This is a genomic window from Leisingera sp. ANG-M6, from assembly GCF_000813905.1.
GTDB lineage: Bacteria > Pseudomonadota > Alphaproteobacteria > Rhodobacterales > Rhodobacteraceae > Leisingera.
The window spans coordinates 136,744-194,414 of record NZ_JWLG01000002.1 but is presented as its reverse complement, the minus strand read 5'-3'; the positions used below and the strand labels follow the sequence as shown (position 1 = coordinate 194,414).

Below are 57,671 nucleotides of genomic sequence, written 5' to 3'. Positions count from 1 at the left end.
CGAGGTGGCGCATATCGGCTCCGCCTCCACCGGCATGAAGGGCTGGCAGCGCACGCCCGGCTACTGGTTTGACTCGCGTCTGCACTACTTCGTCAAGAACCATGGCCGCGCCTATGCCGCCGCAGCCACATTGGCCCGCATCAGCGGCAGCGTGATCTATGGCCTGCGCCGCCTGATCCAGAGCAAACCGCAGGCTGATCCGCCGTATTTTCTGCGCGATCTCTGCCTGCACAGCTTGCGCGCGCTGTTTGCGCCGCGCCGCACAACACTTACGGAAACGCGCCTCCCTTCTCCGCTTGCAAAGGAGCAGAAATGACCGCATTCACCTGTGCCCTGATCGGCAATGAATCCCTTCTGATCGGCTGCGCCGATGCGCTGCTGGCGCGCGGCCACCTGATCCGGGCGGTGGTGTCCCAGGATGCGGACATTCGCACCTGGGCCGCAGGCAAGGGCTTGGAACTGCTGGACACTCCTGCAGACCTCAGTGGCGGCTTTGACTGGCTGCTGTCGATTGCCAACCTGACGGTGATCCCGGATGCGGTGCTGGCGCAGGCGGCCAAGGGCGCGGTCAACTTTCACGACGGGCCGCTGCCCCACTACGCGGGCCTCAACACCCCGAACTGGGCGCTGATCAACGGCGAGGCGCTGCACGGCATCACCTGGCACCTGATCGAGGGCGGCGTGGATGAGGGCGACATTCTGGCCCAGCGGTTGTTTGATGTGGCCGAGGATGAGACCGCCTTCAGCCTCAACTCCAAATGCTACGCTGCCGCGATGGACAGCTTTGGAGAGGTAGTTACCCAGCTGGAAACCGGTGATCTGAAACGTCAGAAACAGGACCTGAGCCAGCGCCGCCTGTTCAGGAAGTCGGACCGCCCGGCGGCAGGCGGGATGCTGGAATTCACCCGCCCCGCGGCGGAACTGGCGCGGCTGGTGCGGGCGCTGGACACCGGCGGCTACTGGAACCCGATGTGCGCCGCCAAACTGCGCATCGGCGGCACCGTGGTGCTGGCTGGCGCTGCAGAAGTTGCGGAGGGCAGCGGCGCACCGGGCACCGTCCTGGAGGTCAGTAAGGCCAGCGTAAAAATCGCAACCGGCAGCGGTGCCCTTACACTGTCCCGCCTGACCACATTCGCGGGCCAGCCGCTGGACGTTTCAAAACTGGCCGCAGCCGGAGACGAGGTTCCCTCCCTGACCGCAGCAGAGGCCGAGGCACTCACCGCCCGTCTCGCTGCGGTCCAGGGTGGTGAAAGCCACTGGCGCCAGCGGCTCGCCGCGATGCAGCCGGTGCAGGTGCCGCTGACATCGGATACTGGCGGCAGCGGTTTCAACCGCTTGGACATCGCCCTGCCCGCCGGTCTCAGCGAGGAACAGGCCGCAGCTGCTGCCCTCGCCTTTGCCCTGCTCAGCAGCGGCGCGGAAACCGGCGATGTGGCGCTGACGGTAGAGGGGATGGAGGGCCTGCCCGGCCTGATTTCCGGCTGGGTGCCGTTGCAGGCGCGCCAGCAGGACCGCGTTGCATACCTCGTTGAACGCAGCGCGCAAGAGATTGCCAAGGCCCGCAAAACCGGCGGCTTTGCCGAAGACATTGTGGCCCGCGCGCCGGAGATTTCGGCGCAGGCTATGCCCGGTTTCGGTCTTATGCTGGGATCCGATGCAGCGATTGAGGGTTGCGCTGCTACAGCCTCCCTGACCAATGACACCATGGTGCTGCACTGCGACGCAGCCGCTCTGACACCAGACGCCGCAGCCCTGCTCGCCGCGCGGCTGGAGCTGGTGCTGACTGCCATCGCAGAAGACGGCAGCTGCAACGTGGCAGAGCTGCCAATCCTGCCCGAAGCCGAGCGCAAACTGCTGCTGGAGGACTGGAACCAGACCGCCACGGACTACCCTGCGGACCTGACCATCCACGCCGCGTTTGAGGCCCAGGCTGTAAAGACCCCGAAGGCCACCGCGCTGGTGTTCGAGGACCAGAGCTTCACTTACGCTGAGGTCAACGCCCGCGCCAATGCAGTAGCGGGGCGCTTGCGTGAAATGAACGTAAAACCGGGCAGCCATGTCGGCATCCACATCCGCCGCGCGCCGGATCTGGTGTTTGCCGCGCTTGGGGTGATGAAGGCCGGCGGCGCCTATGTGCCGCTGGATCCCGCCTACCCGGCCGACCGCATCGCGCATTACATCACCGACAGCCAGGCGCAGGTGATCGTGACCCAAGGCGCACTGGCCGCCAGCCTGCCTGCCTCAGACGCGCAGGTGCTGAAAATAGAGGACGTCCCTGCGGGGACAGAAGGTGAAAACATTGATGGCGGTGCCACCGGCAGCGATCTGGCTTATCTGATCTATACCTCCGGCTCCACCGGCCTGCCCAAGGGGGTGATGGTCACTCACGACAATGTCGCGAACTTCTTTATCGGCATGGATCAGCGCATCCCGCACCAGCCCGGCGATGCCTGGCTGGCAGTGACCAGCCTCAGCTTCGACATCTCGGTGCTGGAGCTGTTCTGGACCCTCTCGCGCGGGTTCAAGCTGGTTTTGTCCAGTGATGAAAGCAGACTGGAGCTGTCCAAGGGGCCGGTGGCGCTCGGCGACCGGAAGATGGATTTCAACCTGTTCTACTGGGGCAATGACGACGGGCCGGGGCCACAGAAATACCACCTGCTGCTGGAAGGCGCCAAATTCGCTGACCAGCACGGCTTCAACGCGGTCTGGACGCCGGAACGCCACTTTCATGCCTTTGGCGGGCCTTACCCGAACCCGTCCGTCACCGGCGCCGCTGTCGCCGCGGTGACGCAAAACATCGGGGTGCGCTCCGGCTCCTGCGTGGCGCCGCTGCACCATCCGGCGCGGATTGCCGAGGAGTGGGCAGTAATTGACAACCTGACCGCGGGGCGCGCCGGCATCGGCTTTGCCTCCGGCTGGCAGCCGGATGACTTCATCCTGCGGCCCGAAAATACCCCGCCCGCCAACAAGCCCGCGCTGTTTGAAACCATTGAGACCGTGCGCAAGCTGTGGCGCGGCGAGGAGGTGGGTTTTCCCCGCAGGGACGGCGGGGAGCACAGCGTCCTCACCCAGCCCCGCCCGGTGTCCAAGGAGCTGCCGGTGTGGGTCACCACCGCGGGCAACCCGGAGACCTGGCGCGAGGCGGGTGCGATTGGGGCAAATGTGCTGACCCACCTCCTGGGTCAGAGCATCGACGAGGTCGCGGGCAAGATCCGCATCTACCACGATGCCCTGCGCGAGGCCGGCCATGACCCCGCGGATTTCAAGGTCACGCTGATGCTGCACAGCTACCTGGCGCAGACCCGCGAAGAAGCCCGCAAGGTGGCGCGGGAACCGATGAAGGACTACCTGCGCTCTGCCGCAGGGCTGATCAAGCAATACGCCTGGGCCTTCCCCGCCTTCAAGAAACCCGAAGGGGTGAAGAACCCGTTTGAAATGGACCTCGGCATGCTGTCAGAGGAGGAATTGGAAGCCATCCTCGACTTTGCCTTTGAGCGCTATTTCGAGGACTCCGGGTTGTTTGGCACCATTCAGGACGCCTGCCAGCGGGTGGAGCAGCTGAAGCGGATCGGCGTCGATGAAATCGCCTGCCTGATCGACTATGGCATCGCGCCGGATGTGGTGCTGGAGGGGCTGAAACCGCTGGCAGAGGTTCTGCGCCTGTCGAACGCGCCGCAGGAACTGGCGGCGGATGACTTCTCGCTGGCGGCGCAGATTGTGCGCCATGGCGTCAGCCACATGCAATGCACGCCCTCGATGGCGCGGATGATTGCCGCGGACGGGGATGCCAGCGCCTGCCTGGGCCAGCTGCAGCATCTGCTGGTGGGCGGCGAGGCGCTGCCGGGGGATCTGGTGCAGGCCTTGCAGGACACCACAAACGCGGAGCTGCACAACATGTACGGGCCGACCGAGACGACGATCTGGTCGACGGTGGAGAAAATCAGCGCCGTCCCTGCGGGGACAGCCGGCATTGGCACGCCAATTGCCAATACGCAGGTCTATGTGCTGGATGAAAAACAGGCGCCTGTCCCCGCGGGGACTCCAGGCGAATTGTATATTGGCGGCGCGGGTGTCACGGCGGGCTATTGGCAGCGGGAGGAGCTGACCTCTGAACGCTTCGTAAAGGCACCGTTCGCTGCAACACCCCTTTACCGCACCGGCGATCTGGTGCGCTGGAGCAGCGCGGGCAGTCTCGCCTTCCTGGGCCGCACCGATCACCAGGTGAAAATCCGCGGCCAGCGGATCGAGCTGGGCGAGATCGAGGCCGCACTGGTGGCGCAAGCCGGTGTGACGGGCGCCGTTGTGGTGCCGCTTGGCGAAGCTGGCGCAGAGCAGCTGGTTGCCTATATCACCGCAACCGCACCTGTGTCCGGAGAGGCCCTGAAACAGGCGCTGGCGGCGCGGCTGGCTGAGGTCATGGTGCCGGCGCATATCGTCACCCTGGACGCCTTCCCGCTGACACCGAACAAGAAAATCGACCGCAAGGCGCTGCCGGACCCGCAGCCCGCGCAGGCCAATGCCGCCCCGGCAGTTGCGCTGGACGCAGGCGCGCAGGCCCGTATCGCCACGGTCTGGAGCCGCATTCTGGGGGTCAGCGGCATCGGGGCGCAGGACAATTTCTTTGCCCTGGGCGGCCATTCCCTGCTGGCGGTGCAGGCGCACAGGGAATTGCGCGAGGAACTGGGCACCGCGAAACTGTCAATCACCGACATTTTCCGCTTCCCGACCCTGGCGGGACTCGCTGCCCACATCGAAGGGCTTGCAGGTACCCCGGCAAATACGGAACAACAGCCTGAGGCAGCCGCAGCCCCAGACCGCAGCGACATGATGTCGAAACGGCGGGCGATGCGGGCAAACCGCAGGGCAAGAACCGGATGACAGACAGCAACAGCAAACTGGCAGAGCGGCTGGCCTTGGTCCGGCCGCTTTTTGCCGCTGATGTGGCATTGGCCGGGGCGGACCCGCTGGGCACGCCGCCCGCGCCGCTGGCGGAGGAAGCTGCAGGGCTGTCGCCCAACGCGGTGGAGAAACGGCGCAACGAGTTTGCCGCAGGACGGTCCGCTGTGCATCAGGCGATGCGGCAGCTGGACGTGCCCCCTGCCCCAGTACAGGTCGGCAGCGACCGGGCGCCGGTCTGGCCCCCGGGGCTGGTGGGCTCGATCACCCATACCAAGAGCTGCGCGATGGCGGTGCTGGCGCGGGCCGGCGCGGTGCAGGCATTGGGGATCGACGTGGAGGAGGACACGCCGCTGAAGGACGAGCTGCTGCCAGCCATCTGTTCCGACCGTGAACAGGCCTGGCTAAAGCGGCAGGACAATCCCGGCCAGATGGCCAAGGTGATCTTTTCCGCCAAGGAGGCGGCCTATAAGGCACAGTACGCAATAAGCCGGGCGTTTTACGGCTTTGACGGGATGGAGTTGGAGTTTGATCTGGCCGCAAGCGCATTTCAGGCGTTTTTCACTGCCGACCGGCCACCTTTCAAGCGCGGTGAGGCGGTGGGCGGGCGGTTTGCCATTGGTGCGGGCCTGATCATGACCACGGCAGAAATCCGGGGGCGCGGATGATGGGGCGGCGCGGGCTTCTGGCCGCAGGCGCCGCCGCGGCAACGCTGGGGCTGATGGCGTTTGTCACCCGAAGCCGGCCGGTGCCGGTGCCGCCGCCGCTGGACCCGCCGCAGGGGCCGCTTAAGGTGTTTCACCTCGGCCATTCGCTGGTCGGGCCGGACATGCCGCATATGCTGGCGCAGCTGGCACCGGAGGGCCACGGATACAACAGCCAGCTGGGATCGGGCACCTCGCTGAGGGGGCATTGGGAGCCAGACGAGGCGATCCTTGATTTTGAGACTGCCAACAAGGCGCCAGCCTACCGCGATGCGAAGGAGGCCATCGGGTCGGGTGAATACGGCGCCGTGGTGCTGACCGAGATGGTCGAGCTGCGCGATGCGCTGAAGTATTTTGATGCTGCCAAGTATCTGGGAAAATGGGCTGATCTGGCGCGCGGGGCCTCGCCGGAGACGCGTCTCTACTTGTATGAAACCTGGCACCGGCTGGATGACCCGGATGGCTGGCTGGAGCGGATTGAGGGAGACCTTGAGGCCCTGTGGACGCGGCAACTGCTGGGTGCCGACAGCCGCCGCACTCCGCAGCAGCCGGTCTATCTGATCCCCGGCGGGCAGGTGCTGGCCGCAGTGGCACGAGCGGCGGAGGCCGGGGAAATCCCGGGGCTGGCTTCACGTGAATCGCTGTTTGCCCGCACGCCTGAGGGCGATCTGGACACAATCCACATCAATGATCTGGGGGCATATGTGATCGCCCTGACCCATTATGCGGTGCTGTATCAGCGTTCACCGGAAGGTCTGCCGCACCAGCTGACCCGAGCGGACGGTTCCCCGGCGCAGGTATTCCGCCCTGAGGCGGCCGCCAAGGTGCAGGCTATCGTCTGGGACACCGTGCGCGCCCTGCCCCGCACAGGGATTGCTGCCGCGGGAGCGCCAGCATGAAAATGGAGGCGCTGATCACCTCGGTTGTGATGATCGGCCATTCGCTGTTCGGGCCGGACAATCCGCAGATGCTGGAGCAGCTGCTGGACACGCAGGCAGAATCCCGGGTGGAAGCGCAGATCATCAATGGCGCGCCGCTCAGCTATAACTGGCAGCACAGCGACAGCGCCGAAGGTGTTGATTCACGTGAAAGGCTGAAGGCACCCGCGGATGCGGTGATCGTGACTGAGGCGATCCCGCTGGCCAATCACCTGAAATGGAGCGGCACGGAACAGGCGGTCACGCAGTTTTATGAGCTGGCGCGCACGGCCAATCCGGAGGTGCAATTCTACCTGCAGGAAACCTGGCACAGCCTGGACAGCGGCACCGGTGCCGATGTGCCTTTTGACGATGGGGCGGATGTGCCGTGGCGGGTGCGGCTGGAACAAGATCTGCCGCGCTGGCAGGCGGTGGTGGAGGACGTGAACGCCGCCACCGGCGGCACCGTGAAACTGCTGCCAGCCGGCCAGGCAATGGCGCGGCTGGATGATGCGATCCGGGCCGGCACGATGCCGGGGCTCTCTAGCATCCGCGACGTCTTTGCCGATGACATCCACCCCAATGCCACCGGTTTTTATTTTATGGCACTGCTGCAATATGCGGTGCTGACCGGGGAAGATCCCGCGGGGCTGCCGCATCAGCTGAAGGACCGCTGGGGCAAGCCCTACCGTGCCCCCTCCCCCGAACTGGCGGCACGTCTGCAGCAGATCGCCTGGGCCGCCGCCCAGGGGGACGGTATGCGCACTGCGGCTTTGCCCGCAGATCCCGCACCGCTGCCGCAGGACCCGCCCGAGCCCGTGCTCAATGCCGCGGTGCTGGAAGATGCGGCGCAGCCGACAAGAACAGCCTCCCGTCAGCCCATTGCCGTCAACCTCGCGGGCATCGCGGACTGGAGCACCCAGGCCCCCTTTCTGGATCATTTCAAGACCGCGCGGCCCTGGATCGGCCATCTGCCCAGGCGCTGGGGCGGCGCGGATCATGGTGATCTGCTGGCGGCGGGCTATCTTGATCCGGCGGGCTGGCCCACCGCAATCCCGCCGGAATTGAGCTCTATCGGGACGGTGATCCTGACCGATCTGCCAGAGGAAGCGGTGTCGCTGGCCGGCCGCTATGTGCTGCGGTTCGAGGGGGAAGGCATCGTCGAGGTTTTGGGGCGGGCAAAGAACGTCCGCTATGGCAAGGGTGAGGTGCGGTTCGACTTTAATCCCGGCCCCGGCCCGGTGGAGATCCGCATCCAGCGGATGGGCCGCGACGGCGGCTATGTGCGCAATATTACCGTGGTGAAGGAAGAGCATCTGGACGCCTACGATAGCGGCGCCCTGTTCAACCCGCTGTGGCTGGGCCATCTGGACGAATTTGCCGTGCTTCGGTTCATGGACTGGATGGCCACCAATGACTCACAGCAAACGGGATGGGAGGACCGGCCTTTGCGCTCGGATTACACCTGGGCGCAGAAAGGGGTGCCGGTGGAAGTGATGCTGGAACTGGCTAATACGCTGGGCGCCGATCCCTGGTTCAGCATGCCGCATATGGCAGATGACACTTATGTCCGGCAGTTCGCGCAGCAGGTGGAGCGCGGGCTGGACGAGGACCTGCGTGCCTATGTCGAATATTCCAACGAGGTCTGGAACTGGCAGTTCCAGCAGGCCGCATGGGCCGATGCGCAGGCAAAGGCACGATGGGGCGGCGACGGGCTGTGGATGCAGTTTTACGGCGGCCGTGCAGCGGAGGTGGCGCAAATCTGGACCGGGGTGTTCGGCGAAGACAGCCAGCGGCTGGTGCGGGTAATCTCTTCTCAGACCGGCTGGCTGGGGCTGGAGGAGCAGGTGCTGGCTGCACCGCTGTGGAAGGCAGAGCAGGCCGGGCGCCGGGCACCAGCCGCATATTTTGATGCCTATGCGGTGACTGGCTATTTCGGCGGCGTGCTGGGGCTGAAGGAACGCGCCGCGCAGGTGCGGGCTTGGATCGCCGGCAGCCGGGAACAGGCGCAGGCGGTTGCCGCCCGGCGCGGGCTGAGCGGTGCGGCCGCGGAGGAGTTCACGGAACAGCACCGGTATGATGCCGCAAGCGCCCAGGCCGGCGCTGAGCTGCGCGACGGGCTGATTTCGGGCGAAGCAGCCGACACGCTGACCGACCTGCTGGGCCGGGTGCTGCCGTATCACGCAGAAGTTGCGCAACAGCACGGGCTGGAGCTGATCATGTACGAGGGCGGCAGCCATGTGGTGGGCATCGGCCCGATGGTCGAGGATGCGGCGCTGACCAGCTTCTTCACCCATTTCAACTACACTCCCGAGATGGGCGCGCTCTATCAGGAGCTGCTGGCGGGCTGGCAGGCGCTTGGCGGCAGCTTGTTCACCGCCTATTCCGATGTCGGGGCGCCAGGAAAATGGGGCAGCTGGGGCGCATTGCGGACATTGAGCGACCAGAACCCGCGCTGGGATGCGTTGGAGGCCGTAAAATGAGCCTGCGGGTTTCTGTGCTGATCCCGGCCCACAACGAGGCAGACTATATCAAAGGCTGCCTGCAGGCGGTCTTTGCATCCGGCCCGTTGCCTGGTGCAATGACAGCAGAGGTGCTGGTGCTGGCCAATGGCTGCACCGATGAAACCGCAACGTTGGCCCGTGCTGCCACGCCCCCGGAGGGCTGGCATTTGCGGGTGCTTGAACTGCCCGAGGGCGGCAAGCTGGGGGCGCTGAATGCGGGTGATGCTGCGGCACGCGGGGATATCCTGATCTACCTGGATGCCGATGTGCTGGTTTCGCCCGGCCTGCTTCCTCAAATCGCCGTGGCATTGGACTTGGAGGCGCCGCGCTATGCCAGTGGCTGCCCCCAAGTCTCCCCTGCACGTAGCCCGGTGACACGGGCCTATGCGCGGCTGTGGATGCAGCTGCCGTTCTTTTCCAGCGGAGTGCCGGGGTTCGGTATCTTTGCCATGAACCGGGCCGGACGGCAGCGCTGGGGGAACTGGCCGGATATCATTGCCGATGACATCTTTGCCCGGCTGAAATTTGCGCCCGGCGAGCGGGTGCAGGTTCCGGCAAGTTACAGCTGGCCGATGGTCGAGGGGTTCCGCAACTTGGTGAAAGTGCGGCGGCGGCAGAATGCCGGCGTGTCGGAAGTGGCGGCGAAATTTCCTCAGCTGACGCGCAACGAGGACACCGTGAAGGCCAGTGCGGGTACTGCGCTGCAACTTCTGTTGCGGGATCCGTTGGGCTTTCTGGCCTACGGCGCAGTTGCCCTGGCCGTAAAGACACCGCTGTTCGCCTCCCGAACCCGCTGGACCCGCGGCCGCTAAACGCTGATTTGCCGGGGCGCTCCCGCGCCCGCAGGAAGGCTGGCTGTGCCAGACCTCCCTTCGCGGCCTTGGGCCAGGCTCAGCGGGAGCGGTGCATCTTCAGATGCGCAGGCGGCGGGCGGGAGGTGCCGTTTATTGTTTGATTGCCTCGCGGAAATGCGCGGTCAGCTTTGCGGCTTCGATTCCACTGTCGTGGCGCTCCAACACCCGAATGCGCCCCGCCTGCCCCATTGCGGCAAGCTGCTCCTCGGGGGTTTCCGCCAGATCCAGTACTGCTTGAGCCAGTTCAGTCGCGTCCCCCGCAGGCACCAGCCAGCCGGTCTGCCCCGGCACCACCAGTTCCGGCGTGCCGGCGATATAGGTCGCAATTACCGGGCGGGCGGCGGCCATTGCCTCCATCACCACCATCGGCAGGCCTTCGGCAAAGGAGGGCATCACCAGCGCATGGGCGCGGGCCAGTTCAGCCCGCACGCCGTCCTCTGCCAGCCAGCCGGTGAGGGTGATATTCCGCTGCAGCCCAAGGTCGGCAATTGCCGCCTCCAGTTCCGGACGCATTTCACCATCGCCGATCAGCGCCAGATGCACATCCGGGATATGCTCCACCAGCTGCGCCATGGCGCGGACCAGCACCATTTGGCCTTTCTGTTCCACAAACCGCCCGATAGCCGCCAGCCGCAGCGGCCCTTGCGGCAGCGGTGCCGGGTCCGCGAAGTGTTTCGCTTCGATGCCGCAATGCACCACCTTCAGGCTGTTCCATTTGCCAAAAGGCGCCCATCGGCTCAGCTGGCTTTTACCGAAGCTGCTGACTGCCACGGTGAAGGCGGCGCGGCTGATCTTCTCGCCCAGTGACAGCGCATGGGGGGCGTCGAATTCCTCTGGCCCGTGCACGGTGAAACTGTAGCCAGGGCCGCCCAGCACATGCGCCAGCATCGCCACCGCCGCGGAATTGGTGCCGAAATGGGCGTGCATGTGCTGCACGCCTTCTGCCTGACAGCGCTGTTTCACATGGGCCGCTTCACCCAGATAGACCAGATGCCGCAAGACGCCCTTGTCCGAAGCACGCGCCAGCTTGAAAGCCAGCCTCAGCGCCTTTGTAAAATGGAGCGGGCCTGCCAAAGCATCTCGCGTCAAGGCGGCCAGAAGACCGGCCGCGCCAGCCTTCAGCACATACTCTGTGCGAGCGGCCTCGGCCTGATCGCCCGGATCGGCCAGCGATGCTTCGGAAGGGCGCATCGCCAGGCGCAGGACCTCCAAGCCCTGATGTTCCAGCGCCTGCAGTTCACGGCGGATGAAGCTGTGCGAGGGCTGCGGATAAGTGTTCAGAACATAGGCGATTTTCAACGCAGCGGGTTCCCTGCAAGTGCATGTATCCGCGGCAGGTTAGCGTCGGTTTGGCGGCTTGCCCAGCACCCGGTACCGCTTGTCCCGGAGGCGTGGAGAATGCAGCACAGACGCCAGGATTGTTGAGGTATTTTCCGCGCTTGTGCAGCTTATAAGCCCGAAGGCAGTCCGTACAATTGACGCCCCTGCCCGGCCCGCCTAGCCTTCGGCACTGAACCTTTGGGGAAATGCGCCGACATGCAGCGGGTTGCTTCTCTTTTTGCCGGTCAGGGGATGATGGCGCGGGTGCTGCGCTCCGCCTCCTGGCTGATGATCGGATACGGCGGCAGCCAGGCCTTGCGGCTGGCCTCTAACCTGATCCTGACGCGCATCCTGTTCCCGGAAGCCTTCGGTATGATGGCGCTGGTTACGGTGGTGACGGTGGGGCTGTCGCTGTTTTCCGACGTGGGTATCGGGCCGTCGATTGCCCAGAACAAACGGGGTGACGATCCGGCGTTTCTTGATACGGCCTGGACCATTCAGGTGATCCGGGGGTTCGGGTTGTGGGCGCTGACGGCTCTGCTGGCTTGGCCTGCGGCCGCGTTCTATGGCACTCCGGAGCTGCTGATCTACCTGCCCATCGCGGGAGCGGGGCTGGCGGTTGCCGGCTTCAACCCGACCCGGATCGAGACCGCACACCGGCATCTTCTGGCGGGGCGGGTTACGGTGCTGGATCTGGCGGGCCAGGTGATCGGACTGGCGGCGATGGTCGGGCTGGCGCTGGCTACGCAATCGGTGATCGCGCTGGTGCTGGGCGGGGTCATTCAGGCCGCAGCCAAGCTGGCGCTGTGCCACTACGGCCTGCCGGGGGCGGCCAACCGCTTCCGTTGGGAGAAGGCCGCGGCGCGGGAATTGATCCATTTCGGCAAGTGGATTTTCCTGTCCACCGCGTTCTGGTTTCTAACCTCGCAAGGGGACCGGGCGATCCTGGGGAAATTTGTCAGCTTGGAGGTGCTGGGTGTCTACAACATCGGCTATTTCCTGGCGAGTTTTCCGATGCTGCTGGGTCATGCGGTGAACCAGCGGCTGATGATCCCTGTGTATCGCGACAAGCCCGCACAGGCGGCGCCGGGGAATCTGCGGCGGCAGCGGCAGCTGCGCAGCGGGCTGACCGGTGGTATCCTCGGGTTGCTTCTGGTGATGGCTTGGGCCGGGCCATGGCTGGTTCATCTGCTGTATGATGACCGGTACATGCAAGCCGGGCCTATGATCGTGCTGATTGCATTGGCGCTGGCCCCTGCGGTGATCACCATGACATATGATCAAGCGGCACTAGCTGCTGGCGATAGCCGCGGGTTCTTTGTATTCTCCGCCGCGCGGGCCTGCCTGCAGACAGTCATGTTTCTGGGCGGGGTTGCCTGGTTCGGGCTGGCAGGCGGCATTACGGCGCTGGGTCTGGCAATGCTGGGGGCTTACCCGGTGCTGGTGCGGCTGGCGCGCAGGCATCACGTCTGGGATCCCCTGCATGATACTGGCTATGCGCTGCTGACACTGGCCGCTGGCGGGGCGGCGCTGCATTGGCATTGGGCAGAGGTAACTGCAATGGCGGGGGCGCTGGGAACACCCTGATCTCAATAACCAGGGAAAACTGACCCATCGGCCAGCTAACGGTTGCTGATTTCAGACAAAATTTCCTACGCCTTGCGCCGGAACAGCCCGCGGCGCGGCGGGCGCGTGTCCATTTCAGGGATGGACACCACCGGTACCAGGCCGGTCTCCCGCTCCATTTGTACGGCGGTGCGCAGCACCGGATGGCGCAGTTCCTGCAAGAAAGCAGCCAGCAGGGCAAGAATCGCACTGACCGCCGCGCCCATAAGCGCCTTCGTTTTACGGGCACCGGTCACCGGGTAGTCCGGCAGAGGTGCCGGCTCAATCACCGTCAGCCGTTCTGCCTGACGGCTGGTCTCCAGCCGGAACCCAACCTCAGCCTCGTTGCGGCGGGCCGTCATTTGCGCCAGCTCCCCCTGCAGCTGCGCCAGCCGCCGGTCATAGGCGCCCAGCTGGCGCTCCACCTCCGGGGTGGTCTGCAATGACGCCTCAAGCCCGGCCTTGCGCTGGGTCAGCAGTGCCTCCTGGGCGTCCAGCGTGGCCAGCTGCTGCTCGGCCTCTTCCTGCATGCGCCGCGCAGTTGCAGGGCGTTCGGTAGTCTGGGCCTGATCAGCAGCGCGGCGGATCTCGATCCGCTCGCGGGCGATTTCCAGGAGACCCTCGTTCATCGCGGCGATTTCGGCCCGGCGGAATTCAATTGTGCCAGGCAAGGTCACATCATTTGCGTTGCGAAAGGCGGCGATCTCATCCTCCAGCGCCGCGACCTGATCCGCCAGGGCCGCTTCCTTTTCTGCAAAGAAGCTGAGCGTTTCGCGGGCCTGGTCGATGCGGGTGGCGATGCTGAGTTCTATGGTGCGGCGCCCGAATTCGCTGGCGACCTGCTGGGCCTGCTCTGCGGTTGGCATCCGGGCGGTAATGGTCAGTACCGAAATAGTGCCGTCGTCGGCAAAGCCTTCGCGAGCGGCTGCAACGCCCGTAATCTGCACGGAAGTCCGCAGCTGCACGACCTTTTGCAGATCGGTCAAGGCGTTCTGGTCAGCGTAAATGCCATATTTTTCGATGATTTCCAGCAGGGTGCCACGGGCCATCAGACGCTGTTCGATCAGCTGCATACGGCGGGCAGAGGAGCCTTCGACGGTGGATTTGGCCAGCTCGCCGGCGATCTGCGGCTGGGTGATCTGAAGTACCTCGGCGGTTTCATATTCATGCTGCTGACTGGCGGCGAACCACAGTGACACCAGGCAGCCGAGGACAAAAACGCAGGCGATCATGAACAGCCTGCGCTGCACCATGTCCAGAAAATCACCCAGAGAATAAATCGGCCCCATCTGTCTGCTCTCATGCTGCCGGGGTGCCCGGTGTGTTCAAATGCCAGCCGGCCTCATACGGACCGCCGCCCGGTTTTACACCATAGCAAACAGGCGAAACTATGGCGTTTGCGTCTTCAGTGCAGGGGGCAGTCGGATTTGCGCGCCCGGTTCAGCACCACGCCCAAAAGCTGAGTGTGTCCCGCCAGCACTTTTTCGCAGGCGGCCAGCTGCGCGGCGGTGGTGCTGGTGCCATCAGAGACCAGCAGCACACCGTCCACCTGCGGCAGGACGGCGGCAGTGTCGTCATGCTCCAGCACCGGCGGCAGATCAAACAGCGCGGTATCGGCACCGCTGCGAAGCATCAGTTCGTCCAAAGCGGCGCTGCAACTGCGGCTGTGCAGGATTTCGGCGGCGTTCTGATCCGCCGCGCTGTTCAGGCCAACCGCCAGCGACGGCAGCGGGCGCAGCAAGTGCTCTTCCATCGGGGCAGCGCCGGACAAAAACGCGTTCATTTCCGCCTGAACCGGTATCCCCATGGCTTGTGCCACCCCAGGGCGGCGGAAATTCATGTCAAGCAGCACGGTCCGGCTGCCCGGCACTCTTGCCAGGCTAAGCGCCAGGTTGACCGCCGAGAACGTGGTGCCGCAGCCCCCGGCAGGGGCCGTCACCGCCACCCGCTTCCAGCCGCGGGCCTTCAGAGTGTGCAGCAGCCGAGTGCGCAACAGGTCAAAGGACTTGGACGCGGGCGCAGTGCGTAAGCGGCTAACCAGAGGCAGGCAACGCGACCCGTCTGCCTCTGCATCAAACGGGACTTGGCGGATCCGGTCCCAAGGCTCCGGCAGGGTGGCGGGCAACTGGGCGGCAACAGATGAGGCGGGGGCAGATAAGGGACGTTCCTCCGCGGCAGCGGAGGGTGTGGCATCCGCCGGCGCGCGGCGGCGGAACCGCTTAAAACCTTGCTCGGTCATGACGTCCTCGTCGTCCTTCTGTGTCTTCTGCGGGCCGCGCACCGGGCTGGCGGTGACGGCTTCTGATGACGCAAAATGCTTCACAACCTTGCTCCCTGCAATGGCTGGCTGATCTGCTGCATGCGCCTGACGGCCCGGACAACAGATCAAACAGGCCTTAATATCCCGTGCCTTTCAGCACGACACCGACGGTCCGCCAGATCAGCGACAGATCCCCGGTAAATGACAAACCGCGCTTGTAGTCGGCATCCGCCTGCGCGCGGCTGGCGAAGCTGCCCTCATTGCGAACCGACACTTGCCAAGCGCCGGTAATGCCCGGCCGCAAGGCAAAATAGGCCCGCGCATCGCCATATAACGGCAGCTGCTCCGGCATCATCGGCCGCGGTCCGACCAGGCTCATGTCCCCCTTGGCCACGTTCCAAAGCTGCGGCAGCTCATCCAGCGAGGTGGCGCGCAGAAACCGCCCGACCCGGGTGATCCGCGGATCGTTCTTCAGCTTTTGAGTTTCCTCCCATTCCCGGCGCAGAGCCGGGTCAGTGTCCAGGTAGTGCTGCAGTAGCAAGTCAGCATCCCGCACCATCGTGCGCAGTTTCAGAATGCGGAACACCTGACCGCCGCGGCCCAGCCGTGCCTGAGTGTAGAAGGGGCGGCCGCCCTCCAGCGCCAGCGCAGCAGCGCAAAGAGCGATCAGCGGAAGAACCACAGGCAGGCTCAGCAGCACCAGCAGCACGTCCAGCCCGCGTTTACCGCCGCCGGCGTATGCTCCGCCGCCAGCGCCCTTTACGGCTTGCCGAGCCGGTGAAAGGCCGCTCAGCGAGGCATTCATGTTTGCTGCCTTCAAATGCATAGAATTGAACAGGGGAACGGCCGTTGCAGACCGTCCGCCTTCCGCATCAACGTGCACTAAAGACAGCCCCGCCCCTCCGGGAACCATGTCTTTCATTCCACACCCCTCGTTCCAGCCATTTGCCCGGCCGGGCCGCCGCTGATTGCGGCGGTCATTCAAAACTCACATTGACAGCCCGCAAGCCACTGGCCGCGGAATGCCGCTACTGATTTTCCGGTTCAAAACCGGGCACGCCCCCACGCGCCCGCGCTTTTTTTTTAATGCCGCCCAATCCCCTGGCGGCGGTGCGTTGCAGCACTCCGCCCTAATTAGGACAAATTTAGACAATTGCGCGCAAAATTTTCATTTTCCCGCAAAACGCCCTCAAACTGCGCCTTGCACAGGAAGAATCAGGAAACAATGGAAGAAGAGTGATTAGAATTGTTTCCGCAAGAGGTCGGACGTTTCCCGGAATCAATGTTCCGCTGCTTTCGGGAATTTTCCAGGCCGCGAAGCCGCGGGAAAATGTCCCTTGCCACCCTCAACTTATTCGGAACCGAGCGGAGTAAACCCATCTGCCAGAGACGGTACCAACTGCACAGCAGCCTGAAAATCGGGGCCAACAGAAAGCACTCGCCTGCTGATAGCCTATTGCCGGTGGATATTGCAATTCCCCGGGAATGGGGAAGAGCGGTTAAATAATCGATACCGCAATTGCCCTATTGAACGGCAACAGTGCGGAGCATGAATATTGCAGAAAGTCCCTGTATTCCTGCATCTCCTCGCTGTGAACCGGCAGGCCGCACACTTGCCGGAAACCGGAAACACAGCCATAAGCCTCAGCAAAGCGATGGCAGAAGGGGTGTAGCCATGATGCAATCTCCCGGCAGCGGCGCCAGCTGGCTGGCCGCCAACCTGGACGGAACCGCACTGACCGCCTGGACCATGACCGGCAGCACTGCAGGCCCGGCACAGCGGCTGCACCTGCCCGGCAACGGCCCGGATAAACTTTCTGCCGGTTTACGGCAGTTGCTGGCAGGCGGGGCACTGCCGGTAGTGCTGGGTGGCAGCACCCTGGTGCCTGCGCAGCCAGTGCCCGCCGTTCCTGCAGACCTGCCTTTGACGGCAGCCCCGCTGGAGGAGCTGACCGTTCATGCCCTGCCAGGGCTGAGCCAGTCTGCGCCGTGCGGGCTGATACAGGGTGCCGCTGCCCGGCTGAGCGGCTTCTTGCAGCTGAACCCGGACTGGGACGGCGTGGTCTGCCTGCCGGACACCGGTGTGACCCATTGGGTGCAGGTCAGTGCCAGAGAAGCAGTCAGCTTTCAAAGCGCGCTTACCGGGCAGCTGGCGGCTGCGGTTGCGCAGCCAATGGCGCTGGAAGCCGCAGGCAGCTGCAGCAAGGCAGCGCTTGCTGAGGCGGCAGCCGACGGCATTGCCAAACCGGAACTGCTGGCAGCGCGGCTGGCGTCTTTGCAGGCGGACGCCGCGCTGGGGCAGTTGCAGGCGGACACAGCGCGGGGACGGCTCTGGGGGCTCCTATTGGGGGCGGAGCTGGCTGCTGCCCGCCCCTACTGGCTGGGCCAGAACCTGGCGCTGCTGGCTGAAGCGCCGCTGCAGCCGCTTTATGCCGCGGCGCTGGAGGCCCAAGGGCTGCCGGTCACCGTGGCAGACCCGCTGCGCATGACGCTGGAAGGGCTGACCCGGGCCTGGGCCGCGAACTGATCGCGGCACCGGCTTGCGGCATGGGCGTACTTCGGGGCTTCCAGAACCCGCAGCGCCAAAACTTCAGCGGCCGGTCCTGAAGCGCGCACCCTTGCCGGGCGGGGTTTCCGGCGGTCCGGCAAAGCACTGTGCGATGCGCATCCAGTTTTCCGCTGCTGCACCAACGGCCTGCAGCCGGGTATCCTGGATATTGCGCACTTGAGTGACAACTTGTGCAAACTCCACCGCAGAGCCTTTGATATAGTTCGCGTCCTGCGGGGCATTCCATTCCCAGAGCGCTCCCGAAGGCCCGGTCAGCTGGACAAAGGGCGCTGGCTCCGGCACGTCCAGCCCGCGGTTGCGGAAACTCCAGCCATATGTGGCTACCCCCAGATGCGCAATGTTGCGGATGCGGTCCTGCTCCTGCCGCTCATGCCCCAAGAGGTCGAACACCTCCTGCCCGTGCGCCCAGGTCTCCATCTGCCGTGCTGTGATAGAGCTGAGCGCACTCATGTTCGGCCCGATCCATTTCAGCCGCGCCTTGGGATCTGCCGCAGCGAATGCATCGGCGCAGCGCTCCGCCCCTTCACGCCAGGCCGCAAGCAACGCCCGGCCGCTGAGGCCGTCCAGCCAGGGAAACTGGCATTCGAGGATGGTACGCCCAGCTTGCATGTCCTGCAGGACCGGCGCGATGAAGGAGGTAAAGGCGCCCTCCCCTTTCAGCGAGGCCTCTGCCGCAGCGTTGAACAGGTGCAGATGCCCCAGCACATGATCAATGGTCCAGTCTTTGAATTGAGTTGCGCGGTGAAACTCCGCCTCCGGCAGTTCCTCAAGGATGGCTGCCAGGGTGCGGCTTTCGGCGCGGAAATCTTCAGCCTGCTGCATAGTTCTCCCCTAATGCTCCGCCTGGCAGGATAGCCGGGCCGGGCGCAGGCCGGAAACAGAGACCAAGCGTCACAAAATAAGCCGCCGGGGCGGCCGCCTCAGGGTAGCGGAGCGGTCTTGAACAGACGGATTTTCAGCCCGCCGTGGGCCACAGTCGCGCCGAACGGCAGGAACGGCAGGTTGGTCGCCTTGGCGAGGCTGGATTCCGAGGTGACAATGCCCACCCGCCAGCCGGAGAACCGCTCCGTCAGCACCTGCCCCAACGCGCCGTAAAGGGCATAGAGCAGTTTCTTGTTGCCGATCCGGGCGCCATAGGGCGGGTTGACGATGACTAGGCCCGGCGGGCCATCCGGGCGCTGCAGGTCGCTGACCGCGGCCTGTGCAAATCGGGTGCAATCGTCCACGCCCGCCCGGTCCGCGTTGGCAGCGGCCATCTCCACGGCACCCGCGTTGCGGTCCGAGCCGTGGAACAGGATGTCCGTTTCGCGCGCCTCGCCCTGCTGCTTCAGCTCTGCCCAGGCGTCTGCATCGAAGGTTGCCAGCTGCTCAAAGGCAAAGTTGCGGCTGCGGCCGGGCAGCAGGCCCTTGGCGATCTCTGCCGCCTCGATCACGAAGGTGCCGGAGCCGCACATCGGATCGACCACAGGCTCGCTGCCGTTAAAACCGCATTCGCGCAGGAACAGGGAAGCGAGATTTTCCCGCATCGGCGCCTTGCCAACAGCGGATTTGTGGCCACGCTTGTGCAGACCCTCGCCCGAGGTATCGACGCTGAAGACACAGAGGTTGTCCTCAATGCGCAGCTTGACCGTCAGCTCTGCGTCCTTGGTGACGGGGGCGCCGAGGGTCTCGGCAATTGCCTTTTCCACCCTCTGGGCAGCGGCGCCGGCGTGGTAGATCTTGGATTTCTTGTTGGTGGACACCTCCACCTTCACCGGCACATCCGGACGCAGCACGTCACTCCAGGGGAACTTGCGCGACCGTTTGTCGAGCTGGGCCAGATGGAAGGCGCGGAATTCGCCGATCCGCGCCAGCACCCGCGCAGCGCCGCGCAAGCACAGGTTTGCGCGCCAGACCTCGCGCCAATCGCCCTGCACCGTGACCCCGCCCGGCACAGCCATTGGACTGGCAAAACCCTGTTCCTTGGCCTCAGCCAGCAACGCCTGTTCCAGTCCCGGCGGTGCGGTCAGGAAGATCTCAAATGTGCTTTCTTGCGTCATGCTGCCCTCCTTAGACGCAAAGCAGATCCGCGGCGACTGTTTTTTCCGGTCGCGCCATGAGAGAAACTGCCGTTGCGTTACAACCGCAGATGCCGCGCTGCGGCATAGCGTTGACGCTCAACAGAGGAAACAATTTCCAAATGAATTCAATACAATAAGCATTACTAAAAAATTAGTTTGACAATGCAATCCAACCTATGAAAGCTCTATGCCAGTCAGGTGCAGGCAACGCGCAGCTGGCCTCAAGAGACTTTCAGGGAGGAAGAGATGCGTAAGTATCTTCTCTCCGCAGCAGCCGTTTGTGCGGTGGTTGCGGGATCAATTGGCTATGCCGACGAAATGGCGGCCAAAAAATGGATTGATGAAGAATTCCAGCCGTCGGCTTTGACCAAGGATGAACAGCTGTCAGAGATGCAGTGGTTCATCAAGGCCGCGGAACCTTACAAAGGCATGGAGATCAACGTGCTGTCGGAAGGCATTCCGACGCACAGCTATGAATCCGAAGTGCTGACCAAAGCGTTTGAGGAAATCACCGGCATCAAGGTGAACCACCAGATCCTGGGTGAAGGCGAGGTCGTCCAGGCCGTGCAGACCCAGATGCAGACCAAGCGGAACCTCTATGACGGCTACGTCAATGACTCCGACCTGATCGGCACCCACTCGCGACTGCAGCTGGCGTACAACCTGACCGACATGATGGCGGGCGAATTCAAGGACGTGACCAACCCCGGCCTCGACCTGGATGACTTCATGGGCACCCAGTTCACCACCGGCCCGGACGGCGACCTGTACCAGCTGCCCGACCAGCAGTTCGCGAACCTCTACTGGTTCCGCAAGGACTGGTTCGACCGCGAAGACCTGCAGGCCGCGTTCAAGGAAAAATACGGCTATGACCTGGGCGTTCCGGTCAACTGGTCCGCGTATGAGGACATCGCCGAGTTCTTCAGCGAGCAGGTCAAGGAAATCGACGGCACCGCGATCTATGGCCACATGGATTACGGTAAGCGCGCGCCGGACCTTGGCTGGCGGATGACCGATGCGTGGCTGTCAATGGCCGGTGCCGGCTCGAAAGGCGAGCCGAACGGCGTGCCGATCGACGAATGGGGCATCCGCATGGAAGAAGGCTCCTGCAACCCGGCTGGTGCCAGCGTGACCCGCGGCGGCGCCGCCAACGGCCCGGCAGCGGTCTATGCGATCCGCAAGTGGGACGAATGGCTGCGCAAATACGCGCCTCCGGGTGCCGCGTCCTATGACTTCTACCAGTCGCTGCCGGCACTGGCACAGGGCAACGTGGCACAGCAGATCTTCTGGTACACCGCCTTCACCGCCGACATGGTGAAGCCGCAGTCCGAAGGCAACAACACGGTCGACGGCGACGGCAACCCGCTGTGGCGGATGGCGCCCAGCCCGCACGGCCCCTACTGGGAAGAAGGCCAGAAGGTCGGCTATCAGGACGTGGGCTCCTGGACCTTCCTCAAGTCCACCCCGCTGGACCGTGCCCAGGCGGCCTGGCTTTATGCCCAGTTCGTGGTGTCCAAGACCGTGGACGTGAAGAAATCGCACGTTGGTCTGACCTTCATCCGCGACTCTTCCGTGAACCACGAGAGCTTCACCGAGCGCGCACCCAAGCTGGGCGGCCTGGTCGAGTTCTACCGCTCGCCTGACCGTGTGGCATGGTCGCCGACCGGCATCAACGTGCCGGACTATCCGAAGCTGGCCCAGATCTGGTGGCAGCAGATCGGTGACGTGAACTCCGGCGCCTTCACGCCGCAGGAAGCGATGGACCGTCTGGCCGAGGAAATGGACATCACCATGGGCCGTATGCAGCGTGCAGACGAGCAGGCGAATGTCTATGGCGGCTGCGGCCCGCGCCTGAACGAAGAGAAAGACGCGGAGTGGTGGTACGCCAATGGCGGCGCCAAAGCCCCGCTGGAGAACGAGAAGCCGCAGGGCCAGACCGTCAACTATGACGAGCTGGTGGCCCGCTGGGCAACCAACTAAGGCCTCCTCCCGGTCCGGCCAACGATCCCCATCATCTGGCCGGGCTATCCTGGCCCCGGAGACCCTCTTCCGTCATCCGGGGCCATCTTCCCAAAGATCAGAGCGCGCCCCTGCCCCGCGCGCAAACAGGCCGCCTGCCAGAAAGTCAAAGCAAGATGGCACTCGAACTCAAGGGTGTGACCAAGCGCGTCGGCGCCATTCAGCACATCAAGGAAACCTCCCTGCTGCTGGAGCCCGGTCACTTTAACGTCCTCCTCGGCGCCACCGGCTCCGGAAAGACCTCACTCATTAAACTGATGGCGGGCCTCGACCCGATGGCCAGCGGCCAGGTGCTGATGGATGGCGAGGATGTCAGCCGTCTCAGCACTCAGAAGCGCAACATCAGCCTGGTGCATCAGTTCTTCATCAACTACCCGCATATGACGGTTTTCGAAAATATCGCCTCGCCGCTGAAGGTGGCTGGAATGGCGAAGTCGGAAATCGAAGGCCGCGTCGAAGAGGCTGCGGAAATCCTGCAGCTGAAACCGATGCTGCACCGCCGCCCGCACGAGCTGTCCGGCGGTCAGCAGCAGCGCTGCGCCCTGGCCCGTGCAATCGCCAAGGAAAGCCGCGCGGTGTTCCTGGATGAGCCGCTGGCCAACCTCGACTACAAACTGCGCGAGGAGCTGCGCGACCAGCTGCCCGAACTGTTTGCAGGCCGCGGTGCGGTGGTGGTCTATGCGACCTCGGAACCCGAAGAGGCGCTGCTTCTGGGCGGCAAGACCGCGCTGATGCGCGACGGCCGCGTGACCCAGTTCGGCCCCACTGCCGAAATCTATCGCAACCCCGGCAATGTCGATGCGGCGCGGGTGTTCTCCGATCCGCCGATCAACACCGCCGAGATCACCAAGCAGGGCAGCATGGCCCGCTTGGGCGCCGGCGTCACCTGGGAGCTGGCTGGCGACGCAGCCGGTCTGGCCGATGGCACCTATACCATCGCGATCCGCCCGCACCATGTGTTGCCGCAGCCCCGCAACGGCGCTGATGTGCAGCTGTCAGGCCAGGTGCAGGTGACCGAACTCTCCGGCTCCGAAAGCTCTGCCCATTTCGACATGGGCTCCGGCAGCTGGGTCTCGCTGGCCCACGGCGTTCACCCCTACCGCGTGGGTGAGCTGCACGACTTCTACATGGACCCCGCGCAGGCATATTTCTTTGCCCCCGACGGCAGCCGCGCGGCGTGAGGCATCAATGGCTAAAATAACTCTCTCCAAACTGCGCCACAGCTACCTTTCGACGCCGAAATCCGACTCGGATTACGCGCTGAAGGAAATCGATCTCGACTGGACCGACGGCGGCGCCTATGCGCTGCTCGGCCCCTCAGGCTGCGGCAAATCCACCCTCTTGAACATCATTTCGGGCCTGCTGGTGCCGTCCGAGGGCCAGATCCTGTTCGACGGCAAAGACGTGACCGCCCTGCCCCCGGATCAGCGCAACATCGCCCAGGTGTTCCAGTTCCCGGTGATCTACGACACCATGACGGTTTACGACAACCTGGCCTTCCCGCTGCGCAACCGCGGCCGGGACGAGGCCACCGTGCACCAGCGGGTGATGGCGATTGCCGAGATGCTCGAAGTCACCGAGATGCTGGAGCAGAAGGCGGCGGGCCTCAGCCCCGACAACAAGCAGAAAATCTCCATGGGCCGCGGCCTGGTGCGCGAGGACGTCAACGTGGTGATGTTCGACGAACCGCTCACTGTGATCGACCCGCACCTGAAGTGGAAGCTGCGCTCCAAGCTGAAGGAGCTGCACCAGCGGGTGAAGGCGACGATGATCTACGTCACCCACGACCAGACCGAGGCGCTGACATTCGCCGATCAGGTGGTGGTGATGCAGCTGGGCGAGGTGGTGCAGATCGGCACGCCGGTGGAGCTGTTCGAGCGCCCCGCGCACACCTTTGTCGGCCATTTCATCGGCTCGCCCGGGATGAACATCCTGCCTTGCGAGCTGCAGCACGGTGCCGCGATCTTTGCTGGCCAACAGATTGCACTGGAAGGCCCCGTACAGGGCGCCGCAAACGGCCGGACCGAGATCGGCATCCGACCGGAGTTCGTGTCGCTGGCAGGCGACGGCTTGCCTGCCACGGTCACCAAAGTCTCTGACATCGGCCGCCACACGGTGGTGGAATGCGAGGCCGGCGGCTGCCGCATCAACGCCGTGACCGAAGGCGCCGCACCGAAAAAGGGCAGCGCTGTGCATCTGGCCTTCCGCCAGGACATGACCCGGCTTTATGTGGACGGCTGGCTTGCCACCGCCCCGGCCAATGCCACCGGCGAACAAGGAGCAGCCTGATGAAAACCGAAAACCAGAAAGCCTGGTTCTTTGTCCTGCCAGTGCTGGCGCTGGTCGCCTTCAACGCGCTCATTCCAATGATGACGGTGGTCAACTACTCGGTGCAGGAGACCTTTGGCGACAACGTGTTCTTCTGGCAGGGGCTGGACTGGTTCCAGCAGATCCTGCGCTCCGACCGTTTCCACGCGGCGCTTGGCCGCCAGTTCATGTTCACCTTCCTGATCCTGATCATTGAGGTGCCGCTGGGCATCGCCATTGCGTTGTCGATGCCGCGCAAGGGGTTCTGGGTGCCGGTGTGCCTGGTGCTGATGGCGCTGCCAATGCTGATCCCGTGGAACGTGGTCGGTGCGATGTGGAACATCTTCACCCTGCCCGACATTGGCCTCTTGGGCTATTTCCTGAACCATGTGCTGGGCATCTCCTATGACATGACACAGGATCCGGTTGCGGCCTGGGTGACCATCGTCACCATGGACGTCTGGCACTGGACCTCGCTGGTGGTGCTGCTGAGCTATGCCGGCCTGGTGTCGATCCCTGACGCCTATTACCAGGCGGCCAAGATCGACGGCGCCTCCAACTGGGCGGTGTTCCGGTTCATCCAGCTGCCCAAGATGAAAACGGTGCTGACCATCGCCATCCTGCTGCGCTTCATGGACAGCTTCAACATCTACACCGAGCCGTTTGTGCTGACAGGCGGCGGTCCCGGAAACTCCACCACGCTCTTGTCGATCGACCTGGTGAAAATCGCGCTTGGCCAGTTCGACCTCGGCCCCGCTGCGGCCATGTCGCTCATCTATTTCGCAATCACGCTCCTGGTCTCCTGGCTGTTCTACACGCTGATGACCAAGGACGATCTGAACTAAGGGAGGGATCCAGATGCAGAAACGATCCATCGTCCCCATCGTCTATATCTTGTTCCTGATGCTGCCGATCTATTGGCTGGTGGCGATGAGCTTCAAGACGACCAATGAAATCCTGTCGGGCTTCTCGCTGTTCCCGCAGACTTTCACGCTGGACAATTACGCAACCATCTTCACCGATCCCAGCTGGTACTGGGGCTACATCAACTCGATCGCCTACGTGTCGATCAACACGGTGATCTCCATCGCGGTGGCGCTGCCGGCGGCCTATGCCTTCAGCCGCTACCGGTTCCTGGGCGACAAGCAGCTGTTCTTCTGGCTGCTGACCAACCGGATGGCGCCTGCCGCGGTGTTCGCGCTGCCGTTCTTCCAGCTCTATTCCGCGGTGGAGCTGTTCGACACCCATCTGGCGGTGGCGCTGGCGCACTGCCTGTTCAATATCCCGCTGGCGGTGTGGATCCTGGAGGGCTTCATGGGCGGCGTGCCCAAGGAGCTGGACGAAACCGCATTTGTCGACGGTTATTCCTTCCCGCGCTTCTTCGCGACGATCTTTATCCCGTCGATCAAGGCAGGCGTGGGTGTGGCGGCCTTCTTCTGCTTCATGTTCTCCTGGGTGGAGCTGCTGCTGGCCAAGACCCTGACCGCCGTTGCCGCCAAGCCGATTGCCGCCACCATGACCAAGACCGCCTCCAGCGCGGGTTATGAACTGGGGCTGCTGGCAGCTGCGGGAACTCTGACAATCATTCCGGGCGCCATCGTGATCTGGTTTGTCCGCAACTACATCGCGAAGGGTTTCGCGATGGGGAGGGTGTAATGCTTTCATGGATGGCCTGGACCTGGCCCACTGCCCTGTTGTTCATCGGCATTTTCAGCGCCATCGGCGTGCTGATCATCGCCGAAATCCGCCACCCCGGCGGCGCGGCCCGCAAAGGCGTGCTCGGCCTCACCACGACCCGCGGCGACCGGCTGTTCATCAGCCTATTGGGCACCTCCTACATCTTCCTGGCCTGGCTGGGACTGGTGGGGATGCCCTTGTGGTGGCCGCTGGGGCTGTCGGTTGCCTGGGGCATCTTCTGCTTCTGGAAGGTTTGACCCGCGACCTCAAACAAAGTCGGGACAGGCCTTGAAGGCAAACCCGTCCTTCAAGGCCGTCTCAGCCAAGACCCCGAACGGATGCGCCAGGCACCATCGCGAATACTGGCCATCACCCTGCAACCTGCTGAGAAGACTCGCGCGGCAGCGCACATTGTGACAACAAAAGCCCCGCTGCCGCGCATCTTCTAAAAAAATAGTTTTCACGGAAGCCTGCTTCCCCTAGCATGACTGGAACGATCACATGAGCCGGACTGCCGAGGCGATGCGCAAGAAACACGACACTTCCCTGCTGACCGAGGTTGAGCTGGAATTCATGACCGTGGTCTGGGACATGGGCGGCGGCACCGTGCGCGATATCCTTGCCGAGCTGAACAAGATGCAGGAACGCGCCTATACTTCGGTGGCCACGGTTCTCAAGATCATGGAACAGAAGGGCTTTCTCACCAGCGAGCGCAAGGATCGCTCCCTGGTGTACCGCCCCGCCGTTCCCAAGGCAGAGTATCAGAAAACATCTCTGAAAAACCTTTCGAGCAAGCTTTTCAACGGCGCGCCCGCCGCATTGGTGGCGCGGCTGGTCGATGATGAGGATGTGACCGACGAGATGCTCGAGGAGATGCGGGCGCTCTTGGAGGAAAGGCTGGGGGATAATGAACGCTGATGTTCTGCTGAATGCCTATATTGATCTGAATATCCTGCTGCTGGCGGGCACCCTGTTGTGGTTCGCCGCCCGCAAGGCACTGGCGCGCAGTCCGCTGGGGCGCGCCTACCGGCCTCAGCTGCGGCTGCTGAACGGAATGACGGTACTGCTGGCGGCCTCGCCGCTGCTGATCCTAGCGTTTACCCGCTTTGTCATCGCCCATCCGCCTAATTTCTCTGACATGCTGGTTTCGCAGTATCTGCAGGGCAATGTCAGCATGAGTGCCGGAACTTTTGAGGCCACCCTCGGCCTGCGCGAAGATGCAGTGCGCGGCCTCACCAGCCTGCAACCCGGCTGGGCGCAGGCCGTTGCAGCGGCTTTTGCTGTTGGGGCGCTCATCTGCCTGGCGCATGTGGCGGCCTCTGTCTTCCGCCTGCGGCAAAACCTGGCCGGCTCCTTCCTTTGGAAACGCATTGGCCGGGTACAGCTGATGGTGTCCGATGACATCCGCGTGGCCTATTCCACCCGAGGGCTGCTGCGGCGCTACGTGGTGCTGCCCTCGGCATTGCTGAATGATCCGCGTGACCTGCGCCTGACCATCGCGCATGAGCTGCAGCACTTCCGCCAACGCGACATCGAATGCGAGTTTCTGCTGGAGCTTCTGCGCCCCGCCCTATTCTGGAATCCCGCCTTCTACCTTTGGCGGCGCGAGGTGCGTCTGTTGCGCGAATTTGCCTGCGACCAGGCGCTGATGGCGCGGCCTGCGTTTGATGTGCGCGCCTATTGCGAATGCCTGATCCGTGCCTGTGCCCTTGCCGCGCGCGGCCCGGCACTGTTCACCCGCCGCAGCCCTGCTGTGGCGCTGGTAGACCGCCGCGAAACCCGCCGCGGAGCCTCCCTGCAACGCCGCATCATTGCGGTGACAGCGGTTCAGCCGCGGGGGCCGAACTCCCTTGGCTGGGGGCTGGTCTCTTTGACGATGGCCGGGGTGGTGCTGGCGACGGCGGTGCTGCTGCAACGCCCCAGCGACTGGAGCCATGACCGCATCATGCTGTCGACGATCGTCAACCTGGAGCGCATGGCCAGCCGCAACAGCGCTCCGGAGCTTGCCGTCAGTGCCCTGAACGGCGGTTTTGCTGTGCCAAGCCAGTAACTCTCCCGGCCAGTCGCCACCTGTGAACACAGTGATCTTGGCAGGTGGCACCGGGAGCTGCCACCAGTCAACTTAAAGACGCAATCTTGCGCAGGCGATCCACCCTTTCAAGAAAAAAACTCCGTTGCTCCCTCCTCTGAGAGAGGTCAGCGCGGCGGAAAATGACTGCTTCAGCGCGGCGCGAAGCGGGAAACATGCGTTCTTAGCCCCCGAAAACTGACGCTAAACCGCTTCAACCCCAGGCGGTTAGCGCCTTTGTCAGCGGGTTTTCACCTTTCATCTGCATGTATTTGGCAGGTTCCCGCTGTGGCAGCAGCACGGCGGAGCCTGAGGGTTTTCTTTTGGTACATGCCAAGTCCACAAAAAGCGCAAGTGTTAGCTTACGGGTAAAAGGTGACGGGCATGTACCAGACGGACTACAAACCGATTGGCGGATACGGCCAATTCAATACTATTCTTCAGCTTCAGGACGGCCGCATCGACATCTCGGAAGATGGCAGCGTTTCCCTGATGCGGGCAGGATCGGCAGGCGAAAAGGTTGGCAAGTCAGCCTATAGCACTGCAATCAATTCAACTGATGCCTCCGGTCTGATCACCGCCGAGTTTGAGTTCATGATCCCGGATGGCAATCCGCTGAGCCATATTTATCTGGCAGACCTTGAGAGCAACGCCTCTAGCAGCGGGTTCAACCCGGGTGTGCGAATTCAAGTCCGTGACGGGTTGATCCGGGTCGAACGCGGCAAGATCGGTATCAAAGAGTTGTGGCCGGCGGATCAGGATGAACTGCTGCAGACCGGAAAATGGTACACTTTGAAGATCGTCATACGTCCCGGTGATCAAAACAGCGGAGAAATTCAGCTGTATCTGGATGGTAAGCTCGTCGTGGACGAGCAGGGCCAGACCATGGACACGCGCTATGCCAATGGGGAAATCGACCGCGTTCAAATCGGCCTTACCGCCAACGTAAACGACTATGACGCGGCCTTGGCGGTTCGGAATGCCGAAATCACCGTTGACCATCCTGGCACTGGCAATGATGGCCACTACAGCCTGAACCCGCTGGATGCGCTTCAGCACTCGGTTGGCATTTACCGCAATGGCACCGAAGCTGACCCCGTATATGTCAGCGAAATCAATCCGGATCAGCCTTCAACACCCGAACCGCCGGTGGAAGAACCCGGTTTTAACACCATCACCGGCACCCCGAACGACGATGTTCTGAAGGGAACCGGCAATGCTGATGCCGTTCGAGCATTCAATGGCAGGGACTGGCTTGATGGGGCCGGAGGCAGCGATCTGCTTCGGGGCGGTGGTGGACTTGACACCATCTCTGGCGGCAGCGGCGATGATACAGTTTATGGCGGAACCCGTGGTGACAGGCTGTATGGCGACTCTGGCCAAGACGAAGTTCACGGAGGGAAGGGCTACGACCAGATTCACGGCGGAGGCGGTGAGGACAAGCTGTTCGGCGGCAACGGAAAGGACAAGCTTTTCGGAGGCAATGGCCAGGACGTGCTGTACGGCGGCGCCGGTGAGGACACGCTAAAGGGGGGCAGCGGTAATGATACCTTCACGTTCAAAACCGGGGCGGGCCAGGACATCATCACTGATTTTGCAGTGGGTTCCGACCAGGTGCACCTTGATTTCACCTCGGCGGAACTGAACGCGCTGCGGTTTCGGAATGTTGCAGGCGAAGACGGCGGGGTGCTGATTATACAGGGGGAAGACAGCCTTCTGCTTCAGGGGGTAAGCTACTCTGATCTGTCCAGCAGCGACTTTCTGCTGAACGGGTCCTGAGCAGGGGTTGCTGCCGTCCTGCCCATCCCTGTTTCAGGTCCGCGGGCGGGGTTTTCCTGATCTGAGAGATTGACGCAGAAGCTGCAACTGGCTGGCAGTCTCCAGACGCAGACGCGCGCCCAGGCTGGCACGGCTGATACGCAGGCTGCAGGTTTGCATCCGGCTGTTTGCCATCCGCTTGAGGTTATGACGCGCGGACCAGAGATTGAAGGACACAGCCCCCTCATCCAAGCTGTGTTTGATAGACTTGAACATCAGGGCGGTACCGGCCCCCAGCTCGCCCCCGTTGGGCGTAAGGGCTGTGAAGTAACCGTGATGCGTTCCGCCCCGGTCTGCCAGATTGAAAACAAAGGCAACAGGCTGCCCCCGGAGTGAAGCCGACCAGAACCGCAGTGTTCCGTCCCTTGCGCAGCCGCGAATCTGGTCTTCGTATAGCTGTAAGCCGACGTGGCGCATGCGCGGGCAATTCTTCCAGCTGGCAGACACCACCGCCCTAAGCACGTTTACCGCGGCCTCCGGGTCATCGTCAGGCGGGCTCAGGCAGACTTCGCAGCTGGCTGCCAGTTTCCGCTCGGCTGAACGCAGGTTGCGGCGGTTCTTGCTGCTGAGCTGTGCCTCCAGCTCAGCGCCGCTTGCCACGCCTTCTACCAGGTAATAGCCCAAGCCGACACGGTTCCCGACGCAGTAGCCCCCCCGTTCAAATGCCTGAGCCAGACAGCGGCCCAGGCGGTTGCTCTCCGGCAGGTTTTCAAAGGTAAGGTCCAGCCAGCGCATCTGTTCCAAGGCCTGAACCAAGGCCGAGGACAATTCGTGCTGGTCCAGCTGCGGGTCAAACAGCAGATCAAAAGCCGGGGATGACCCGTAAACAGGCGGCCCTGCGCGCCAGGCCAAGGCCGCTTTCCAGTCGCGCCGGCGGAACAGCGGCAGGAAGCCGGCCAGGTCCCCGCCCCGCCACAGACACAAGCACACAGGTCTTTGCCCTTCGGCAATTGCAGCACGTGCCCACGGCAGGAAAAAGCCTGGCCTGTCAAAGGCACCGGCGCCTGCCGCCGAAGACAAGGCCGTCAGCTGCCCGTCCAGCGCCTGCAGTTCAGGCAGGCTGCAAGCAACTTCGGCACGCAGTGTCGGCATTCAGGTTTCCTCCTTATTCTGCCGGATCCCGGGACCAGGCGTCCCGCGGGGGGCCATTCACGGTTGCCGGCCAGACCCAGACAGGAAAGTCTGCCGGCCGCCGGCTGGCACGCCGCCGCTGAGCTGCTGCAAGCAGCGTCTGCGGCACGCCATAGGCAATCAATTGCGCGGCCTTTGCGACAGCCAGATCCGCCGCCGTCAGTGCCTGTTTGCGCTGGTCCCGGCTGGCAAAGCTGGAGTTCGGAGCATATTCCGGCGGCCGGATGCTGTCCGCCTCCAGCCCGGCGGCCGCGAGCACCGGTGCCAGTACCTTGCCCGGATCGGCGCGCAGGGTTTCATAGTCCGCCAAAAAGACGCGTTTACTGCCCAGTTGCCGCTGCAGCTGGCGCATGCAGCGCTGATGAAACACATTCGAAGCACAGGCCCGCCCGATCAGAAGTGCGCGCCACGGGTAAGATGGCGGACGGCGGCCATAGGACCACAGCCGCGATCTCAGGAAGCCCGGGTTGCCGCGGCTCACGCATAAAAACAGTGCTCTGGGCACAGCCTTGGCTATATCTGGCCCCAGCAGGGTGTGGTGCGGCGATTTCTCAACCCAGGCCATTGCGTTCTGCCGTTGCGACAGCGCTTCCATAACCCCGCAGAACAATTCTGCAGGGCTGGCGCTGGCTTCGGCTGCCTGCTCTCCCCACCTGCGCGATAACCCGCAAAGCTGGTAGTATTCGCTGCGCAGGAAATCCCCTGCTGCATCGGCGCGCCAGCCAGCACTTGGCCAAGGCTCCATGGCTGGTGCGAAATGCGAGAAGAAAATACTTTCATGCACCCCGTGGTGACGCTCCGCCGCCACGGCGGCAACTCCGGGTTGCGCCGCCAGCAGATTGGCAGCCAAAGTGGTGCCGGAGCGCTGCAAACCCAGAACAAAAATGGGCATGGCACGATGCGTGGTCATACGCCCGCCCCCGCCTGCTGCCGCAACCCGCGGCACGCGCGGCGCAGGTTGAACAGCAGAGCATGGCTGGGCTGGCGCAGCGGCAGAACATAGGCCGGCACCAGCGGCACTGCTTCCGGCCTGAAAGCTGACTTGAACTGCGCGCGGTTTCTGGCCCCACCGGAAACTTCCGCGCCGCCAGCGTCAGGCACGCTCACAGCACCGGCCATGTCATATTGCGCAAACCCCTGCGCCTGGGCGGTTTTCATGGCCTCCCAGACGAGCGGATACCCTGCAGCCGCACTGGAATGCTCCTCACAACGCGCGAGGGCCAGCCAGAACGCCCGGCTGCCATCGGCAATCATGACATGCCCGGCCACAAGCTTTCCCCGCTGCCAAGCCAAAAGAAACGCGCCCTTGTTCCGCGTCATCTGCCATTGCGACTCTACCGGCGGCACAGATTCCAGACCCAATCCGCGCGCGCGAAAGAATGCCTTCATCAGCGGTTTGAACTGCAGGGCTTCTTCCAGGCTTGCAGCAGGGCGCACCTCAATCCCTGCCTTTTGCGCATTGCGGATCTGCCTGCGGCAGCGCTGCTTCAGCCTGGATTGCAAATCCTCTGCGGAGCCGTGCAATCCGACCAGCGCCGTTTCCGTGTGTTGAGATTGAGCACCAACTGGCAGCCGGACACAGCCTGCGGCCTGTAACATTTCACAGACTCTCTGGACTTCCACTTCACCGCTCCAGCGCGGGTTGAGCTGCATCGAGCAGCAGCCTTCGCGGCGCAAACGCGCTGCAAAGGCTGGCAGTACTTGCGCCAGCGCCTCCGGCGTCCTGGTAACAGGCCCGCGCCGGAAACTAGCAAAGTACCGCCCCGGCGCGAGCCATGATAGACGCGCGACGCCAAAGCCGGCGATGCCGCCATCCGGGTAGCATGCAGTCAGCACAAGATAACGGTGGCGCGGCGGCGGCGGGCAGACAGTGGCAAAATCAGGAGACTGCAGCCAGGTAGCGGGCGGGCAATCCTGGAGGAAAGCTTCGACACTGCTGCTGGCCGCAGATTGCGGCACCTGATCCAAACTGACATGGATTTCTGCATTTTCAAAGCTAAGGCGCTGCAGCATGATCAGGTCCTTCCCTTGCCACCAGCAAGGATGTCGGCCCGCCGCGGTTTGCGGTTTGGCAGCAGACCGCGCACCCCTGTCAGTTCCCGCAATGCATCCTCAAGCTTCAGCAGCCAATAGGCCGGGCTGCCCCGCCGTACCCCCCGAAGGCGCCGGACCTGATAGGATCCGGTTTCGAATTCACGCAGGTAGTGCGTCCTGCGGCCGAATTCAAAGCGTACAGGCCGCCCCTGGCTGATCACCTCCCGCAGGCTTCGGTACATGACGCTGCGGCCTGGCGACAACTCGGAGAACTCCTCGTCAAACTCCGAGAACAGGCCATACCAGGTGTCTTGGCAGCGGACCGCGCAAAAAGAAGCAATGTCCTTCTCCCCGGCCCGCAACAGGATCAGGCTGCCGCGGCCTCGTGCGGCCAAGCGGCGCCACAGTTCATGCAGGAAAGTGCTGCCCCCTTGCAGAGCAGCCAATCCGGTTCCTGATGTTTGCTTCCAGCTGCGTTGCGACAACACGAGCATCCTTTGCACTGGCGCGGTGTCCTGCGACTGAAAAACTTCCAATTCCGCCTTGGCCTCTTGCAGCAGCCTGTCGCTGATGCGGACTTTCTTGCGGAATGAGCGGCTGCGGGTTTCACAGTAACTGTCCCAATCGGTGAGGTTCTCTGCGATTGAGCTTCCCTGGGCGCGATCCTGCCGCAGCTCCAGCCCTCCAATACGCAGGCATCGGGTGGCAAACACGTCACGGGTGCAGACGCGGAACAGTGCCAGTTCAATGCCGGCCCGCGGCGCAGACTTGCATACGGCTTCCAGCAGCGCCCTCAGCGTTTCACGGCTGGTGGCGAGAAATTCGAAAAAGCCCGCGTAGTGGCACAGCCAGCCGGTCAGCACCCGCGGCCGGAAGAAGGGCAGCAGCTTGCTGAACCGTTTCCGGATCAGGCACATGGGTGCGGCCGCGACCATTTGGCTGGCCTGCCAGATTGTGATGACCCGCAACTCGCCCGGCGAGCCAAATCCAGCGTACTGTGCCGCCAGCCAGTCAAAGGAAGAAAACAAGCGCCCGCGGCAGCGTTCGTGCATGCGGCGCCATTCCGGCTCCAGAACGGCCAGGTCTTCCCAGCGGTTCAGGATGCGGGTTTGCAGCGGTTCCAGCGCTGCGCATCGCAGGGCCGCGCCATCACTCATCTGCCACCCTCCGCGCCGGAGCCCAGCGCACACTGTGCACCCCGGCCATCGCCCGCAGAATGCCAAACCCCATTGCGGCATGGCCCAGCACAAAGAAGCGGCAAAGCCCTGACCCAGGCAACCGGGCCAACAACGGCCACAGCAGCGATCCGGCTGCGACGCCGTAGATAACCATCTGCATCAGCAAGACCGCAGTATAAATTCCGCCATGTGCCGTTGCAGCCGCGAGGCTCAGCACCAGCAGCAGCGGCAACAGGAAGGCCACGATCCGCCGCAGACCCTTGTGCAAAAGCAACTGCAGTGCATAGAGCCCGTATTTGCCAGGGTTCATAAGACGACGCATCCGCATCAGGCCGCGCCAGCCTCGTTCCGTGGAACGCACCCGCCGCATAAACTCCTCCCCGGTGCGGCTTGTGACCGCCTCCTGCGCGACCGCCCGCGGCTCAAACACAAGGCGCCGGTGCTGCGCAGGGGCCTGTACTGAGATGAAAAAGTCATCTGCAACATCGCCAGGCACCCGCTCAGGCACCAGTTTCCGCCGCATAGCGTAGAGCGTACCCTGAGCCGACACCGCACCGCCCAAACGGCTCTCTGCTGCTTTGAGGGCCGAGTCATACACCCAGAACAGGCGTTCTGCCCGCGCCAGCCAACCGCCGCGGCCCTTGCGATGCTTTGGCCGCAGGCGGCCGCAGACACCGCCTGTGTCCGGCCGTGCAAATGGCGCCAGAAGATGCCGCAAGGCGCCAGGTGACAGCATGCTGTTGGCGTCGGAGAAAACCACCACATCCGCGTCGATCCGGGCCAGCCCCGCGGTCAGCGCTTGCGCTTTGCCGCCATGCTCCGGCGTCTGAAAGGCGCGGATGCGCGGGCTGCCAAGCGACAGCGACTGCTCCAGCGTCGCGTCCTCAGAACCATCGGAAACCACTAGCACATCCAACCGGTGCGGGCCGCAGTCCTGTGCCAGGACCGTTTCCAGCTTGGCTCGGATCGCGGCTTCTTCGTTGCGGGCCGCAATCAGCACCGTAGCCCTCAGCGGCTGTTCCGGCGGCAGCGGCGCCCGGCGCCCGAACACCGCGGCCAGCAGGCACCAAAGCAGCCCGTAGCCCGCTAATGAGAAGCCAATCAGCCCAGCGCAGACCCAGAACAGCAGAGTCATTCCGCTGCCCTCCCCAAAGCCGAAGCTGAATAGGCGCGGAATAGATCGAACTGGCGGCGCGCATTGACCGCCAGCGAAAATTCCTCCTCCACCAGCCGCCGCCCTTGGCAGGCAATGGTGTAGGCCGCTGCGGGATCTGCCTGCACGTCTTCCAGCGCCCGGACCAATTCCTCAACGGAGCCCGGTTCGATCAGGAAACCTGTCCTGCCCGGGCGGATCAGTTCCGGGATGCCGGACACATTGGTGGAAATCACCGGCCGCTGGAACGCGAGTCCCTCAATCGCCACGTTGGGGATACCTTCAGTGCGCCCGGAGGGGCCGATCACCGAAGGCACCGCGATCACATTGGCGCTTTGATAGAGCTTGCCAACTTTGGAAAAGTCCTGCTTTCCAAGGAACGCAACCCGCTCACCCAGGCCTAGTTCCGCCGCCAATTCCTCCAGCTGCGCACGCTCCGGCCCATCGCCTGCCAGCGAACAGCGCCAGTCCGGCACCTCCATCGCAGCCAGCGCGCGCAGCAGCAAGTCCACGCCCTTCCGTACTTGCAAGGAGCCTACATAGAGCACGTGAAACGGCCCATCCTGCGGTGGTGGGCCAAGCTGCGGGATCGTCTCCACATCGACGCTGGAGTGGATCACCTGAATTTCCCCGGCGCAGAGGCCGCGGACATGTTCCGACAGAAAATCCCGTCCGTAATTGCTGATGGTGCGGACAAAGGCGGCCTCGCCCAGCTTCTCCGCCAGCAACCGCTGGGTACGGAAAATGTCATGGGCGCGGCAGCTCACGGAATAGGGGATGCCTGTCAGCCGGTGGATCACCCACGCCGCGGTCGCCGGATGGCCTGCGAACTCTGCATGCACATGATCGGCGCCCCAGTCTGCCAATTCCCGGGCTATTGCGCTGGCGGCAACAGACACCACGGCGGACTTCCCGGCCAGAACCGGCTTGCGGCCCTGTTGCGTGCCGATCACTGCCGGGGGCCCCGCCATATTGCCCAGCTGTGCCGTAAAGCTGGCCAGGGTAGCCGTGCTGATCAGCCCGACGTGACGGGCAATGGCGCGGGTTGGCTGCGCAAACTCATGCAACACTTCGGAGGTGTTATAGGGCGACAGATGGTACAGCCGGACCTCAGCCCCGAACTCCAGAAACTTCAGCACATCCCTCAAGATGAAGGTTTCAGTGAATTTCGGATATTCCGTAACGATAACTGCCAGCCGCATGTCAGTTTCCCCCACCCCCGTTGCCCGCCTGGCCTGTGCCGGCTGTCCCGGTGCCTCCCCCAAGGCATAGCGTCCGGGCCGCCACACAGAGTGCGGGCAGGATCCACATAAACTTAGTGTCTTCATTGGGCATGAACAGCGATGCGATCAAAAAGGCTGCAAAGCCGTAGGCCAACGCCTTGGCAAAAACCGACAAGCCTGGCACCGCGGCGCGCGCGGCCTGAACCGCCGATCTCATGGCGGTCAGCATCACCCCCATAAACAGCGCCAGGCCGATTAATCCAAGCTCTGCCGCAACTTCCAAATAGCTATTGTGCAGCTGCCGCGGTCCCGGCTCCCGGCCCGGATACCAGCGGAAATCATCCCCGGCATAGAAATGCGGGTAATTGCCGGGGCCGACGCCGAAAACCGGGTTCTCCCACAGCAGCTCCAACCCGATCAGGTTATAGGAAAACCGCCGCAGCAAGGTCCGGTCAGACCCCTGCTCAAAGATCGTACCCATACGCTCCCAATAGACCTCAGGCACAAACGGCAGCGCCGAGGCAAGGGCGGCGGCAAGGCATATCAGCATCAGCGGGAACAGCCGGCGGGTCCGGTTCTGCCACATGTAAGTCAGCGCGATCAGCATCAGGGCAATCGCCGCCGACCGGGCCAGCGTCAGCACCAGCGCAGCCATGCCCACCAGCACCACCGCGCCGCTGAACCACCTGTAAGGTTTGTGTTCGAAGAACAGAACCGCAGCAATCACAACGGTGCAGAGCAGCATATGCGCCGCAGTAGTTGGATTGTAATTGGAAGCGCCGGCGCTGCGGGCCTGGCCCTCGAACTGGGCGGTGGTGGCAGCAGCTTCGGTTGCCACCAGCCGCACGCCCAGCATACTTTCTGCCAGCACGAATAAACCCGATACCAGCCCGGTCCCGACCAGCACCCAGACCATAGCGCGCAGCCGTCCCGGTGTGTCAGCCAGGGCAACAATCAGGAAGAACAGCACAATCACGCTGGCAAAGCCAATGACATGCTCTTTGCCGGCTGCGCGGAACTCGCAGGTTAAAAACGAAATGCAGAGCCAGATCAGGAACAATACAACCAAAGACTTGGTCCGGCTGGGCGGTCCCAAGCGCAGCGGACGCGGCTTGCGGTAGCTTTGAATCAGCATCCCTCCTACAGCTGCAACGCTGAGCAATTTGAACGCCGACAGCGGCAGAGCCTTGGACAGGAGGCCCGCCAGAGCATCGAGATGGGAAAAGACGACCAGCAGCAGCGCCGCGGCATAGGGGTTCAGAGTGAGTATTCCGCCGGCGGCGAGGCCGGGCACCAGCATCAGGCCCTTCTTTGGGGACTCGGCGGCATAGGCGACCAGCAGCAGCGCCAGAAAGCCAAGCCCGCCTGCCAGCAGCAGATATCCGGTCAACCGCCAGATCATGCCGCGGGTGCGCCCTGGCATTGCCGGCTGCGTTGCCGTCGCGCATTCACGCGCCTATGCAAGGCCTTGCTCACCCCCGCAGCCAGGATCACCAGATACCAGTATGCGTTGCCCTGAAAGCAGCGCACCGTTGCGTGGAAATGCCAGGTGTCAATCCAGGCACTTTCAAACCCAGCGGCGTTTTCCCCCGCATGCACCCGGCTGATCACCGCCGGATCCTCCCCCGCCCGGTTGCTTCCCTGTCCGGCCGTGGTCGCCCAATAGCCCTCCTGCGCGGCAATGCGGCGGGCGAGGCTGGAGGTGCGGTTCTGGGGCCAGCAGAACAGTTCGGGTGCTTTGCCAAGCCGGGCCTTGAACTCTGTCCGGCAGCGGGCCAGTTCGGCCCGAACCCGGGCGCCGTATTCCGCCGCCGTCTCCTGCTGCCCGCCTGTAAATGCCGGCGCCGCCAGAGCCGCATCGCTTTCAGGAATCGCCGTCCCTGCCGGGACCGCAGGCGGTTCCTCCGGCAGATACCAGTCGTGCTTGCTGCCGCGCATGGCCGCCCATTGCATCCAGGCGTGACGTTTCCAGTTTTCACGGGTGAGCCGCCCCACTGATCGCGGACCGACTGGCACCCGGATATGATCCACACCGTGCGGCTGCACGTCAAAGACCTTGTCCGGGCCAGCTCTGTCCAGCGCCCGGATCTCGCCCCAGCTAAGATACCCATCCCAGCGCGCCGGGCTGCTGGTATCGTCCAGGGATTGCGGTTCGGGGCGGTCGGGTGCCGCGAATTCCAGTGAGACAAACAGGGTCGCCTGCATGCGGTGGCGGCGCAGGATCGGCGCGGCGGCAACCCAATTGTCCAGATATCCGTCGTCAAAATGCAAAAGCACCGTGCCGGAGGGAACGGGCTTGCAAGCGCGGCGGCGGCGAATGAACTCCGCCGTGTTCATTACAGTGCAACCCATCTTCCGAAGCTGCGCAAGTTGCCGGTCCAGGGTTTCGGGCCTGACCGATGTCTCTGCCGCCCAGGGCAGCCAGGACGCATCCGCGCTGACGCTGTGCCAGGTAAGGCACGGCACGCCCCCGCGCCGCCGCATCCAGCCATCGGCGACCCACAGCCAGCCTCCCAAGGCTGCCGCCCCGCTCCATCCCGGCACATCTGCTGCGGAAAAAATGCCCGCGGCCAGCAGCGCCCAGGCAATCAGAATGAGAGTAACGCCGCCGCCCCAGAGAATAAGCGCCAAGCGCCGCTCTGACTTGCGGCGGCCGCCAGCCAACGATGTGTTGCGCTGTAGCACCCCCGGTCACCTCCTGTCAGCCTTTCAAGAAGACCCCAAAAATGTTCTCCACCCCCTGCGCCTGCAGACGGGCCGTCAGGCCTTGCAGTGCTTCCTCTGCCACGGCGCCGGGACGGATGCCGACCACCACCCAGTTGAATCCTCCGGCATTGCCCATTGAGAAGCTTTCATCAGCGCCGCCGAGATCAGTTACTTTGACACCGTTTACACGTGCTGCCCCGGCACGCCCGTCTAGCAACCGCCCAAGGTGAACAACCGACTCGCTGGTGTCGCTGGGCACGGCCCGAAGGGTTGCTGTACCTCCCTGAACCCCGACCTTGCCGGCCAGGGTTTCCAGGTGCGCCTCCCTCTGCTTTTGGCGGCCTTTGAGCCGGCGCAGGGCAACCTCGATCACTGCAGTCAGCCGGCGGCTTTCCTTGTCGCTGCCAAGAGCAGTCACCGCCCCCTGCCAGGGAATGGCGTTGCATTGCATGTTCATTTTCTTGGCGAGTTCCGCCAGTTTTGCCCGGTTGGGGCGATGCAGCGGCATTGTTCCCAGGACACGAGGCCCGAACAACTGCCGCAGGTCCGCATCGGTTTTGACGGTGTTGGAGAATGTATCTGCGCAAATGACCAGAAAGGCCGATGCCATCACCCAGCCGGCTATGGCAAAGACAGTGTTGACGATCACCCGCGGAAAGGCCGGGTAGACTGGCGCAATTGCAGGATCAATGACGCGCAACGCGGCAAAATTGTTGGCACGCGCCAGCCGCAACGCGTTGATCTGATCCTCCAATTCGGAAAAATTGCCGTTGCCTTTGGCAATTTCCTGGCTCAGCACTTCCTCCATCTGCCGAGAGGCAGTTTCAGCCTGGGCGCGGGCATATGCTACATATTCGTCGGCCAGGAAGTTGGCGGCGGCGGCGGCCAGCTCTGGCTTGTTCCAAAACACCTTAATCTTCAGGATGTAGGTCCCTTCGATCATGTCGACTTTTATGGAATCCTGCAAAGACAGCACTGCGTCGGTGTAGGGGTCAAGCTGCACGTGCCGCCCCGAATTCAGGATGTTGTAGATCCTGCGGGCACTGCGCCGGAAGCTGGTGAAACGCTCCGCCACCTGCTGTTTGAGACGCGCCGGTTGCGGCTCTGCTCCAACAGGCCCGGCGGCTTCCTCATCTGCGGGCTGTTCAGGCGATGGACCTGCGGAAAGCTCCGCCGCCATACGGTCCACGGTCTTGGCTGCAATTTCACGGCTTAACAGATACTCGATATGAGTTTGGGCGAGCAGGTTTGCCGGGTTGATCGTGGTTGACCGGACGAAATTCTGGCTGAACGCCAGTTCCGTTTTCGTCGGCAGCAAGGAAACCTTGGCTGATGCCACGTAGGCTGGCGAGACATAGAGAAAAAAGGTGCTGATTGTGGCCGTGCCGCCGACCAGAATTACAAAGGCAAAGGCAACCAGCCCCCAGTAATAGCGCAACAGCTGGCGGTAATGGGCAATCATGGCCGGCCTCCCCTGAGATCCGCCTGCGGCCCGAAGTGCTGTTCTGATAAGCGGGCGGCGGCCCGCTGCTGCCGCCTGCCTAAGGTCATGACGAAATCACCGACGATTGCAATAAGTAGCGCTCAACAAAATGCCTGGCTCCCCTGGTTGTGGTGGAGTAGGTCGCATAGTTGGCAAATCCGCTGCGGCCGATACCAACAGGTTCGCAATGTTCGATTTTCGCCCGCACCTTCAGGCGGCATATGCGGCCGGACTTGCGGGTGCGCACCAGCATCACGAAATGCTCGCCCGCGGGAAAAGGGCGGGTTGAAACAAATTGCACAACCTCATCCGAAATACCGCAAATCGCTCCGACATGAGTGCTGTTGCCTGCCGACAGCTCAACCTTGCTGTCTGGCGGGCAATTGAAGCCAGCCCGCAGCCATTTGTGCGCGGCAAGCGGACGGAACTGGTCCGCGATCCCTGACAATGCGAGACGGGCTGATTTTGCCAGCACGCAAAAGCCGACATAAGCCAGAAAGCCGAAAGCAGCACGGTAGCGGATTGGCGTACGGCAGCACATGCGGTTGAACCGGGCCCGCAGATGCTTGGGGGTTTCGTGGGTCATCAGCGCCTGCGCAAAGCCGACCAGCCCCGGGCGGATGCGGAAGCGTTCCTCGTAGGCGGGTGCTTCTTCACGATAAAGGTCTTCAATTTCCGGGCGTATCGGCCGCGGGCCGACAAACACCATGTCACCGCGCAGAATGTTGATCAGTTGCGGCAGCTCATCCAGCCGCGAGCGGCGCAGATAAATGCCAATTTTTGTCTCCGTCATGGACCGGCGCGGCAGTGTCTGGTCGCGGGTCACCGTGCCGGCGTTGAAGCTCAGAGTGCGGAACTTCAGGATCTTGAATTCCTTGCGGTCCTTCCCAAGACGGCGGCCGGCATAGAACACAGGACCGCGCACCAGCAGTTTCTGCATCACGATGATCAGCAGCATGAGCGGACTGACAAGCGGCAGCAGCAGCAGCGCCAGCCCGCGGTTGATCACCGCATCCAGAAGCGGACTGGAAGGCATGTAGCCGGTACGCAGCTCGGCACCGCTCAGCAACCCCCTGGTTTTCGCCACCGGGGCGGATGCAAGTGCCGGTGCAGAGACAACGCCGGCCACACCTGCATCCTCTGCCGCCCCGGCGGCACGCCTTCGCTGCGGCTTAGGCTTGGTCCTGCGTTTTGCAACACTTGCCCTTTTTGCAGAAACGCTAATCTGGCCATCAATACGAGTTGCAGCGCCGCCCCCAACGGGCGGGCCGCGAAAGAAAACCCGGTTCATTGTATACCCCCATACAATTCCCAGTATTTGAGATAGTTCCGCAGGCCCGTTCACCAACCCCACAAAATAAAGGCCGACGAAATCTGCGATGTCCCCTGTATCCGATGCAACGGAACGAGGCGATTCGTGTCAATTGACCAACCGGCATACGCCGAAGGGCTTACTGAACCGCAGACCTCTGCTTTTAAAACAAAATTGCTGACACACGCGATGTAACTTCAGGCCGTTTGGCTGCGGGTTCCGTTGCGGAAGAACATAAATGTTCAGCTAAGAGATGGCCGTTCCCCGGAATGAAACTAAGCTGAAGTAACGGGGGGAATTTTATTTGGTTCCAGGAAAGTGCCGCTGATGAAGCAGCGGGGGACACTGCAAAACATTATCTCTGTCACTTTCTGGAAAACCGCCGGAATGGGGCTGAGCCTCGTTGTCGCCTTGGCGATTGCAAATCTATTTGGCGCCGGGCTTGCTACGGACGCCTTTTTCTTTGCCCGGCGCCTGGTTTCAAATATTGCCGCAGGACTGGAACGCGCATTTCATCTGCTGCAGGTTCCGCCGCTGGTGCAGCTGGCGGAAACCAAAGGACTGGCCATACTGAAAGCACATCTGCGTAAGCGGCTTTGGCAAGTGTTCGTGGCCGCGTCAGTCTTCAGCGCAGCCGCCTTTGTTCTGTCGGAGGATATCATAACCTTTCTGGCTCCGGGGTTTTCGGAGGAACAGCGCCAGACGGCCGAAACCTATCTCCGGGTGCTGCTGGCAGTGCTGCCGCTCTCCGCCGCAACTGCGCTTGCAGGAGCAACTCTGAATGCGCTCAGGCTATTCAGGATGCCGGTGATTGCCCGGCTGATGCCGCGTCTGTTTGCGGCCGCGGCACTCGCACTGGTGCCTGTCTTCGCTTTTGGCCTGGGTGCCGTCGCAGCTGCCATTGCCGCAGGCACCGTGGCGATGGCGGGCATCTTTGCTCTTGGTCTGCGGCATGCGTTGTCCCGCACCTGGGAGCCGGTAAAATCTCCCAACTTGCAACCGCCCTATTCCCGGCGGCGCATCTGGGCGATGCTGCTGACGCAGTTTCATATGATTGGCGCGGGCTGGATTGACCTGGCCATGGCATCGCTGACCGGAGAAGGCGGCGTCGCCACGCTGGAATTTGCCCAGCGGATGACCAGCATGGCGCCCGGAGTGGTTACGAGCAGTGTGGTTATCGTCTATTACACCGAGTTCGCAAGCCATTTGGCTCAGGACAACCGCGACGCCTTCCGGACCAGCGTGCAGGACGCCCTGCGCGCCACCTTGCTGTTTGTGATGCCGGCCGCCGTGGCGATCTTCATGCTGAACAAGCCGCTGGTTTCAGTGCTGCTCGGTCACGGTGCATTTGAACCCTGGGCGGTTGCGCAAACGGCGGGCATAATTGCCTTGCTTGCTCCGCTGCTGGTGGTCAATGCAACACTGGGGACGCTGACATCGGCTCTGTTTGCAAACCCTGCGCTGCCGCATGTCAGGATCATCGCAACGTCGATCACCGCAGCTTTGGCGCTCCGCATTGTTCTCAACTGGCTGTTTCTCCCGGTTTTTGGCGTTCTGACAGTGCCAGCGGCCTCGCTTGCTTCGATGACCTTGCTGATGGCGCTGTTGTACTTCTGGCTGAGCCGCACGTTCGGCTCTCTGCTGCGGCTTCAGGAGCTGCGGCCCTTTGCTGCCATGGCGCTTGCGGCCGCAGCTGCGGCCATCGCAGTCAGGCTTGTGCAAGCCGCAGCCGGGCCCGGCATGACCAACCGGGGTGAGGAGATCCTGGTGATTGCGCTTTGTGTGCTCTGCGGCGGGGTGGCCTATGTTGGTGCTGCGACGCTTCTGCATGTACCGGAAACAGCGCGGATCCGCACGCTGCTGCGCAAGGCAGTGCGCGGGGGGGCGGCATGAAGCCGTCAAAGTATATCCAAAAGTCGCCTCCGTTGCCGCTGCGGCTGCACCGCAAAGCCCTGCCGTTTCCCTTTGACAGCCCGCAAACGCATCTTACCCGCAACGGGCGCTTTGCAATCCGCGAGGGCTTGCGCGCCCTTGGGCTGCCGCAAGGTGCCAAGGTGCTACTACCAGCCTGGCATTGCGGCTCGGAAACAGACGCGGTCCTCGCTGCCGGGATGCAAGTCGGCCTCTACAGGCTGCATCAGGACCTGTCAGCCGACTTGGACGACATCCGGCGCCAGCTGGACGGCGGAAGTATCGCGGCCATTTATGCCATACACTACTTCGGCTTCCCGCAGCCCGTCGAAGAGATGCAAGCACTTGCAAAGCAATATGGCACGGCAGTGATCGAGGACGCAGCCCTGGCGCTTTTCTCCCGCACTGCCGCGGATATTCCATTGGGCTGCCAGGGCGACATGTCCGTGTTCAGCCTGGTGAAAACCCTGCCGCTGCCGGATGGCGGCGCTTTGTGGCTGCGCCATCCGCAGCCACAAGCGTTGGAGCGGCTGTCTGCCGCCCCCTTGCGGCCTGCACTGGCCGGGCTGAAAGGCGTCTTGCGGCGCAGTTTCGGCAAGCCCCGTCCTGCCTTGCCGGCAGTGCCAGTCCCGCAGCGGCAATTGGAGGCGTGGCATCCGCGGGCGGGGATAGCTCCTGCGGACATGCGCGGGCGGATATCCGCCTTGTCCCGGCTGCTGCTGCGGATGCCAGAGGCCACGGACATCACCGCGGCCCACCGCGCAAATTTTCTGGCGTTGCAGCAAGGTGTCCCGCTGCGCAGCGGCATGCGGCCGCTGATGCCAAACCTGCCCGCTGGCGCCTGCCCGGCCTTTTTCCCGCTGTTCACCCCAGACGCCGACCGGGTGCATGCTGCACTGCAGGCAGAGGGTATTCAGTCTGTGCGCTTCTGGCGGCAGTTCCATCCCGCAGTGGACCTATCCGGCCATCCCGAAGCGCAGCAACTGAAGCGGTCGGTGCTGCGGCTGCCGGTGCATTCGGGGCTGCGGCTGCAGGAACTGCAGCGGATCTGCGAGGCACTGCACAGGACTGTCTGACTTGCGGTCAAAGCTGGCAGAAGCTGACATCATCCAGCAGCATTTCCACTGCTTGCGGGTTCGAATTGGCGGTCAGCCCAACCTGAAATCGGTCGGCCTGCTCCTGCACTGCGACGTCCATATGGCGGGAAACGATCTCCTGCGTCAGCAGCGTGGTGCCGCGAACATCGCTCACCCTTTCACCGTCCAGCATCACAACAGAGCGGCCTTGCTCGCCTGTGCCCAGGGTCACTTGCCAAGACACCTCGTGCCAGCCCCCGGCCGCAACCATATGCGGTGCGGTTGGCAGAAACGCCTGTTTGATGCCGATCTTGGAGCGATCCACCCGCAGCATACCGCGGCGCAGATACAGCCGTACACCGGGATTGGTCTCCAGCCCGCAGGACGCGCATTCCAGGTCCATCAGGATCAGGCTGTTGAGCGGTGTACCCAACGGGAAATAGAACCTTGCCTGCATCAGGATCACGCTGCCGGCCTGCAGCGGTTCAAACCGGTGGATATAGTCAGCCTTGCCCACCTTGCCCTTCTGTTTGGGTCCTGCTGTCAGCCGCGCCACCTGGTTTCCCGGCTGCACCGGATCATTTACCAGAACTGCAGTGCCGCGCTGCAACTGCACATGAGCGAAGCCGCCATGCTCTCCGCCACTGCCAAAGCTCCAATACCGGCCCTCGGACGGGCACACGTCCTCCGCACTGCTGCCGCCCGCCGCCAGAGCAGCAGCAATGGTCAGGACAGGAAACACGCTCCTGCGCAGGCGGCACTTGAGCAATCGCATGGCGGACCTACTCTCAGTTGAACACAAACTAAGGATATAGGGCTCTTTTCCGGTTTGCCCGGAAACTGCCCTGGTGGGACAGGACATGAATGCCATTCAGCCGCAGACCCTCACCTTTGCCCTGCCGCATCTGAAAGCAGGCGGAATCGAAATGGTTGTGAAAGCGCTGCTGTGCAACCTAGACCGCAGCCGCTGGGCACCGGTCCTGATACTGAACCGCGCCGAAGGGGAGCTTCTGGCGCAATTGCCCCCCGACGTGCCGATGCTGAATTGCGGCGGTGGGGGGCTGCTGCAGAGGTCCCGGGCATTGGCGCGGCTGCTGAGGAAACATCCCGCCGCAGTCTTATACTCCGGCACCAATGCCATGAATCTTTCGGCTGTCCTGGCGGTCTCCCTGCTGCCGCCGCACCTGCAGCCAAAGCTGGTGATTTCCGAGCACACGACAGCGGAAACCTATCTCGCCACAGCACGGCACCCCTTGCTGCGGAAATTGCTGATCCGCGCGCTCTATCCGCGGGCGGATCACCTGGCGGTGCCGCTGCACGCAATCGGCGAAGGCTGGCAGGACGCGCTTAACTTACCCGGGCCGCCGCTGGCCTGCCTGCCAAACCCTGTTCTGAACGAAGCCGATCTGGACCGGCTGCGACGCGACCCTCCGGCCCGGGTGCCGGGGAGGATCGTGGCTGCCGGGCGGCTGATACCGGACAAGGGGCATGACGTGCTGATCCGGGCCTTTGCCGAGGTGCGGCGGGCCACGCCCGGCGCTAAGCTGTTGATCTACGGTACCGGACCGCAGCATCCCAGTCTGAAGACACTCGCACAGGACTTGGGCGTGGCGGATCATGTGCATCTGATGGGGTATTCATCGGATCTGCTTCGCGATTTTGCCCGCGCAGAGCTGGCCGTGCTGCCGTCCTTGCGCGAAGGTTTCGGAAATGTCGCGGTCGAGGCCTTGGCTGCAGGCACACCGCTGGTGGCGAGCCGCTGCCTGGGCCCCGAAGCAATCCTCCAGGGTGGTAAGCTGGGCGTGCTGGTGCCTCCGGGTGACGCGGACGCGCTTGCCGCTGCAATCCTCAAGGGGATGCAATCCCGGCCGGACGCAGAAATACTGGCCCGCGGGCAAGAGGCCGCTATTAAATACAAGATACCTTCTGCAGTAGCCGCGTTCGACAAATTCGCCAGCGGGATTCTAAGAGCGGATGGAGCCGTGCCTTTGCAGCCAGCCCGCAAGGCCGCGGACATCCGGTAGCTTCGAGACAGCATTTGATGCGGGAACAGCGCTTCCGCACTCGCAGCTTCAGCCTGGCTCCAGCTCTGCAAACCCGCCGCGGCGCACCTCCACCAGGTCGCCTGGCAGGACCTGAGTGTTCAATGCGGCTGGCAGAACCTGTTCGCCCTGCCCGGTATTTCGGCGGATGCGGTATTCCGGCGGCAGCAGCGGTGCGGTGGCGGGCACTTGCCCCAGCGCCGCAGACAGCGCCCGGATCAGCTCGCGCGAGGCGGTGACCTCCGCTTCTTCATTTCGGATGGACGCCATGACCGTTGCCAGCTCTGCGGTGATTTGCTGCGCCCGCACCCGGCGGGCATCCTCGACCGAGGAAAGCAGGTTAATTTCCGTCTGCCGTGCGCGGGCCTCATAACTGGCCGAGAGCATCAGCTCGATGTTCTCGTCGTTGTAGATTGACCGCAGCTGGCGCACCCGCTCGGTGCTGGTCAACCCGCGGTCAAGCAGGCTTTCCAGATCTTTCAGGGCTTTGGCACTGGCTTCGATCTGCTCGCGCAGAATTGTCTGCTGGCTGGACAAGGCGCTCGCTTCCTGGGCGGCCAGGTCCGCCTGGATCTGGACGGAAGCCGCCCGCACCTGGTCGCGTTCCGCCCGGGCCCGCAGAATCGCAATCTGCTCAGCAATCAGAGAATCCGCTTCCGGCCCGGCCAGGGCAGAGAAGGCGGCGTCCGGCTCCAGGGACACCACACCAGAGCTTTCGGCCAGCAGCCGCAACCGCTGCGCATGCAGGTCCACCATGGCGGATTGGCGCACGGCTATCTTGGAGCGTTCATCGGCGATCCGGATATCCAGCTGGCTGGAGGCCGCTTCGCTTTCGCGCGGAAATAACCCCCCGGACACTGCTAGAATGCGCCCGACCGTAAGGCCCTCGCGGTAAGCAACTTCGCCGGGTGTCACGACATCGCCAAGGGCATAAACCGGGCGCCAGCGGCTCACGCTGACGGCAACTGAGGCCGGCAGGCCGGTACGCTCGCTCAGCAGCACTTCCAGGCTGGCTTCCAGTGCGGCCGGTGTTTGCCCCGCTGCGGGCACTTCGCCGACCACATGCAGGGACAGCCTGCCGTCGGGGCGGACCCTGTAGTCCCGGGTGAGGTCTTCGCGGTTCAGAACGGAGATATTTACCTCGTCCCCCGGCCCCAGCACCGGCGTTTGCGCAGCTGCGGTAATGGCGGCCAGACAGACCAATAGGACTGCCCCCGCCAAGCGGGCCTGCAGTCTTGTGATGAATGTGCGGCGGGCCATATGCGGTCCCTCCTTTTACCAGTTTGGTCAGCCCACGAAGGCGGACCGCTTTCGGGTACGCAGCTGCTTCATCTTGCGCGCTTTTTTTCCAACCGGGCGCAGAAGATCCTGGGCTGTCAGCATCAGGTCAGCCACGCCGTACCGGCGGCAGACGCGCAGCCGGTGGAAGGTTTCAAATTCATCCGCCAGACGGTCGAGGAACGGTGTTGAGCGCAGCGTGTTCGAGCTTTTGCAGCCTCGCGCGATAGCAGCCTCGACCCCCCTCCAGGCCATGATCCGTCCGGGTGAAATCTTGCTGTATGACTCGTCGAAATCCAGGATCAGCCCGTATGAGGTTCCGCAGGCTTCCACACACAGGCTGCTGGCGGCCGGGCGGCCCTCAATGGTCAGAAGATGCACGCACATCGTACCGCTGGCCGACATCCGCCGCCAAAGTTCCTGAAAGAAGTCACGGGTGCGCCTGCTGGAGCCGATGTCGGTGCCGAGCCGGGCTTTCCAGGTCCGTGCTGACAGGCTCAGTGCAGCATCCAGAATGCGGTCGGAAGCGTCGCCAGGACTGTCAGCAGTCAGCATCTCATGTTCCCGCAGATTCAGCGCCCTGTGGCCTGCGCGCAGCGAACTGCGGAACTTCCTGCTGCGCCGGGCCAGACAAGCATCCAGGCCGTCATCATGGCGGCAGACAGCCGCCCGGATCTCTTGACGCTGACGGCGGCGCAGACCGCCCTTGCCAGATGCTTCGCTGAACCGGCTGAGCGCCGGTGTTGTCCGCACAGGTGTCAGATCCGCGAAATCACACTCCTTTGCCGCCAGCATTTCCTCCAGAAGCGCACCAGCATCCGCCTCCTGCCCAGGTGCGGCCAGAATGTCGTGAAACCCTGCACGGTCGCTGCACAGCATCATCAGCTTGCGCACCTGCGGCCCGCCTTGCCACAGCGGCACGCGTTTCACGCCCATAGGCAGTGCCGCTGTCAGCTGGCCATCACGCCAGACACAGCCAATCCGCGGTGCCGCCCCCTCGCCAAAGGCCCCGGCCCAGGACAAAATCCAGTCCATTGACGAAAACGGACCGCCGTCTGACGCGGCATGCAGCTCCGCCCAGGCAGGCTGCAGCGCGGCCAGTGCACCAATATCCGTTATGATTTCCGTCTTTGAAGCCAAAATACCCGCCCGTCAGAACACTTCTATGCAACCTAGATGGCATTCGGTGCTTGTCCACGCAGGCTTGTGAAATAGCGGCAGCCGTTGGAACTGGCAGATAACCGCAAGAAACGGCCAGCGCGTTAGGCGGAGAAAGGATCAGGAGGTTCCCGGGGCGGCAAAGCGCCGGGCGGATCAGGCAGTTCCGGCATACAGGTGCCGGAAACGGCCATCTTACACCGAGAGGATAGAAGCAGGCTCTGCATCGGCCTAGCACTTGCCCATGGCACGCGGAATTCCGTGGCCTCAGGAAGATCAATACAATTAGTTGGAGTGTCTCACATGAAAAAACTCGCACTGACCGCCACCGCCCTTGCTGCTTTGGCCGCTTCGCCGCTGGCGGCGATGGATTCCATCACTGAGGCCGATACCGACGGCAATGGCACCTATTCGCTGGAAGAGCTGCAGGCGGCGTTTCCCGACCTGACAGAGGAAACCTTTGCGACCATCGACGCCAATGCCGACGGCGAGGCGGATCTGGCTGAGGTGAAGGCAGCGGAGGAGGCCGGCCTGCTGGCAGCGGCTGGCTGACCCCGCGGCAAGGCGGCTCCCCCCTCAAAACCAGCCGCCTTGCCACTTGCGGTTCCCCCTGATGTTAAATGGTGCAAGGCCCTGCTCGGCAGGGCCTTTTTACGCGTCCATGAAGGATTAGCTGCCGTCGGCCTGCCGCTTCAGCCGCTCGATATGGCGGGCAAAAATGTAAGTTGCCGGCAAGCCGAGCAGCAGTCCCCAAGCCACTGACTCATACGGGGTCAGCACCTGCCAGCCGATCCAGCTGGCAATCAGCGATGCAAAGAAGATGTTGACGGCCGCCGCCCCCGCCCCGAATGGGTAAAGCGCTGCCAGCAACCGCCAGGAGGGCCGCGGTGTCATCGCCGGCTCACCAGGTATTGGACGAACCCCAAGCTGACGATCAGCGCGATGGAACCCATCAGAAACCAGAACTCCGCGGTTTCGGTCTGCGGCTGCGGGATCGGCCGTTCAAAACTGGTGGCAAATACGCTGGACGGGGCCAGCAAGGCCAGAGCGAGGATACGTTTCATCTCAGTGCTCCATGGTCAGGGATTGATAGATTTCCGGCAGCGCGCGCGGCAGCCGGTCAGGGTCAGGCAGCAGGGTGAACCCGGCGCGCCCGAAGATGCGGGCAAACCAGTCCTGCCCGTCGGCGTCGATCACAACGCCATGCACCGATTGGCCCAGGGCGCGCGCCTCTCGCACCGCCATGCGGCTGTCCTCGATGCCATGCACGCCTTCGTAGTGGTCCAGATCGTTTGGCTTTCCATCGGTCAGCACCAAGAGCAGGCGGCGTTCGGACCCTTCCTCTGCCAGTTGGGCAGAGGAATGGCGGATTGCTGCGCCGAGCCTTGTGTAGTGGCCGGGCTTGAAGCCGCCGATGCGGGCGGTGACCGCTTCTGACATCACGTCTTCGAACCCTTTGGCGCGGGTCAGGAACACCCGGTCGCGGCGCAGGGAGGAGAACCCCCAGATGCCCAGCCGGTCGCCCGCGGTGGCGATGCCGCTGGCCAGAGCCGCAAGCGACTCGCGGGCAGTTTCGATCACCGGGCGGTCGCCGACCGTCGCCTCGGTAGAGCGGGAGCAGTCCATCAGCACCGCCACGCTCAGGTCGCGGGCCATCGGGCGGCTGGCCTGCCAGACGCGGTCGCTGCCTTGCTGGCCGCAGGCCAGATCGACATGGGATTTGACCACCGCTTCCAGGTCCAGCTCGTCACCGTCCAGCTGCCGCGGCAGCATCACCCGGCGCGGGTGCAGCGGCGCAAACTGGCGGCGCACGCGGCTAACCAGCCGCGGATCGGGCTGGAAGCTGTCTGCGGGGTTGCCCTCGGCCTCCAGCACGCAAGTATGGGCGGGCATGTGCTTGCCCAGCCGGTGGTTCCATTCCGGATAGGTGAACTGCCCCGCCAGCCGTTCATGCTCGGCATCCTGCGGCGACAGGTCCAGCGAGATCCGCAGCCGCGAAGCCGCACGTTTCATGTGCTGCGAGAGGGTGAGGTTGTCCTGATCCTCTGCCGCTTTCTGGGCGTTCTCGTTGTCGTCGTCATCGACCATACGGTTGATGTTCAGGCTTTCGGCCCAGGACAGGATGGATTCGAACCGGTGAACGATGAAACTGTCCTTGCGGGTGGTCTGGTCCTGATCCTGGCGCTTGGCCGTCTTGCGGGTGGAGACGGCAAGGCCTGGGGTTTTCATTTCCTCTTCCGCTGCGGGGGCCGCGCCCCTGCCCGCCTGCGGCACAGGCAGGCGCAGCCAGAACGGCACCGGCTGATAGGTGCGGTAGCCGCGCGGCGCGGTGCAGGCGCAGGGTTCGGCAATGCGGCAATCAGAGCCGATTTGATCCAGCACCATCCGCTCGATCCGTGCCTCGAACCGCGGCAGGCCGTTGCGTTTGCGGGTCTCAGCAACATGAGCGCAGAAGGCTCCGTAAGCAGACCGCAGCCCTGGACAGGCAGCGAACACCTTGTCCGCGGCGCGGGCATTGGCGGCGATTTCCAGCTGGTCGGCCTGATAACAGTCCTCGTTGCGGTCCGGCAGGTCTATCACGGCCGCCATTGCGGCCAGCCACAGATAGGCCTTGCGGTTCAGCCCGGGGCTGGAAAAAACCGACATCTCCGGCGGCAAGCGTAAGCGTTCACCATCGTAACTGGCCATATGCGCCATCTCGCGCGGGGTGCCGATGCGGCGCAGCCGGTCCGGGCGGTGGTCCGACAGCACCGCGGGCGCCACTTGGATTTCCACGCCCCCGGCCCCGCCCAGCGCCCGGAACAAGGCCGCCACGCTGGCGCGCATGTCCTCGAACCGGACGGTGTGTTCGGTCCCATCTTCTGCGGCGCCGATCCGTGTGGCCATGCCGTGCCACAGGTTGCCAACCGTTTCTTCGGGTTCCAGAAGGTCGAGAGCGTGGATCATGGCTTCACCCGTAAACGCTGGCGGCAAGGTCGCGCAGCGCCTGCTGCACATCAGCCTCGTCGCTGAGGGGTTCGATGATAGCGGCTTCCACCGCGCGCTCCACACTCATGCCCTTGGCAATCAGTGTGGCGGCGTAGATCAAGAGACGGGTGGAGACACCTTCCTCCAAATCCATGCCCGAGAGCTTGCGGATATGGCCCGCCAGGCGCACAAGCGCGGCGGAACGGTCCTCATCCAGGCCGCTCTCGCAAGCGACGACCGCAGTTTCGGCGGAGGCTTCCGGGAAGTCAAAGCCGATCGACAGGAAGCGCTGCCGGGTCGAGGGCTTCAGCTTCTTGAGGATGTTCTGGTAGCCGGGGTTGTAGCTGGCCACCAGCATGAAGGGCTTGGGCGCGGCCAGCTCCTCGCCGGTGCGGTCGATCACCAGGCGGCGGCGGTCGTCGGTCAGCGGGTGCAAGACCACGGCCACGTCCTTGCGGGCTTCGACCACCTCATCCAGGTAGCAGATGCCGCCCTCGCGCACCGCGCGGGTCAGCGGACCATCGACCCAGACGGTTTCCCCGCCCTTCAGCAGGTAGCGCCCGATCAGGTCGGCAGCCGACAGGTCGTCATGGCAGGCAACGGTGTGGAGGGGCAGCCCGAGCCGGGCTGCCATATGTTCCACGAACCGCGTCTTGCCGCAGCCGGTGGGCCCCTTCAGAAGAAGGGGCAGACCGTTGGCTTGGGCCATCTCGAAGACGGTGCATTCATCGCCTGCGGGACGGTAGAAGGGCACGGAAGGCATGTTCATCGCGTTCATGGCTTACTCTCCCGGTACGGCCGCGGGGCCGGGTTTGATGACTTCGCGGCGGACCACGACGGTTGCGTAGATGAACAGCAGCGCGCCCAGGACCACCACAGCACCGGAACCGAGGCGCATCAGGTAGAACAGCCCCAGCTGGTCCTGCACGTCCATGAAGTACTCACCGACAATGCGTTGCATGTGGGTCTGGATGGTACCGGCAAAGGTCAGCACGAAGGTCATGAAGGCCATGCCGCCGGTCATCAGCCAGAAGGAGGCCATGTTCAGCACTTGGTTATAGGGGTCGCGGTTGCGCAGTTGCGGCATCGCATAGGTGAACATCGCCAGGTTCATCGCCACATAGGCGCCGTAGAAGGCCAGGTGCCCGTGGGCGGCGGTAATCTGGGTGCCGTGGGTATAGTAGTTCACCCCGTGCAGCGTGTGCAGGAAGCCCCAGACGCCCGCGCCGAAGAACGCCACGGTAGATGCGCCCAGCGACCACAGCAGCGCAGCCTTGTTCGGGTGGTTCTTGCGGCCTTTCCAGACCATGACGAAGGCAAAGCTCATCATCGCGAAGAACGGGATCACTTCCAGTGTCGAAAAGATCGAGCCGATCCACTGCCAGTAGCCGGGGGTGCCGATCCAGAAGAAGTGGTGACCGGTGCCAAGGATGCCGGAGAACAGAGCCAGCGCCACGATGACATAGAGCCATTTTTCCACCACCTCGCGGTCAACACCGGTCAGCTTCAGCATCAGGTAGCCGAGGATCGCGGCCATCACCAGTTCCCAGGTGGCTTCCACCCACAGGTGGACAACGAACCACCAGTACATCTTGTCGAGCGACAGGTTGTCCGGGTTGATGAAGGCAAAGATCCACAAGAGCGACAGCAGCCACAGACCCATAAGAAGGATGTTGGTGATCGCGGTCTTGCGGCCCGCCAGCACGGTCAGCGAGATGTTCACGAGGAATATCACCGCCGCGACCAGAATGCCGAACTTGACCCACAGGGGCTGTTCCAGAAACTCCCGCCCGCCATGGATGCCCACGAGGTAAGAGCCCACCGCACCAAGGGTACCGACCACCAGAATCGCCAGCTGGATATAGGCGAGTTTCACTGAGAACAGCTCACGCTCGGATTCCTCGGGGACCAGGTAATAGGCTGCACCGAAGAAGCCCAGCAGCAGCCAGACGATCAGCGCGTTGGTGTGCAGCATCCGCACGATGTTGAACGGCAACAGCTCGCTCAGCGTGTTGGGCCAAACATAGATCCAGCCGGCCAGCAGACCGCCCAGAACCTGAATGGCGAACAGACCCATTGCCACCATGAAATAGGCATAGGCCACTTTTTGAGATTGATATTTCATTGTTTCTCTCCCCTCAGCCCGCGTCGTTCGGCGGCCAGTTCTGGGTATCGGTCTGATCCGCCCAGCGCAGGAATTCGGACAAGGCCTTGGTCTCTTCTTCCGTCAGGTCGAAGAACGGCATCTGGCGGCGGCCCTCGACGCCGGAGGGCTGCGACTTCATCCAGCCATCAAGCATTTCATAGGCGCCTTCCGGGTCGTCCAGCACGCCCCAGCGGGTCATGACGTTGCCCACTTCGGGTGCGAAATAGGCACCCTCGCCGTGCAGCGTGTGGCAGTTGATGCAGGAGTGGCGCTCCCACACATGCTTGCCCTGGCGCACCTCGTCGGTCAGCTCCATGCCAGCGGTGGACGTGTTTACGATGAAGCGGTGGCTGTGCGCGGTCATGGCCACGAACACGACAACGAAGAACAAGGAGCCCCCGTAGAACACGTTCCTGGCCCGCGACTTGGTAAGTATCTCTGACATATCGCGGTCCTGAGTACAGTTGCGGATGGGTTCTGCCTAAACCCGCGCACCGCCGCGAATATTGTCGAAGCGCAAAGACCAGCCCCATTGCTGCACGCAAGATGCAGGAAAAGGAGGATGCCCATGCGCCGCCCCGATTTCGACGATCCCGACTTGCCTTTGTCAGAACTATTCCACCACTGGCCCGCCTGCGCGGGCGAGTTCATGAACCGTCAGATGCTTTGCCCCGGCTGCCCGATCGCACCGTTCCACACGCTGATCGATGCCTGCGAGGAATACGGGCTGGAGGAGATGGCATTCAGGGAGGAGTTGCGGGGGGCCGCGTTAGTTTGAGACTAGCCGGGGCTGGATTGCAGGTCGCGAAGCATCCGCCCGCTGCTGACTGTCTTTACACCTGAGCTTGTACTTTCAGTGCCGTATGATTGGGCAGGTGCACTGCCTGGAAAGACTTGAAGCACTCATGTCTCGTCCTGCTCAGAAGGCGCCAACGGCGCATTAACTTTTTTATTCTGTTTTTACGATATGACTGGTGATCCAGAGGAGTGAGGCCCAGCAATCCTTGGAGTACAGCTAGTGTTTTTTATGAGAAAAAAGTCGAATACGACTGAGAAGGACGACACCTCTGCCATTATCGCCGGAATGGTTGACCGCACGCAGGCGACCATTCAATTCCACCCTGATGGCACGATCATCACCGCGAACCAGAACTTTTTGAGCGCATTGGGTTATGGCCTGGAGGAGATCCAGGGAAAACACCATTCCATGTTTGTCGCTCCGGAACTGGTCGCATCAAATGACTACAAAACCTTCTGGTCGGATCTTGCCAGCGGCAAAGTGTTCTCGGACCAGTTTCCGCGAGTGACGAAGGCCGGTGAAACAATCTGGATCCAGGCGACATATGCCCCGGTGGAAGATGAAAACGGCAAGGTGGTGAGGGTGGTGAAAGTTGCCTCCGACATCACCGCGCGGCGCCGCGCGCTTGATGAGATCGGAGAAGGCCTTGAGGAACTCAGCGGCGGCAACCTGACCCACCGGGTCGCGGTTTCCGACCTTCCGGATGTCGGCGCCCTGGGCAAGACGTTCAATCACTCGCTTGAGCAGCTCAGCTCTTCTGTGAGGACGGTCAAGCAAGTGTCCTCCGCAGTTGGCCGCACCGCCCAGGAAATTTCGCAGTCAGCCGGCGACCTGTCCCAGCGGACTGAAAGCCAGGCCGCCACCCTGGAGGAAACGGCTGCGGCCATTGAACAGCTGTCAGCAACTGTAAAAGCTTCTGCCGAAGGCGCCCAGAAAGTGGACGGCATCGTAACAGAAGCCAAAACATCGGCAGAACGCAGCGGCGAGGTCGTGAGCAGCGCAATTGACGCGATGGCGCAGATTGAAAATTCTTCTGAACAGATCTCCAAAATCATTGGAGTGATTGACGACATCGCGTTCCAGACCAACCTTCTGGCGCTGAACGCCGGCGTTGAAGCCGCCCGGGCCGGTGAAGCCGGACGCGGGTTCGCGGTTGTTGCTTCCGAGGTCCGCGCGCTTGCCCAGCGCTCCGCGGACGCTGCCGGCGAAATCAAGCAGCTGATCGGTGAAAGCAACCGGCAGGTCGCGGCAGGCGTCGATCTTGTTGGCAAGTCCGGCGAAGAACTGCAGCAGATCATCAAGAGCGTCGCCACAATCTCAGAGCATATCCAGGATATCGCAACCGGCGCTTCCGAGCAGTCGACGGCTCTGATTGAGATCAATCAGGGGGTTGCGCAGCTCGATCAGGTCACCCAGCAAAACGCGGCGATGGTCGAACAGACCTCAGCGGCGAGTCAGATGCTGACCAATGACGCCTGCCATCTCACCCAGGAGGTGTCCAAGTTCAAAGATGGCAGCGAGGGACCGGAACCGGCAGCAACGGCCCGCAAATCCGCACCGCCAGCTTCCTTCACGGACACACGGCCTGGACAGGAAGATCTGCCGATGGCCCAGGGTTGGGATAACTTCTGACCTCATCATTCGCCGCCGCGGCGGGAGATACTACCCCTGCGCCCCGCTCAGGAGCACCAGCCTGTGCGGGGCCGTGACCACGATATGCTTGCGGGTGGAGTGCACAATGCCCTCCTTCTCCCAGGCCGACAGCAGACGGCTGACCGTGTGCAGCGTAGTGCCGGTCATCTCTGAGATATTGCGGCGGGTCACCGGGAAGGCGATCTCGATCCCTTCCTCCACCTTGCGGCCCGACTGGTTCACCATTCGCAACAGCGCCGCCGCCACCCGCTGCTCCACGGCTTGCGTCGCCAGTTCGGTTATCCGCGTCTGCATCTCCCCAAGCCGCTGGCCCAAGGTGCTGTAGCTCTCGGTGGCGAAGCCCTGGTACTTGGCGGTGAATTCTGCCCACAGCCGCACCGGCCAGGACAGCGCCAGCGATTCCGAGGCCGCCACCGCGGTCGCCGGATAAGTGTCGCGGTTCAACGCCGGCGCAATGCCGAACAGCTGGCCGGGCGAAATATGCAGCGCGATGATCTGCTCGCCGCCTTCGGTGGTCTTCACCACCCGGATGTAGCCATCCAGAAGCAGGTGAAACCTCTCGGCGTCATGGCCCTCATGAAAGATCTCCGCCCCCTCATCATACCGCTTGGGCAGCGCCTGATCGAGGATTTCGCGGATCTGGCTGCGCTCCAGGAGGCTGAAGGGCGGCAGCCCGGAGAGAAGGCTTTCGTCGAGCTTGGACAAGAATGCACCGCAAGTTTGCTGAAGGACAAAGTGGTCACCCCGCCGTTATCGCATAGTGGCCGCAGAGGAAACAACCGTGCGGGAAAAAACGGGAAACCGGTTTTGAGGGAGCCTCCCTCCCCCCTGCCTGCCGGAGCT

49 protein-coding genes (1 of these 49 running past the window's edge) are annotated in these 57,671 nt (G+C 63.1%); 23 read left to right on the top strand and 26 right to left on the bottom strand.

The genetic code is table 11. The annotated features are described in order from the left end of the window. The 6 genes in view from RA24_RS01395 to RA24_RS01370 are tightly spaced (each overlapping or abutting the next) and all read left to right on the top strand, a layout consistent with a single transcriptional unit that may run on beyond the window. Positions 1-316, top strand: partial view of a glycosyltransferase family 2 protein gene (locus RA24_RS01395; RefSeq protein ID WP_039189235.1) — the 3' portion only. The gene continues 701 nt to the left of window position 1, outside the view; 316 of the gene's 1,017 nt are visible here — the last part of the coding sequence; its start codon lies off the left edge, out of view; the stop codon is at positions 314-316. After that, on the top strand, positions 313-4,878 hold the full coding sequence (locus tag RA24_RS01390) for a MupA/Atu3671 family FMN-dependent luciferase-like monooxygenase (RefSeq protein WP_039189233.1): 4,566 nt from the start codon (positions 313-315) through the stop codon (positions 4,876-4,878). The genes RA24_RS01395 and RA24_RS01390 overlap by 4 nt, the downstream gene beginning before the upstream one ends. Beyond that, entirely contained in the window at positions 4,875-5,564 is a 690-nt protein-coding gene (locus RA24_RS01385; RefSeq protein WP_039189230.1) for a 4'-phosphopantetheinyl transferase family protein, read from the top strand. The genes RA24_RS01390 and RA24_RS01385 overlap by 4 nt, the downstream gene beginning before the upstream one ends. After that, complete coding sequence (locus tag RA24_RS01380; protein ID WP_039189228.1) at positions 5,561-6,499, top strand: hypothetical protein; 939 nt, start codon at positions 5,561-5,563, stop codon at positions 6,497-6,499. The genes RA24_RS01385 and RA24_RS01380 overlap by 4 nt, the downstream gene beginning before the upstream one ends. Next, positions 6,496-9,000, top strand: a complete 2,505-nt coding sequence (locus RA24_RS01375; RefSeq protein WP_039189227.1) for a hypothetical protein — start codon at positions 6,496-6,498, stop codon at positions 8,998-9,000. Before RA24_RS01380 ends, RA24_RS01375 begins: the two co-directional genes overlap by 4 nt. Next, the gene (locus RA24_RS01370) at positions 8,997-9,833 is read left to right on the top strand and encodes a glycosyltransferase family 2 protein (RefSeq protein ID WP_019298149.1); all 837 of its coding nucleotides are present in this window, start codon (positions 8,997-8,999) and stop codon (positions 9,831-9,833) included. The genes RA24_RS01375 and RA24_RS01370 overlap by 4 nt, the downstream gene beginning before the upstream one ends. A 132-nt stretch (positions 9,834-9,965) precedes the next feature. Here RA24_RS01370 and RA24_RS01365 read toward each other — a convergent pair whose 3' ends face one another. After that, entirely contained in the window at positions 9,966-11,174 is a 1,209-nt protein-coding gene (locus RA24_RS01365) for a glycosyltransferase (protein ID WP_039189224.1), read from the bottom strand. A 237-nt stretch (positions 11,175-11,411) separates the two neighbouring features. Between RA24_RS01365 and RA24_RS01360 the strand changes: the two genes are divergently transcribed. After that, a complete protein-coding gene (locus RA24_RS01360; protein WP_039189221.1) occupies positions 11,412-12,782 on the top strand; it encodes an oligosaccharide flippase family protein in 1,371 nt (456 codons plus the stop codon). Between the two features lie 65 nt (positions 12,783-12,847). On the opposite strand, the gene RA24_RS01355 is transcribed toward RA24_RS01360, so the two are convergent. The 3 genes from RA24_RS01355 to RA24_RS01345 all read right to left on the bottom strand — a co-directional run bounded on the left by RA24_RS01355 (position 12,848) and on the right by RA24_RS01345 (position 15,886). Beyond that, a complete protein-coding gene (locus tag RA24_RS01355; protein ID WP_039170529.1) occupies positions 12,848-14,089 on the bottom strand; it encodes a chain-length determining protein in 1,242 nt (413 codons plus the stop codon). Between the two features lie 116 nt (positions 14,090-14,205). Then, positions 14,206-15,123 carry a CpsD/CapB family tyrosine-protein kinase gene (locus RA24_RS01350; RefSeq protein WP_052269503.1) on the bottom strand — a complete coding sequence of 306 codons (918 nt, stop codon included), beginning with the start codon at positions 15,121-15,123 and terminating at the stop codon, positions 14,206-14,208. Between the two features lie 73 nt (positions 15,124-15,196). Further along, positions 15,197-15,886: a sugar transferase gene (locus RA24_RS01345; RefSeq protein WP_052269502.1), complete on the bottom strand. Its 690-nt coding sequence runs from the start codon at positions 15,884-15,886 to the stop codon at positions 15,197-15,199. Between the two features lie 849 nt (positions 15,887-16,735). Here RA24_RS01345 and RA24_RS01340 point away from each other — a divergent pair. Further along, positions 16,736-17,587, top strand: a complete 852-nt coding sequence (locus RA24_RS01340) for a 2-dehydro-3-deoxygalactonokinase (RefSeq protein WP_039189215.1) — start codon at positions 16,736-16,738, stop codon at positions 17,585-17,587. 63 nt (positions 17,588-17,650) lie between these two features. On the opposite strand, the gene RA24_RS01335 is transcribed toward RA24_RS01340, so the two are convergent. Then, on the bottom strand, positions 17,651-18,451 hold the full coding sequence (locus RA24_RS01335) for a TIGR03084 family metal-binding protein (protein WP_039189213.1): 801 nt from the start codon (positions 18,449-18,451) through the stop codon (positions 17,651-17,653). Positions 18,452-18,549: 98 nt separating this feature from the next. Beyond that, positions 18,550-19,668: a THUMP domain-containing class I SAM-dependent RNA methyltransferase gene (locus RA24_RS01330; protein WP_039189210.1), complete on the bottom strand. Its 1,119-nt coding sequence runs from the start codon at positions 19,666-19,668 to the stop codon at positions 18,550-18,552. Positions 19,669-19,935: 267 nt separating this feature from the next. Here RA24_RS01330 and RA24_RS01325 point away from each other — a divergent pair, with 267 nt between their 5' ends. The 9 genes from RA24_RS01325 (at position 19,936) to RA24_RS21645 (ending at position 29,539) form a co-directional block, all read left to right on the top strand. Then, positions 19,936-21,669, top strand: coding sequence for an ABC transporter substrate-binding protein (locus tag RA24_RS01325; RefSeq protein ID WP_019298159.1), 1,734 nt, complete (start codon positions 19,936-19,938; stop codon positions 21,667-21,669). 155 nt (positions 21,670-21,824) lie between these two features. Continuing rightward, the gene (locus RA24_RS01320) at positions 21,825-22,889 is read left to right on the top strand and encodes an ABC transporter ATP-binding protein (RefSeq protein WP_039189206.1); all 1,065 of its coding nucleotides are present in this window, start codon (positions 21,825-21,827) and stop codon (positions 22,887-22,889) included. A 7-nt stretch (positions 22,890-22,896) separates the two neighbouring features. Then, positions 22,897-23,997 carry an ABC transporter ATP-binding protein gene (locus tag RA24_RS01315; RefSeq protein ID WP_039189205.1) on the top strand — a complete coding sequence of 367 codons (1,101 nt, stop codon included), beginning with the start codon at positions 22,897-22,899 and terminating at the stop codon, positions 23,995-23,997. Further along, positions 23,997-24,860, top strand: a complete 864-nt coding sequence (locus RA24_RS01310; RefSeq protein ID WP_039189202.1) for a carbohydrate ABC transporter permease — start codon at positions 23,997-23,999, stop codon at positions 24,858-24,860. The genes RA24_RS01315 and RA24_RS01310 overlap by 1 nt, the downstream gene beginning before the upstream one ends. A 13-nt stretch (positions 24,861-24,873) precedes the next feature. Beyond that, complete coding sequence (locus tag RA24_RS01305; RefSeq protein WP_019298163.1) at positions 24,874-25,671, top strand: carbohydrate ABC transporter permease; 798 nt, start codon at positions 24,874-24,876, stop codon at positions 25,669-25,671. After that, complete coding sequence (locus tag RA24_RS01300) at positions 25,671-25,949, top strand: DUF2160 domain-containing protein (RefSeq protein WP_019298164.1); 279 nt, start codon at positions 25,671-25,673, stop codon at positions 25,947-25,949. Before RA24_RS01305 ends, RA24_RS01300 begins: the two co-directional genes overlap by 1 nt. Positions 25,950-26,193: 244 nt before the next feature. Further along, a complete protein-coding gene (locus RA24_RS01295; protein WP_019298165.1) occupies positions 26,194-26,610 on the top strand; it encodes a BlaI/MecI/CopY family transcriptional regulator in 417 nt (138 codons plus the stop codon). Further along, positions 26,600-27,742 (top strand): M56 family metallopeptidase, encoded by a 1,143-nt coding sequence (locus RA24_RS01290; RefSeq protein ID WP_039189199.1) that lies wholly within the window; start codon positions 26,600-26,602, stop codon positions 27,740-27,742. Before RA24_RS01295 ends, RA24_RS01290 begins: the two co-directional genes overlap by 11 nt. Positions 27,743-28,144: 402 nt before the next feature. Further along, a complete protein-coding gene (locus tag RA24_RS21645) occupies positions 28,145-29,539 on the top strand; it encodes a M10 family metallopeptidase C-terminal domain-containing protein (protein WP_052269501.1) in 1,395 nt (464 codons plus the stop codon). Positions 29,540-29,572: 33 nt separating this feature from the next. On the opposite strand, the gene RA24_RS01280 is transcribed toward RA24_RS21645, so the two are convergent. From RA24_RS01280 to RA24_RS21635, 10 genes are all read right to left on the bottom strand, one after another. Beyond that, on the bottom strand, positions 29,573-30,670 hold the full coding sequence (locus tag RA24_RS01280) for a GNAT family N-acetyltransferase (RefSeq protein WP_039189196.1): 1,098 nt from the start codon (positions 30,668-30,670) through the stop codon (positions 29,573-29,575). Between the two features lie 13 nt (positions 30,671-30,683). Continuing rightward, a complete protein-coding gene (locus tag RA24_RS01275) occupies positions 30,684-31,619 on the bottom strand; it encodes a sulfotransferase family protein (RefSeq protein ID WP_082020299.1) in 936 nt (311 codons plus the stop codon). After that, positions 31,616-32,668 carry a lipid II:glycine glycyltransferase FemX gene (locus tag RA24_RS01270; RefSeq protein WP_237754618.1) on the bottom strand — a complete coding sequence of 351 codons (1,053 nt, stop codon included), beginning with the start codon at positions 32,666-32,668 and terminating at the stop codon, positions 31,616-31,618. Before RA24_RS01270 ends, RA24_RS01275 begins: the two co-directional genes overlap by 4 nt. 56 nt (positions 32,669-32,724) lie before the next feature. Further along, complete coding sequence (locus RA24_RS01265) at positions 32,725-33,900, bottom strand: GNAT family N-acetyltransferase (RefSeq protein ID WP_039189191.1); 1,176 nt, start codon at positions 33,898-33,900, stop codon at positions 32,725-32,727. Continuing rightward, entirely contained in the window at positions 33,893-35,056 is a 1,164-nt protein-coding gene (locus RA24_RS01260) for a glycosyltransferase family 2 protein (RefSeq protein WP_052269500.1), read from the bottom strand. The genes RA24_RS01265 and RA24_RS01260 overlap by 8 nt, the downstream gene beginning before the upstream one ends. Further along, positions 35,053-36,276, bottom strand: a complete 1,224-nt coding sequence (locus RA24_RS01255; RefSeq protein ID WP_039189188.1) for a glycosyltransferase family 4 protein — start codon at positions 36,274-36,276, stop codon at positions 35,053-35,055. The genes RA24_RS01260 and RA24_RS01255 overlap by 4 nt, the downstream gene beginning before the upstream one ends. Position 36,277: 1 nt before the next feature. Further along, positions 36,278-37,699 carry an O-antigen ligase family protein gene (locus tag RA24_RS01250; RefSeq protein ID WP_193747103.1) on the bottom strand — a complete coding sequence of 474 codons (1,422 nt, stop codon included), beginning with the start codon at positions 37,697-37,699 and terminating at the stop codon, positions 36,278-36,280. Next, positions 37,696-38,928, bottom strand: coding sequence for a polysaccharide deacetylase family protein (locus RA24_RS21640; protein WP_152612160.1), 1,233 nt, complete (start codon positions 38,926-38,928; stop codon positions 37,696-37,698). Before RA24_RS21640 ends, RA24_RS01250 begins: the two co-directional genes overlap by 4 nt. Before the next feature lie 70 nt (positions 38,929-38,998). After that, entirely contained in the window at positions 38,999-40,465 is a 1,467-nt protein-coding gene (locus tag RA24_RS01240) for a hypothetical protein (RefSeq protein ID WP_039189186.1), read from the bottom strand. Positions 40,466-40,550: 85 nt separating this feature from the next. Further along, the gene (locus RA24_RS21635) at positions 40,551-41,831 is read right to left on the bottom strand and encodes a sugar transferase (RefSeq protein ID WP_193747102.1); all 1,281 of its coding nucleotides are present in this window, start codon (positions 41,829-41,831) and stop codon (positions 40,551-40,553) included. A 294-nt stretch (positions 41,832-42,125) separates the two neighbouring features. Between RA24_RS21635 and RA24_RS01230 the strand changes: the two genes are divergently transcribed. Together RA24_RS01230 and RA24_RS01225 are read left to right on the top strand one after the other, a co-directional pair. Then, a complete protein-coding gene (locus RA24_RS01230) occupies positions 42,126-43,691 on the top strand; it encodes a lipid II flippase MurJ (protein WP_039150907.1) in 1,566 nt (521 codons plus the stop codon). Continuing rightward, the gene (locus RA24_RS01225) at positions 43,688-44,785 is read left to right on the top strand and encodes a DegT/DnrJ/EryC1/StrS family aminotransferase (RefSeq protein ID WP_082020298.1); all 1,098 of its coding nucleotides are present in this window, start codon (positions 43,688-43,690) and stop codon (positions 44,783-44,785) included. The genes RA24_RS01230 and RA24_RS01225 overlap by 4 nt, the downstream gene beginning before the upstream one ends. A gap of 7 nt (positions 44,786-44,792) precedes the next feature. On the opposite strand, the gene RA24_RS01220 is transcribed toward RA24_RS01225, so the two are convergent. Further along, positions 44,793-45,527 carry a hypothetical protein gene (locus RA24_RS01220; RefSeq protein WP_039189180.1) on the bottom strand — a complete coding sequence of 245 codons (735 nt, stop codon included), beginning with the start codon at positions 45,525-45,527 and terminating at the stop codon, positions 44,793-44,795. A gap of 118 nt (positions 45,528-45,645) precedes the next feature. Between RA24_RS01220 and RA24_RS21630 the strand changes: the two genes are divergently transcribed. Next, complete coding sequence (locus RA24_RS21630) at positions 45,646-46,809, top strand: glycosyltransferase (RefSeq protein ID WP_052269499.1); 1,164 nt, start codon at positions 45,646-45,648, stop codon at positions 46,807-46,809. A gap of 48 nt (positions 46,810-46,857) precedes the next feature. On the opposite strand, the gene RA24_RS01210 is transcribed toward RA24_RS21630, so the two are convergent. Both RA24_RS01210 and RA24_RS01205 read right to left on the bottom strand, forming a co-directional pair. Beyond that, positions 46,858-48,087 carry a polysaccharide biosynthesis/export family protein gene (locus tag RA24_RS01210; RefSeq protein WP_039189177.1) on the bottom strand — a complete coding sequence of 410 codons (1,230 nt, stop codon included), beginning with the start codon at positions 48,085-48,087 and terminating at the stop codon, positions 46,858-46,860. Positions 48,088-48,114: 27 nt separating this feature from the next. Continuing rightward, the gene (locus RA24_RS01205; RefSeq protein ID WP_152612786.1) at positions 48,115-49,140 is read right to left on the bottom strand and encodes a GNAT family N-acetyltransferase; all 1,026 of its coding nucleotides are present in this window, start codon (positions 49,138-49,140) and stop codon (positions 48,115-48,117) included. Between the two features lie 426 nt (positions 49,141-49,566). Here RA24_RS01205 and RA24_RS01200 point away from each other — a divergent pair, with 426 nt between their 5' ends. Then, positions 49,567-49,815: a calcium-binding protein gene (locus RA24_RS01200; RefSeq protein WP_019298184.1), complete on the top strand. Its 249-nt coding sequence runs from the start codon at positions 49,567-49,569 to the stop codon at positions 49,813-49,815. Positions 49,816-49,932: 117 nt separating this feature from the next. Here the strand turns inward: RA24_RS01200 and RA24_RS01195 are convergent, their stop codons facing one another. The 6 genes from RA24_RS01195 to RA24_RS01175 are packed head-to-tail and all read right to left on the bottom strand — an operon-like array spanning position 49,933 to position 54,821. Further along, positions 49,933-50,157, bottom strand: a complete 225-nt coding sequence (locus RA24_RS01195; protein ID WP_019298185.1) for a hypothetical protein — start codon at positions 50,155-50,157, stop codon at positions 49,933-49,935. Then, entirely contained in the window at positions 50,154-50,327 is a 174-nt protein-coding gene (locus tag RA24_RS22405) for a hypothetical protein (protein ID WP_019298186.1), read from the bottom strand. Before RA24_RS22405 ends, RA24_RS01195 begins: the two co-directional genes overlap by 4 nt. 1 nt (position 50,328) lies before the next feature. Then, on the bottom strand, positions 50,329-52,209 hold the full coding sequence (locus tag RA24_RS01190; protein WP_039189172.1) for a nitric oxide reductase activation protein NorD: 1,881 nt from the start codon (positions 52,207-52,209) through the stop codon (positions 50,329-50,331). A 4-nt stretch (positions 52,210-52,213) separates the two neighbouring features. Continuing rightward, positions 52,214-53,008: a CbbQ/NirQ/NorQ/GpvN family protein gene (locus RA24_RS01185; protein ID WP_039189168.1), complete on the bottom strand. Its 795-nt coding sequence runs from the start codon at positions 53,006-53,008 to the stop codon at positions 52,214-52,216. 3 nt (positions 53,009-53,011) lie between these two features. Beyond that, positions 53,012-54,355: a cbb3-type cytochrome c oxidase subunit I gene (locus tag RA24_RS01180; protein WP_039150928.1), complete on the bottom strand. Its 1,344-nt coding sequence runs from the start codon at positions 54,353-54,355 to the stop codon at positions 53,012-53,014. Positions 54,356-54,368: 13 nt separating this feature from the next. Further along, positions 54,369-54,821, bottom strand: coding sequence for a c-type cytochrome (locus RA24_RS01175; RefSeq protein WP_039150931.1), 453 nt, complete (start codon positions 54,819-54,821; stop codon positions 54,369-54,371). Positions 54,822-54,944: 123 nt separating this feature from the next. On the opposite strand from RA24_RS01175, the gene RA24_RS01170 reads away from it, so the two are divergent. Together RA24_RS01170 and RA24_RS01165 are read left to right on the top strand one after the other, a co-directional pair. Next, positions 54,945-55,154 (top strand): hypothetical protein, encoded by a 210-nt coding sequence (locus RA24_RS01170; RefSeq protein WP_039150935.1) that lies wholly within the window; start codon positions 54,945-54,947, stop codon positions 55,152-55,154. Positions 55,155-55,460: 306 nt separating this feature from the next. After that, positions 55,461-56,807 carry a methyl-accepting chemotaxis protein gene (locus RA24_RS01165; protein WP_019298192.1) on the top strand — a complete coding sequence of 449 codons (1,347 nt, stop codon included), beginning with the start codon at positions 55,461-55,463 and terminating at the stop codon, positions 56,805-56,807. A gap of 30 nt (positions 56,808-56,837) precedes the next feature. Here RA24_RS01165 and RA24_RS01160 read toward each other — a convergent pair whose 3' ends face one another. Next, a complete protein-coding gene (locus tag RA24_RS01160) occupies positions 56,838-57,533 on the bottom strand; it encodes a Crp/Fnr family transcriptional regulator (protein ID WP_019298193.1) in 696 nt (231 codons plus the stop codon). Positions 57,534-57,671: the final 138 nt, after the last annotated feature.

Bases quoted from the DNA above. Each gene is read 5' to 3' on its own strand.
- RA24_RS01195 (WP_019298185.1), bottom strand. From the start codon at position 50,157: ATGACACCGCGGCCCTCCTGGCGGTTGCTGGCAGCGCTTTACCCATTC.
- RA24_RS01380 (WP_039189228.1), top strand. From the start codon at position 5,561: ATGATGGGGCGGCGCGGGCTTCTGGCCGCAGGCGCCGCCGCGGCAACG.
- RA24_RS01200 (WP_019298184.1), top strand. From the start codon at position 49,567: ATGAAAAAACTCGCACTGACCGCCACCGCCCTTGCTGCTTTGGCCGCT.
- RA24_RS01335 (WP_039189213.1), bottom strand. From the start codon at position 18,451: ATGCAGCAGGCTGAAGATTTCCGCGCCGAAAGCCGCACCCTGGCAGCC.
- RA24_RS01225 (WP_082020298.1), top strand. From the start codon at position 43,688: ATGAAGCCGTCAAAGTATATCCAAAAGTCGCCTCCGTTGCCGCTGCGG.
- RA24_RS01280 (WP_039189196.1), bottom strand. From the start codon at position 30,670: ATGCCGACACTGCGTGCCGAAGTTGCTTGCAGCCTGCCTGAACTGCAG.
- RA24_RS01190 (WP_039189172.1), bottom strand. From the start codon at position 52,209: ATGATCCACGCTCTCGACCTTCTGGAACCCGAAGAAACGGTTGGCAAC.
- RA24_RS01320 (WP_039189206.1), top strand. From the start codon at position 21,825: ATGGCACTCGAACTCAAGGGTGTGACCAAGCGCGTCGGCGCCATTCAG.
- RA24_RS21645 (WP_052269501.1), top strand. From the start codon at position 28,145: ATGTACCAGACGGACTACAAACCGATTGGCGGATACGGCCAATTCAAT.
- RA24_RS01265 (WP_039189191.1), bottom strand. From the start codon at position 33,900: ATGAGTGATGGCGCGGCCCTGCGATGCGCAGCGCTGGAACCGCTGCAA.
- RA24_RS21630 (WP_052269499.1), top strand. From the start codon at position 45,646: ATGAATGCCATTCAGCCGCAGACCCTCACCTTTGCCCTGCCGCATCTG.
- RA24_RS01250 (WP_193747103.1), bottom strand. From the start codon at position 37,699: ATGATCTGGCGGTTGACCGGATATCTGCTGCTGGCAGGCGGGCTTGGC.
- RA24_RS01375 (WP_039189227.1), top strand. From the start codon at position 6,496: ATGAAAATGGAGGCGCTGATCACCTCGGTTGTGATGATCGGCCATTCG.
- RA24_RS01360 (WP_039189221.1), top strand. From the start codon at position 11,412: ATGCAGCGGGTTGCTTCTCTTTTTGCCGGTCAGGGGATGATGGCGCGG.
- RA24_RS01185 (WP_039189168.1), bottom strand. From the start codon at position 53,008: ATGAACGCGATGAACATGCCTTCCGTGCCCTTCTACCGTCCCGCAGGC.
- RA24_RS01260 (WP_052269500.1), bottom strand. From the start codon at position 35,056: ATGACTCTGCTGTTCTGGGTCTGCGCTGGGCTGATTGGCTTCTCATTA.
- RA24_RS01175 (WP_039150931.1), bottom strand. From the start codon at position 54,821: ATGTCAGAGATACTTACCAAGTCGCGGGCCAGGAACGTGTTCTACGGG.
- RA24_RS22405 (WP_019298186.1), bottom strand. From the start codon at position 50,327: ATGAAACGTATCCTCGCTCTGGCCTTGCTGGCCCCGTCCAGCGTATTT.
- RA24_RS01385 (WP_039189230.1), top strand. From the start codon at position 4,875: ATGACAGACAGCAACAGCAAACTGGCAGAGCGGCTGGCCTTGGTCCGG.
- RA24_RS01295 (WP_019298165.1), top strand. From the start codon at position 26,194: ATGAGCCGGACTGCCGAGGCGATGCGCAAGAAACACGACACTTCCCTG.
- RA24_RS01275 (WP_082020299.1), bottom strand. From the start codon at position 31,619: ATGACCACGCATCGTGCCATGCCCATTTTTGTTCTGGGTTTGCAGCGC.
- RA24_RS01165 (WP_019298192.1), top strand. From the start codon at position 55,461: ATGGTTGACCGCACGCAGGCGACCATTCAATTCCACCCTGATGGCACG.
- RA24_RS01330 (WP_039189210.1), bottom strand. From the start codon at position 19,668: ATGACGCAAGAAAGCACATTTGAGATCTTCCTGACCGCACCGCCGGGA.
- RA24_RS01255 (WP_039189188.1), bottom strand. From the start codon at position 36,276: ATGCGGCTGGCAGTTATCGTTACGGAATATCCGAAATTCACTGAAACC.
- RA24_RS01210 (WP_039189177.1), bottom strand. From the start codon at position 48,087: ATGGCCCGCCGCACATTCATCACAAGACTGCAGGCCCGCTTGGCGGGG.
- RA24_RS01325 (WP_019298159.1), top strand. From the start codon at position 19,936: ATGCGTAAGTATCTTCTCTCCGCAGCAGCCGTTTGTGCGGTGGTTGCG.
- RA24_RS01340 (WP_039189215.1), top strand. From the start codon at position 16,736: ATGATGCAATCTCCCGGCAGCGGCGCCAGCTGGCTGGCCGCCAACCTG.
- RA24_RS01205 (WP_152612786.1), bottom strand. From the start codon at position 49,140: ATGGACTGGATTTTGTCCTGGGCCGGGGCCTTTGGCGAGGGGGCGGCA.
- RA24_RS01370 (WP_019298149.1), top strand. From the start codon at position 8,997: ATGAGCCTGCGGGTTTCTGTGCTGATCCCGGCCCACAACGAGGCAGAC.
- RA24_RS01180 (WP_039150928.1), bottom strand. From the start codon at position 54,355: ATGAAATATCAATCTCAAAAAGTGGCCTATGCCTATTTCATGGTGGCA.
- RA24_RS01305 (WP_019298163.1), top strand. From the start codon at position 24,874: ATGCAGAAACGATCCATCGTCCCCATCGTCTATATCTTGTTCCTGATG.
- RA24_RS01300 (WP_019298164.1), top strand. From the start codon at position 25,671: ATGCTTTCATGGATGGCCTGGACCTGGCCCACTGCCCTGTTGTTCATC.
- RA24_RS01230 (WP_039150907.1), top strand. From the start codon at position 42,126: ATGAAGCAGCGGGGGACACTGCAAAACATTATCTCTGTCACTTTCTGG.
- RA24_RS01345 (WP_052269502.1), bottom strand. From the start codon at position 15,886: ATGCATTTGAAGGCAGCAAACATGAATGCCTCGCTGAGCGGCCTTTCA.
- RA24_RS01315 (WP_039189205.1), top strand. From the start codon at position 22,897: ATGGCTAAAATAACTCTCTCCAAACTGCGCCACAGCTACCTTTCGACG.
- RA24_RS01240 (WP_039189186.1), bottom strand. From the start codon at position 40,465: ATGATTGCCCATTACCGCCAGCTGTTGCGCTATTACTGGGGGCTGGTT.
- RA24_RS01355 (WP_039170529.1), bottom strand. From the start codon at position 14,089: ATGGGGCCGATTTATTCTCTGGGTGATTTTCTGGACATGGTGCAGCGC.
- RA24_RS01390 (WP_039189233.1), top strand. From the start codon at position 313: ATGACCGCATTCACCTGTGCCCTGATCGGCAATGAATCCCTTCTGATC.
- RA24_RS01290 (WP_039189199.1), top strand. From the start codon at position 26,600: ATGAACGCTGATGTTCTGCTGAATGCCTATATTGATCTGAATATCCTG.
- RA24_RS01170 (WP_039150935.1), top strand. From the start codon at position 54,945: ATGCGCCGCCCCGATTTCGACGATCCCGACTTGCCTTTGTCAGAACTA.
- RA24_RS01310 (WP_039189202.1), top strand. From the start codon at position 23,997: ATGAAAACCGAAAACCAGAAAGCCTGGTTCTTTGTCCTGCCAGTGCTG.